Origin of the sequence: Aquibacillus koreensis (genome assembly GCF_025154055.1) — a bacterium.
GTDB classification, from domain to species: Bacteria; Bacillota; Bacilli; order Bacillales; family Amphibacillaceae; genus Aquibacillus_C; species Aquibacillus_C koreensis.
In genome coordinates, this window is record NZ_JAOALK010000059.1 from 1 (window position 1) to 57,671 (window position 57,671).

Genomic DNA, 57,671 nt, shown 5'->3' on the forward strand with positions numbered 1-57,671 from the left:
TTCCTGTCCGAATACCACTCTAATTCTGACTTGCAATCGGCTTCGGGCACTTTTCCTGTCCGAATACCACTCTAATTCTGACTTGCAATCGGCTTCGGGCACTCTTCCTGTCCGAATACCACTCTGAATCTTTGTAACAAAAGAATAAATGTCCGTTTCATTCCCATTGATGTTTGTCTTTCGAGCTTTAAGATGGTTAAATACAGCTTTTGTTATTCTGACGTATTCCTCCCCAAGTCTACCGCAATTAAAAAAGTAGTGATGATAATAAATCACCACTACTTTCTGATTTTATAGATAATCCGCTTCAAACTTCTTCATAAAGTCTACTAAATCTCTTACACCTTGGATTGGCATCGCATTATAGATACTTGCGCGCATACCACCAACAGAGCGGTGACCTTTTAATGTTTCAAACCCTGCTGCTTTGGCTTCTTTTATGAAAGTTGCATCCAAATCATGATTTGGAATTATAAATGGAATATTCATGATCGACCTGCTTGATTTTTCCACAGGGGAAGCAAACATATCAGACGCATCTAAATAGTTATATAGAATCGCAGCCTTTTCACGGTTCATAAGCTCCATTTCCTTTAATCCACCTAGATCTTTTAACCATTCAAACACTAGTTTAGCCATATAGATGCTGAAGGTTGGCGGGGTGTTATGCAAAGAACCTGAATCATTAAACGTTTTATAGTCCAACATAGTTGGGCAAGTTTCTGGTGCCAATCCAATTAAGTCTTCGCGTATAATAACGACTGTTAAACCAGCTGGACCTATGTTCTTTTGAGCCCCTGCATAGATAAGACCAAATTTAGAAACATCTACTTGCTCCGATAATATATTGGAAGACATATCTGCTACGAGTGGTACATCACCGGTATCAGGAATTTCGGAAAATGCAGTACCCTCAATTGTATTATTTGTTGTAATATGCACATAGTCAGCTTCCGGGTCAATCATACTGCGATCTACTTCAGGAATATAAGTAAAATTCTTGTCCTCTGAAGATGCGATTACGCGAGTATCTCCAAATTTTTGTGCTTCCTTGATCGCTTTCTTTGACCATGACCCCGTATGAATGAAATCCGCTTTTTTACTATTACCAAGTAAATTCATCGGTACCATTGCAAACTGTTGAGATGCTCCGCCTTGCATAAATAGGACCTTATAATTAGCAGGGATTTGCATTACATCTCGAAGCAGTTGCTCTGCTTCCGTTATGATATCGGTAAATAAAGCAGAACGGTGACTTAACTCCATCACAGACATTCCTGAGTCTGCATAACTCGTCATTTCATTTTGCGCCTTTTCAAGAACTGGTAATGGTAGCATAGATGGACCAGCTGAAAAATTGTACACACGATTCATATAGCAACATCCTATTCTATATAGATTAAAAGAAAAAGGATAGGAAGTTTTCCTAGCCTCTTTGCCCAGACGATCGGCTATTTTTTATATGTGCTCCCTTGTGGTCTTCCACTTTATCGTCAGTAACACATAATCTTTGTGAATATTTTATCATACAAATGGAGCTTTTCAATCATTATTTTCAAAAAATTAAGTCTATTATTTTACAGTTAAGACAGATTGTACCCCATTTATATCTACCTAATAAAAAGACGTACCTTTCAATAGAGAAATGTAATTGTTTATATGGCTTTTTGTGAATACAAGCGGCTGTGAGAGACCTTATTTTCCTGTTTCAGGATAATTTTGAACATGACCGGCTATACAGTACGTTATTTTAACCAATTGCCATCAAAATCAGTAGACTGTGGGCAAATAAGGGATCTGATAGCCGCTAAATTCATATAACCTATGGTTTCAGTTAAATAAGGGATTTCATAGCCGCCAAGAACAACCATAGATTAGCGGTAGCTATATTTACGCCCATAATCTGAACAAAAAAATTGCAATAAACCCCATTATTCAATTCATAATTTAGACATTACCCAGATAAATATGCTAGTATTAAGAAAATTAAAAATTCTATTTTTAATCAGACAGAAGGCGAGGAGAACAATAATGAAAAGTGAAGAATTACGTGCACTTCAAGCACCTTTAAAGGATAAGTATCGCGAGGAACCAAAGGAAGCGATTGTTACGTTAAAAGCACAAGGAACTGTCGGTGAAGGGGTATCATGTAGTGTTAACACTGGTAAAGCATTAGTAGAAGCAGGACTTCACCCAGCAACAGGTGGTACTGGGATGGCTGCTTGCTCAGGTGATATGCTACTTGAAGCGTTGGTTGCTTGTGCAGGGGTAACATTAAAAGCTGTTGCAACATCACTTGAAATTGAATTAAAAGGTGGAACCATTAGTGCAGAAGGAGACCTTGATTTCCGTGGTACATTAGGTGTATCGAAGGAAGCTCCAGTTGGTTTTTCTGATATCCGTTTAAATTTTGATTTAGATACAGATGCATCTGAAGAGCAGGTTGCAACATTACTGAAACTGACAGAACGCTACTGTGTTGTAAAACAAACCATTTCTAATCCAACAAATGTTGATGTTTTACATAGTGTTACAAATTAAAAATCTATAAAAAAGAAGGCTGCGTTCATCAAATTAGTGAACGTAGCCTTCTTTTTTTCGTCCCTTTTTTTCAGAAGAATCCGCGTCACATTATCTCACACAACTTATGACATTAAAGATGTATTCGTGATACCCTTTTTACAGTTAAGCTACCTTTGACTGGGGGTATGAATCAAATGCGCAGGCAAAAACTAGTACTAATTGGTAATGGAATGGCAGGGGGACGATGTATTGAAAATATAATTCAGGAAGATGATTCCCTCTATGACATTACCATTTTCGGAAAAGAACCTCATGTTAATTATAGTAGGATTATGCTTTCTGCAGTCTTACAGGGAGACACCAGCCTTGATGATATAACGATCAATGATTGGAGTTGGTATAAAGACAATAATATTGAGCTTTATACCGGTGAAACCATTACTGAGATAGATAAACAAAAAAAATTAGTCAGGTCTGACAAAGATAGAATCGTATATTACGATAAATTAATTCTTGCGACTGGATCAGAACCTGTGATATTACCTTTACCTGGTGTTACGAAAGAAGGGGTTATATCATTCCGAACAATACAAGACTGTAACGATATGATCGATGCTTCTAAATCACACACAAAAGCAATCGTGATTGGTGCCGGATTATTAGGATTAGAAGCCGCAAGAGGGCTGCTGAATCTTGGGATGGAAGTAGATGTTGTTCATCTTTCTGATCGTATTATGAATAAACAACTAGATGGAACTGCATCAAGGATGCTTCAAAAAGATTTAGAAAATCAAGGCATGAACTTTCTATTAGATAAAGCCTCTGAGGAAATTATTGGTGATACGAGAGCAGAAGGTATTCGCTTCTCTGATGGCACGGTAGCAAAAGGTGACCTTATTGTAATGGCCGTTGGAGTTAAGCCTAATATAGCTTTAGCAAAACATGCTGGCATTGATACAAATCGAGGAATCTTAGTTAATAACTACTTAGAAACTACCGAAAAGGATATCTATGCAGTGGGGGAATGTGCAGAACATAAAAATACGGTTTACGGATTAGTCAAACCATTGTATGAGCAAGGCGCAATCCTAGCTAAACACTTATGTCAGAAAAGCACGAAGGATTATCAAGGGTCTGTCCTCTCTACACATTTAAAAATAGCTGGGGTTGATGTTTTTTCTGTTGGTGATTTTACAACAACTGAAACGACGAAAACAATCCAAATACATGATGAAATAGCTTCTACTTATAAAAAAATCTTTTTTAAAGAAAACAAAGCAGTGGGCGCTGTATTATTTGGAAATACAAAAGATGCAGCAAGACTACTCGATCTCATCATAAAAAAGAAATTCATTCCAAACGATCAAAAAGCTAACCTACTCCAATCTTATGATCTATCTACCTCCTATGCCGCAGTCTTACCAAAAGAAGAGTACGTCTGTACATGTAACAACGTTCCAAAGGGAGTAATTGTAGACAATGTGCTCAAACATAAACTCCAAACTGTTCAAGAAGTAAAAGCCTGTACAAAGGCCTCGAGCTCTTGTGGTGGTTGTAAACCGGTTGTGAGTGAGTTACTTGCGTATATGCAAAGTGATCATTTTCAAGAAAAAATAATGGATAACTCGTTCTGTGCTTGTACGAAACTGTCTGAAGAGGAAGTTGTTACGAACATTCAAAGATACAAGTTAACAAGTGTACCAGAAATTATCGATCAACTTGGATGGACCACACAGAAAGGGTGTAAACACTGCGTCCCTGCTCTCCAATATTATGTTGGGATGATTTATCCCGAATATGACCAACAACAAAGATCTCTCTACTTAAACGAAAAAATGAATGCTATTGCATGTGAAAATGGGACGTATTCGGTTGTACCTCAATTATATGGGGGCATCATCGACACAGAACAACTGCAAAAAATCGTAAATACAGCGAATAAATACGGCATCTCACAACTTTCCATATCTAGTGATCAGAGAATTCATATACGTAACATTGATAAGGAAGACCTCTCTTCTTTTTGGCAAGATCTAAATATGCGTTTACATTCTGTAGCAGCAAATATGGTACAGCATGTTAAAACGACCAATAATGACCAAATTTGCTCCTGCGATAAACATCATGCTATTCAATTAGCCGAAGGTCTCGAAAAACGGACCGAGTTTCTAAATGTTCCCTATCGTTTTCGGATAGGTGTCTCCGCTTGTATGCACAATGGTGCAGGTTCTACTACAAAAGATATTGGTGCAATCAAAATAGATCGGGGATGGGAGATTTATGTTGGTGGCAGCAGTGGGCGTAATGCTCGTTCAGGCCAACTGCTAACAGTTGCTAAAACAGAAGAAGACGCAATCAAGATTATGATTGGATTTATTCAATACTATAGAGATTCTGCAAATTTCCAAGAACGAACATGGCAATGGATTAGCCGTGTTTCAATCGTTCATATACGCGAAGTTTTATTTAATGAAGACCTATTAAACTACCTAGTGGATCGACTTAAAACAGATTTAACACAAAGAAAACACCTAATCGTGAATAGGTAGAACATGGCTTTTGAAAGGAGGAAGACCTTTTGACCGAATTAATGCTAAAGTATTTCCGTGATAAACAAGGAGCTGTGCAAAAAGAAAAGGTTTATGACAGTCAGTGTCCTTTTTGTAGTATGCAATGCAAAATGCAATTGATCGAGCAGACGGTCGTTTCTAGAAAGATCCATAAAACAATTGGTAAAGACAATCCCACCTCAGAAGGTCGTTTATGTGTAAAGGGTATAAATGCGCACCAACATGCGCTGCACCGTGATCGAATTAAACAACCATTGATGAATATTGACAATGAATTTGTACCTATTTCTTGGGATACTGCACTCGAAGTTATTAAGGAAAAGTTTACGAAACTGCAAACAAAGCATGGCAATCATACGCTTTCTGTATATGGAAGTGCATCGATCACCAATGAAGAAGCGTACCTTTTAGGGAAATTTGCTCGTGTTGCTTTAAAAACAAAATACATTGATTACAATGGACGATTATGTATGGGGGCTGCAGCAACGGGAGCTAATCAAACATTCGGTCTGGACCGAGGTTTTACCAATATGATTCAGGAGATACCAAACACGCGCTGCATCATCCTAGCCGGGACTAATATCGCGGAATGCCAACCAACGATTATGCCTTATTTTGAAAAGGCAAAAGAAAATGGTGCTTATATTATTGCGATTGACCCAAGGGAAACAGCAACGACTAAGTTTGCTGATTTACACTTAAAAAACAAGCCAGGAACCGATGTTGCTCTGGCAAACGGCATTTTAAAAGTACTGATTGAGAACGAACTCATAGACAAAGCATTTCTGGATTCTCGAACGGAAGGATTTGATGCAGTTGAAGCACAGATCGCATCCATGGATCTTAATGAAATAGCTGATGTAACCGGCGTGACAGTCGATCAAATCAAGCAAACAGCCCTCGTATTTGGAAAAGAAGAATCCGGGATGATCTTCACAGCTCGAGGCATTGAACAACAAACGGACGGCACTGCGGCAGTTCGTAGCTTTTTAAACATACTTTTAGCCACTGGCAAAATCGGTAAACCAAACGCAGGATATGGTGCTGTCACTGGTCAAGGAAACGGACAAGGTGCTAGAGAACATGGACAAAAGGCGGACCAACTACCGGGGTACCGTTCGATTGAAAACCAAGAACACCGAAATTACATCGCATCTGTTTGGGGAGTTGATGAAGAAGAATTACCCCGGAGTGGTGTATCTGCCTATGAAATGTTTGAAAAAATTGATATAGGAGAGATCACAGGCATGTTTATTATGTGTTCCAATCCTATTGTTTCTAATCCTAATGCTAATTTTGTTAAGGAAGCAATAAAAAAACTCGATTTTTTAGTTGTTGCAGACCTATTCATGTCGGAAACTGCCCAATTGGCCGATCTTATTTTACCAGCAACTTCCTACTTAGAAGATGAGGGAACCATGACAAATGTGGAAGGAAGAGTGATGATTCGAGAGGCAAGCTATCCAATACAGGGAGAAGCAAGACATGATTGGCAAATCATTTGTGAAATAGCAAAGGTATTAGGGAAAGAGAAATATTTTCCTTTTCAGTCTGCCGAAGAAGTCTTTGAAGAAATACGTGTCGCGAGTCGTGGTGGAAGAGCAGATTATTACGGGATTACTTATGATCGTTTGAGAAAAGAACGTGGCGTACTTTGGCCATGTCCAAGTGCAGATGAGCCAAGTGTTCACCGATTATTTGAAAAATCTTTTGCTCACCCGGATGGTAAAGCGCAAATGGTCGCTTTCTCACATCAGTCTGAAGTTGCTAAGCCGACACCTAGTGAGAAATATCCGCTTCTTTTAACGACAGGGCGGGTAATGTCACACTATTTAACTGGTGAACAAACAAGAAAAAGCCCAGCCTTAGCAGCACGACACGTGGAAGCTTTTATCGAGATCCATCCTGAAACTGCCGAAGAATACGGGTTAAAAAAGGACACCTTAGTAAAAGTCGAATCCGAGTTTGGGTGGATTGTGGTACGGACCAAATGGACTGATACGATTCGTAAAGACACTGTATTTGTGCCTTTTCATTGGGTAGAGACACAAAATGTGAATCGACTTGTTGCAGGCGAGCTTGATCCTTTTTGCAAAATGCCAGGTTTTAAGGTGAGTGCAGTAGCCATTTCACCAGTAACGGAGTGATTGCTTTAAGTACAATAACGATATTCTTCCAAATGGAGGACTATCGACATTATAAAATATCAGAATATTAAAAAAATAGGTGTAACTGGGGGATTTTCTAACATGGAGAAAAATATGTACAAAGGAAATGTAAAAATTTTAGGGTTTACGACCCTAGCTTTTTTCCTCACATTTGTTGTTTGGTTTAACATGGCTCCTTTTATGACAACATTAAAGCGAACATTTGACTTATCTAATGATCAGGTAGCTATGTTAGCTGTTGCCAATGTTGCTTTAACGATTCCGGCAAGGGTATTAATTGGTATCCTTGTAGATCGTTTTGGACCAAGAAAAGTGTATGCAGGGTTACTCATTTTACTTAGTATTCCTTGTTTTACATTCGCTTTATCAAACTCATTTATGCAGCTTATGATCTCTAGAATGTTTCTTGCAATTATTGGCGCAGGTTTTGTTGTCGGTATTCGTTTAGTATCCGAATGGTTTCCTTCTAGGCAAGTGGGTCTTGCGGAAGGTATATATGGTGGTTGGGGGAATTTCGGTTCTGCAGCCGCAGCGATGACGCTTCCTACCTTAGCACTCATCTTCGGGGGTGACAATGCTTGGAGATATGCGATCGGATTAACTGGTTTAATTGTTTTAGTCTATGGATTTATCTTCATGCGCCTCGTGAAAGATACACCAGAAGGCGTTACGTATAAAAAACCAAAAAAGAGCGGTGCCTTAGAAATATGTAGTTATAGGGATTTAATTGGCTTAATCGTTATGACTCTGCCGGTGTATGGGATCCTTGCTTTTCTAACTTATAGACTTAGCCATCAACTAAATTTTATTAGTTCTGGTGTAGCTACGACCGTATACCTATTCTTAGGATTGCTTCTCATTTATAACGTATATAAAATATGGGATGTCAATAAAGATCGGTTAAAACAAGGTGTGCCTGAAAATGAAAAATATAATTTCAAACAAGTTGCTATTCTTCAATTTGCCTACTTTTGCACGTTTGGTTCCGAGTTAGCTGTTGTTTCTGTGTTACCTCAATTTTACGAGGAGACATTCACACTGGGTATCGCACAAGCAGGTTTAATAGCAGGTAGTTTCGCATTTATGAACCTTGTTTCTAGACCTGGTGGCGGTTGGTTAAGTGACAGATTTGGAAGAAAGAAAACACTAATCCTATTAATGGCCGGTTTAGCGATTGGTTATATTGCTATGTCGCTTATTGGTTCTACATGGCCAATTTGGTTGGCGATTATTATTACAATGAGTTGTTCTTTCTTCGTTCAAGCAGGAGAGGGAGCCGTTTACGCCATGGTGCCACTAGTAAATAAAAGTTCTACAGGACAAATTTCCGGTATGGTTGGTGCATTTGGAAACATCGGTGCAACCGTATTTTTAACGATATTTAGTTTTGTTAGTCCAACAATATTTTTTATTTGCATTAGTTGTGCGGCTGTTGTATGTTTTGTTTGCACATTCTTTTTGAAAGAACCAGAATCACCAAGTATACAAAAAGCAGCGACAGTTAAAAGAGTAGCACCATTAAAATCATCATCTGCAACACTTCAAAAGTTTTAAAATCCGCTGAAAATCCCGGCTATAGTAACGTGAAAAAAGAGTTAAAACTTTCGTCGTTTTTTTTCTTGCTTTTTCTACATTTAGTTGCTAATATAGAGATTGCATAAATTGGAAGGCTAAATATTCAAACATTAGGGTCTTTCCAAGCAGATAATTTTGACCACTTCTATTCAGGAGTTAAGGCAGCGGTTCGCCGGGTCAAACGCCGATTGGCAACTTTAGTTGCCTTATTGATTGAGTTAAAAGCTCAAATTTTATAAGTTGGTAACTTTATAACCAGTGCATATGCACACAACTTGTGAAACGATCAATAAGAGTGGTAAAAGTAATTATTTGCTATATATACTCTGATCCTAAAATGATATACGCCTGAATATTTAAGAGCGTCCTCCATAATATGTCTATTTATGGTTAACGTATATACAGATGACTGTTGTCATGGAATATATATTTATGCTTTTTTATATGAATGATTATATCAAGCAAGTGTTGTGCGCGAATATGCGTTTGGCACTTGCTTTTTTGTGTTAATAACAGTTTAAAGGGATTATTCTCTGTATTTCGGTAAATATAACAATGTAAGGAGAGATTCAAAATGGGAAAAGCTCTAATTATCGGTTGTGGTGGCGTTGGACAAGTTGCCATCCACAAATGTGTACAAAACAGTGAAGTATTTGAAGAGATTTGTATTGCTAGTCGTACAAAATCTAAATGTGATGAGTTAAAAGAAAAGCTAGATGGACGAGGAACCAAAATAACGACTGCACAAGTAGATGCAGACAACGTGGATGAACTAATAGCCTTAATTGAAGAGGTTAAGCCAGACATCGTGATGAATCTTGCATTACCTTACCAAGATTTAACGATTATGGATGCATGTCTTGCTACAAAAACACATTATTTAGATACAGCCAATTATGAACCTGAAGATACAGCAAAATTTGAATATAAATGGCAATGGGATTACCGTGAACGTTTTGAAAAAGCGGGTATTACAGCTATTTTAGGTAGCGGTTTTGATCCAGGTGTAACTGGTGTGTTTTCTGCTCATGCAATAAAACATCACTTTGATGAAATCGAATATATTGATATTTTAGATTGTAACGCAGGAGATCACGGCTATCCGTTTGCTACAAACTTTAACCCTGAAATCAATATTCGTGAAGTATCTGCAAAAGGTAGATATTGGGAGAATGGTGAATGGGTTGAGACCGAGCCAATGGAAATTAAACGCGTTTATGATTTTCCTGAAATCGGTGAAAAAGATATGTACTTGTTATACCATGAAGAGCTTGAATCGCTTGCAGTTAACATTCCTGGATTAAAGCGAATTCGTTTCTTCATGACATTCGGTGAAAGCTATCTTACACACTTAAAGTGTCTTGAAAATGTTGGAATGACTTCTATTGAACCTATTCAGTTTGAAGGAAAAGAAATCATTCCGCTTCAGTTCTTAAAAGCTGTCCTACCAGATCCAGCTTCCCTTGGACCACGTACAAAAGGGAAAACCAATATTGGTTGTATCTTTAGAGGGAAAAAAGACGGAAAAGACAAAACATATTACGTTTACAACGTTTGTGACCATGAAGCATGTTATAGAGAAGTAGGTTCTCAAGCAGTTTCTTACACGACTGGTGTACCGGCCATGATTGGTGCAATGATGGTATTAACAGGGAAATGGAACAAACCAGGCGTATATAATGTAGAGGAAATGGATCCAGATCCATTCATGGAAGCATTAAACAAGTGGGGTCTTCCATGGCAAGAGGACTTTAATCCTGTGCCAGTTGATAACACGACAGCAAGAGAAGCGGAGCATGTGCGTTAAGATGAAATTTGAAGAATTGCCAACGCCATGCTACGTAGTCGATGAAGGTCTTGTGGAAAAAAACTTAAAAATCCTTAATGGGGTTATGCAAAGAACTGGTGCTAAGATTGTCTTAGCCCAGAAAGCATTTTCGATGTATTCGATGTACCCGCTAATCGGGGAATATTTAAGTGGAACAACAGCGAGTGGTATTTTTGAAGCTCGATTAGGCCATGAAGAAATGGGCAAAGAAAATCATATCTTTGCCCCGGCCTATCGGGATGACGAAATCGATGAAATTATAGATATTTGCGATCATATTATTTTTAATTCTTTTTCCCAACTAGATAAATTTAAAGTTAAAGCCTTACAAGCAGGTAAAAAGGTCGGATTGCGTATTAATCCTGAGTGTTCCACACAGGAAGGACATGCCATCTATGATCCTTGTTCACCAGGTTCTAGATTTGGTGTAACAATAGAAAATTTCCAACCCGACGCGTTGGATGGTGTATCAGGACTACATTTCCATACACTATGCCAACAAAATGCGGATGACTTGGAAACTACATTAAATGCGATCGAAGCGAATTTTGGACCGTGGTTATCCCAAATGGAATGGATTAATTTTGGTGGCGGCCACCATATTACAAGAGAAGACTATGATATTTCTTTACTTGAAAAATGTATTAAGAGAATGCAAGACACTTATGGCTTAAAGGTTTACCTTGAACCTGGTGAAGCTGTAGCACTTAACGCAGGTTATCTTGTTAGCACCGTTCTTGATACATTAAAAAATAAAATGGATATCGCTATTCTTGATACATCAGCATCTTGTCATATGCCAGATGTCTTAGAAATGCCTTATCGTCCTCCGCTACTTGGATCAGGCGAAGTTGGTGAAAAGCCGTATATGTATCGCCTTGGCGGACAAACTTGTCTTGCTGGTGATAATATTGGAGATTATTCTTTTGACCAGCCTTTACAAAGTGGAGACAGATTAGTATTTGGTGATATGGCCATTTATACAATGGTTAAAAACACAACATTTAATGGGATGCCATTACCTGCAATCGCAATTCAAGATAAAAATGGTGATTGTAAAATTGTTCGTGAATTTGGTTATGAAGATTTTAAAATGAGATTATAATAATAAGACTCCTTATATAAGTAGTTCAGTCTTGGTGCACAAAAGCTCTTTTTGTGCCTTTGATTGAACTACTTTTTTTACGTTGTACGCCATTACCTTTTTTTACTAAATTCTGAAACTATCTTAGCAATACGTTCGTATTATTCAATAACAGTCATTTTAAGGGGGAAATCGTTAAATGAGAAAGTCACTACTATTACTAAGTACATTTATTATCATTACCGTATTAAGTGCCTGCTCAGAAAGTGAGCGTTCCAATGCAAAAGACATATTCCTAAATGCGATGGAATCCAGTCAAGAGATGCAAAGTTTTGAGTTACAAATGGAACTCGAACAATCCTTTGGCAACGAAGAACTTTCGAACACAGAAGGATTTGAAGCATTCAATATGTCCACGGATACAAAGATGCAAATGGAGCCATTAGCTTTTCATCAAACAATGGATACAATGGGAATGACCATAGAAATGTACTACACACCAGATGGCGTATTTTTACAGCAGTTTGAGGATCAGTGGTTGAAAGCATCACAAGAACAATTTAATGAATTAAATGAATTAATTGGCGTCTCTCAAAACATGACACCCGTGGACCAATTAGAAGAGCTAGAGGAATACGTGGAAGACTTCTCAATAGAAGAAAATGCTGATCATTATGTTCTCACAGTAGATGCAAAGGATATCGACATGGAGGAAATTTTGAAGAGTCAATTAGGAGAAAACATTCCAACAGATGAATTAACAGATGAAATGATGGAATCAGTTTCCGTTAATAACTTACACTATACCATTTCTATTGAAAAAGAAACATATTATCCTACTAGTTTAGTCATTGATATGAACGTTGTTATCGAAGAGGATGGTCAAGAAACAACGATCGTCCAAAAAGTCGATGCAACCTATAGCAATTATAACGAAGTAGATGAAATCATTGTTCCAGAAGAAGTTCAAAGTAATGCAGTAGAGATGTAAGTTGGTATAAAAGACGAACTTCTATAAACTGCGCAGTTTCACGAAGATAAGTTGGAATACAATTTAAGCGGCTATGAGAGACCTTATTTGCCAAAATTATACCGATTAGAACCTGAGCGGCTACTCAGTACGCTATTATTATATAGGGAATATAAAATGCTAAAAAGAAAGCATAATTGCCTTAGGCAATTATGCTTCTTTTGACTCTCTATTTGTGTTTATATCATTTTGATTCACTAACCCAAGTGTCTGAGCAGTTGAAGTATGAATTTCTTTAATTAACTTTGGATTGTCTACGAGTGACTTGCCGTAAGAAGGGATCATTTCTTTAATCTTTGGTTCCCATTCTTTCATCTGGTCCGGGAAGCATCGATTTAAGACTTCCAACATAACAGAAACAGCCGTGGATGCACCAGGTGAAGCTCCTAACAAGGCAGCAATAGATCCATCTTCTGAGGAAACTACTTCTGTTCCGAATTGGAGAGTTCCTTTACCGCCAGCATCTGTATCCTTTATTACTTGCACACGTTGTCCTGCTACGACTAAATCCCAATCTTCACTTTTGGCGTTCGGTATAAATTCTCGTAACTCTTCCATACGCTTTTCTTTTGATAACAATACTTGTTGGATCAAATATCGTGTTAATGGCATATTTTTGGCGCCTGCTGCTAACATAGTCAGAAGGTTGTAATGTTTTACAGAATTGATCAAATCAAAGATCGAACCATTCTTTAAAAACTTAGGTGTGAAACCCGCAAATGGGCCAAATAACAATGATTTTTTATTATCGATAAATCGTGTATCAAGGTGTGGTACTGACATAGGAGGAGCACCAACTTTGGCTTTCCCATACACTTTAGCATAATGCTGCTCCACAACTTCTGGATTTTTACACACCATAAAGAGTCCACTTACTGGGAATCCACCAATATTTCTACCCTCAGGTATTCCGGACTTTTGAAGCAGGTGTATGCTTCCACCTCCGCCACCTATAAAGACGAACTTTGCTTTATGACGTTCTAATTGACCACTCTCCAGATTTTTTACCTTTAACTCCCAAGAACCATCACTCGCGCGTTTAACATCATTCACGCTATGTTTGTAGTGTACATTGACACCTTTATCCTTTAACTGATCAAATAATTTTCTCGTTAAAGCACCAAAATTCACATCTGTTCCGGAGTCGATTTTCGTTGCTGCGATAGGTTCCTTTTCGTTCCGATCTTGCATAATTAACGGGATCCAATCCATCAATTTTTCTGGATCGTCCGAGTATTCCATTCCATTAAATAAAGGGTTACTTGATAGCGCTTCAAAACGTTTCTTTAAGAAAGAAACATTTTCTTCTCCTTGCACTAAACTCATATGAGGTAACGGCATGATGAAATCTTGTGGATTTTGTATTAAATCACTATTTACTAGATGCGACCAAAACTGCATGGAAACTTGAAACTGTTCATTCACTTTGATCGCTTTACTAATATCAATAGAGCCATCTGGTTTTTCGTTTGTATAGTTTAACTCGCAAAGCGCTGCATGCCCAGTTCCTGCATTATTCCATTCATTCGAGCTTTCCTCACCTGATTTATCAAGCTTTTCAAACACTTTAATATTCATTTCTGGTGCTAACTCTTTTAAGAGCGTTCCTAATGTCGCACTCATAACTCCCGCACCAATTAAGATAACGTCTGAACTAGTTTGTCTGTTGCTCATTTTTACCTTCCTTATACCCTAGGATTTTCAGAAAGGATGTAGGCTTTCCTTCATAGGCGCCACAGCAAGGCAGGGCGTGACCTAGTCACACATCTTTTCTGCGTCAAGTTAAATCTGTACATAGTGTATCACTATTTTTTAAAAAGTTAAAATATTTATAGTTACTATTATAATATAACATACCGTTATTTAACAGTTGCTGAGATGAAGGGGGAGACTTTCTAAAATTAGAAAAACCTTAACCCTATCATAATTAAGGGGTAAGGCTTTTGTTTTGCGCTGTAAAACAAGTATCTAATAAAAAATTAGATTTGAACATTTAACGATCTCTTTTTATTGTCCAACAGGTGACCTCCATCTGTATTTTCTTTTCACCAATTGATCTAATCCGAACATCTTTTCCTTTGTATGGAAAAAACCTTGCAGTAAATACTTCTTCACCTTTATTAACAAAAACTTCAATAGAAGATGTATCTAAAAATATTTGTAAATGACTTAAGTGATCTAGTATACATTGCCGTCTCTCTACTAAACCATCAACATAACTTTTACGTTCCAATGTAAATAGTTTTTGATTAGAGTTAAAGATGATCCGTACATTATCTCTAATATTTATTTCTAATAAGCTTGTTCCTTCACTATTTATTTTAGCCTCAATCTCACTAGCACTGTTTTCAAGCTCGAATGAAAATTGTTCATTAACATCTAGTTCCAAATCGGAATGATTAACCATCTTTGACCTTAATGTTTCTAACTCTTTTACCGGCGTTTGATAAAGCTTGTCTTCCTTCCATGTCAGTTGCCTTGGAAGGGTCATCGAATGAACCCATTTATGATCAATGGTAGGTTGCTTGTCTTCATCTTGGTCTGGAACCCCCATCCAACCGATAAGAATACGACGTGATTGTTCATCTAACATAGTCTGTGGGGCATAAAATTCAAAACCTCGATCCAATTCACAAAAGCCTTTTTGTACTTGTAGCTTGTTTTGTTCATTCATATCTCCAATAACATACCCTGATTGGTACACATTTTGATAATTGAAACCACTTGCCTTCAGACCTTGTGGAGAAAATAACAGTATGCCTTTACCGTTTAATTCAAAGTAATCCGGGCACTCCCACATATAACCAAGACTTAGGTCTTTATCCATAATCGAACCAAGAAACTCCCAATTTTCTAAATCATGAGATTGGTATAAGACAGCATCGCCTTCTAAATTTTCCTTTTGTGCCCCGATCACCATATACCAAAGTTCATCTTTACCTTGCCAAACCTTTGGATCTCGAAAATGTGGGGTGTACCCATTCGGTAATGTGATAACAGGTCCCTTTTTTTCAAAATGAACACCATCTTTTGATATGGCAACACATTGGTAGGATTCACGTGTTCCATCTTCTCTTTTTACATTTCCAGTATAAAATAAGTACATCTGATCTTGATGAATAATAGCACTTCCTGAATAACAACCATCTTTATCAAACCAATCAGAAGGTGCTAAAGCTATCGGCTCTTCTTGCCAATGAACTAGATCTTTTGAGGTGTAATGTCCCCAGAACTTTGGACCGTGCCCCGTTTTAAATGGCATCCATTGATAAAATAAGTGATAAGTACCTTTCCATTGGATAAACCCGTTCGGATCATTTAATAATCCAACAGGCGGCATGACATGATAATGAAGACGATAGGGATCACTTTCCACCTCATCCTTATATTTTAATATCTCTTTTAAAGCATCCGATTTTAACTGTTGGTCACGCTCCATGCTAAACATCACCCAACTTCTTTACATATTCCTCTATTTGTTTCAGGTCAGGAAGTGCTGTCATTGCACCTTTTGTAGATGCAGCTAATGCACCCGACACACTTGCATACTTTCCAATCTCTATTGCTTGTTCCACTGTAATGCCTGCTATGTTTCCATCGTATTCATTTAGTTTGTATAAGATAACAGAAACAAAGGCATCACCTGCTCCAGTTGTATCAACAGTATCAACTGTCATCGCTGGAATGTTGATTGGTTTTCCATTTATGACAACGACACTACCTTTTGCACCGAGTGTAATAAACAACAGTGGAATCTGATAAGCTTTTATTTTCTCAATACCATTTTTGATAGCATCTTCCCCTGTTATAAATGTTAATTCTTCATCCGATAGTTTTACCACATCAGCTTTATTTAACATCGATATGATCGTTTTTTTTGCTTCATCTAAACTTCTCCATAACCCTGGACGGAGATTAGGGTCGTAAGATACAATCATTCCTGCATCTTTAGCTAGCTTAACCGCTTTTTGTGTTGCTTCTTTTGCTGGTTGATCGATCATTGAAATCGACCCAAAGTGGAGAATACGATTCGCAGCAAATAATTGTGGATTAATCTCTCCTGTTTCTAAAAATCGGTCAGCACTAGGATCTATATAAAAATCGAAGCTACGATCTCCATCTTTATCCAATGTGACAAAAACTACACCAGTGCGATGTTTTTTTGTTAATAGCATATGGTCAGTACCCACGCCATAGTTTGTTAATGTGTCTTTCAGGAATCTACCTAATACATCCTCACCAACTTTGCCCAAAAAAGTTGATGGAGCCCCTAAGCGTGCAACACCAACCGCGACATTAGCTGGTGCTCCACCTGGACTTTTCTGATAGGTTATATTTTCATTATCTAATGGAATAAAATCTATTAATGCTTCCCCTAAACAAATAACACCCTTTTTCATACTCCAATTCCCAACTTTCTATTTTAAAATAGTAGAATTAATGTCCACAGCGTCCCAGAAAAACTTAAGTAAAGAACAAAAAGTCAGACTTGTCATCTGACTTTTTCCATTGATCTATTCTTCTTTCCAACCTAATAACAGTGTTGCTAAAAATGCTGATGCCGTAGCAATAACAAAGCCAATTAAATAGTTCAACGGATCTTGCGCAATGGCAAACATCGGAATACCCGTTAACCCTAAACCGTTAGAAGTTACCTGTGTAAATGCTACATAGAAACCACCCATTGCCCCACCGATAGCAGCTCCAATAAATGGACGTCTATATTTTAGATTAACCCCAAAGATGACAGGTTCTGTGATTCCAAGAAAAGAAGAAAAAGCAGCTGGAAGAGCAATCTCTTTTGTCTTTTTATTTTTTGTTCTAAAGAATACAGCAAGCCCAGCTCCACCTTGAGCCACATTAGCCATCGCCCATATTGGTAATAAGTAGTTCCCTGCCATTTTCGTTAAAATTTCCGCCTCAATGGCATGGAAACTATGATGAACACCTGTTAAAACGATAGTAGAATATAAGCCACCAAAAATTAATCCTGCAATACCATGTGTAGTGCTATAGATCGCATCCAAAGCTGTGATAATTCCATCCCCTAACAACCTACCAAGTGGTCCGATTGCAGTAAATGTAATAAAGCCAGTAAGAATGACTGTAACAAAAGGGGTAATTAAGAGATCAATCGCATTTGGTACGATTTTTCTAACATTCTTTTCTACTAAACTCATGATATAGACCGCTAATAATACAGGAATAACGGTACCTTGGTACCCAAGTAGCGCTATATCTAATCCAAATAGATCCATATACTCTGGCGTTGCATCGGTAAGTCCCCAAGGATTTAATAAACCTGGGTGAATCATAATTCCACCAATAACAGCGCCTAAATAAGGCGTTGCACCAAATTCCTTCGCAGCACTAAACCCTATTAAAATTGGTAGGATGATAAAAGCAGCCGATGAAAACATATCCAATGTCATATAGAGACCGCTTGAAGGATCAACCCATTCATATGTTTTCATTAAACCTAGTAAGCCCATTAACATACCACTAGCTACAATAGCAGGGATAATTGGAACGAATATATTTGATAACATCCTTGCAAAGCGTGCAAATGGATTCATTTTCCTCTTTGCTGCTTCCTTGTGCGCGTCACTGGACTGTGAAGTTGTATTGAATCCCAGTTGTTTTGCGAATGGTTCATATACTTTGTTCACTGCCCCAGTACCAAAAATAATTTGGAATTGTCCTGAACTTGAGAAAGCACCTTTTACTCCATCGAGTTCTTCAATAGCATTTTTATCTACTTTTGCTTCATCATCAATAACAAGACGAAGACGTGTCGCGCAATGTGTTCCACTAATAATATTATCTTCTCCCCCTAATAAAGGGATTAACTGTTTGGCAATTTCTTGATAATTCACTGCTATTCCTCCCTTGATTGTTCTTGAAAACAACAAAAAAAGACCTAAAAAGTGTATGGAACGCACGTAGACACACGTATCCCACTACACAATTTAGGTCTTGCCTGTTCTAAACAGTAACAATCCTACCGTATTTACTTCAACATTATTTTATTTTGAACCCTAGCAAAAGTCAATAAAAATATCTTAATGAAGTTCACGTTAACATCCTTTGAATATGCAAGGCAATATAACCTATTTCAGATGACGGAATTTCAAGTTGGTATTCCTTTTTCATAAAATTACTTAATTCTTCTGCACAAATATAATCTCTTTCATTTTTTCTTTTAATCAACTCCAACATTTCCGGATCCATATTTTGAAATGGTTTATCTTGAAGTATTCGGCTATAAGCAAAACGTAAATGTGTAACTAGCCGTTGATGAGAAATGCTTTCTGGGTCAATGTCCACCCCTAACCACTCTTCTATAAAATCAACTAATTCATTTATGATGGTTGCTTCTTTTACAGTCTGCTCCATTGACTGTGAATTTAATTTCGCTGTATGGATATGTAGCGCGATATGTCCTGCCTCATCTTCCGGTATTTCTATATTCAATCGTTTCTCCATTTCTTGTCTTGCCCATATACCAATTTCATATTCTTTTCTATATAAGACCTTTATTTCCGCTAGCAACTTATTTTTCAATAAATACCCCTGCTTTAATCGCTCAATCGCAAAAGCAATATGATCTGTTAAAGAAATATGTATATGATTGCTTAATGGTACCTTCAATTCACCTTCGGCATAACTAATTATATCTTCTGCTAGGAAAATTATTTCCTCTGGAACAATTTTTAGTAACTGCTGGAACTTTTCATTTCCTTCTTCCATTACAAAAATCTTCTCTATTTTTGATTTTATAACGATATCCTTTGGCTTCTTATTAAAAGCAATTCCAGATCCCATTACGATCTTCTCTTGCTCACCTTCTTTAATAACTACCGCATTATTATTTAAAATCCGGTGAATTCTCAAACCTTTATCACCTCTGACACACCAAGTGCAATTTTCTAGGAGTATTATAACATCATGGCGAACATATTACATTCTATCGTTTCCTTATATGGTTACTTTTATTAACCTCATTCCCTTGAAAACTCGTTTGGTACAGATTAATCATTTTTCTTTTCTGGAATAGAGTAGAGAGTTATGAGCAGATTTTATTAAAAATTTTCGATTTCGTTATACTATAGAAGAAATGGAAGAATTGGAGGTATTACTGATGCATATCGAAATGTGGACAGACTTTGCTTGACCATTTTGCTATATTGGCAAAAGGCGTCTGGAGGACGCTATTCAGAAAATAGATCATCCCATTGAAGTAACCTATAGAAGTTTTGAATTAGACCCTACGTTAGAACGTGATGTAAAAGGGAATATGTATGAAAAGTTAGCTCAAAAGTATGGTATGAGTATTGAGCAAGCAAAAGCAAATACAGCAAACATGGTCCAAATGGCTAAAGAAGTTGGATTAGATTATCAAATGGACACGTTAATATTAACGAATACATTTGATGCACACCGTGTAGTCATGCTAGCCAAAGAGCATGGTCTCATGAAAGAAATGACCGAAAGAATCTTATATGCTTATTTTACTGAATCCAAGCATATTGGTGATCATGATACATTAACCGATTTAGCTGTAGATGTTGGCTTAAACCGAGAAGATGTTAGGAACATGCTTGCTAGTGACGACCTATCAAGAGAAGTGCGTGCTGATGAACAACAAGCTAGAGAATATGGAATCAATGGTGTTCCTTTCTTCTTAATTAACAAAAAATACGCGCTAAATGGTGCGCAACCGACGGAGACATTCGTACGAGCACTTCAAAAGGTTATAGCCGAAGAACAATTATAATTCTAGTAGATGTACATCAGATTATGTAGATGAAAAAATTAAACAGCAAGATAATTAGTAAAGAAGAACGTTGGATAAATTCCCCCGACGTTCTTCCTTTCGTTTATTGTATGAAACTATGGAGTGCTAATAAAAACTATATCTCCATTTTAGTTCCATTTTATTTCCCCCTTACCTTCTAACAAATCTTACAACTCCATAAATGCTGTAAGCAATAAGAACAATGAAGTTGACCACAAAACGAACAATAACGCCGCTAAATGTTTTACAAGTCCATATTGGTGATGGGTATCATCACTCTTCAATGCCTTAATCAATTGCAACACAAATAAGTAACCAAAAATAAAAAATAATAAGATCAAGAATAAAACCACTTCTATATACGCCCCTTTATAGTGCATTTTAAATGAGGGAATACCCTTTATTCGATCCCAGTTGCTTATAAATAAAGAAGTATCCCCATTTTTTACAGAGTTCAAGATGAATTCTACACCAATAATATTTTAACATAACCTTCCAATTGCGTTGTGGATCGCCACAGCAGTTGGAAATCCTTTCATGTACAAACCTAATTAAACCACTAAAAATAAGCAGTCAAATGCTAATTGGACTGCTAAAAAATTTAATGAATTTATCCGTAAAGAAGGGACAGTATAACACTGTCCCTTAGCTCTTGACCTGCAACCTACTTTTTTTAATAATGCTACCCTTTTTCGCTGTTGTTTCCCGCATAAAATGACCTGAACCAAGCCAAGCTGCAAGCGCAAAGATTAAGTAAATTGCTTGTGTTGCCTGCGCCCCTTGTAAGAGTAGTTGGAATCCCATACCAAAACCCAGTGCAGGAACAGCAACCATGAAAGTTCGAAAAATCCGTTCAAAGCCTTTTTGAGAAGGTAGGGGCCAAACACGTGAAAATACAATTCCAAGTACAACACCCCAAACGGTTACTACAAACAACTGTACGAGAACGAGTGGTGTTGGAAATGGCCAGTCTAATAGATATGACCCGATCAGATAGAACAGTTCCAAAAACAAAGTGATGCCAATGACTTTTCGAAAGGTTTGCAGCCCCATCCAAGGATGAAACCAAACAAGTATGGTAAGTGAAATTGCAATGATATTTATTAAATTCAACGTTTTTGCCTCCTTCTCGGGAACGGGTATTTACTTATTCACTCTCTTTCGTTGCGGCAGCTTCAAAATGGCTATTATCCATTTCTGGTGCTCTTACATTTTCAATTAACTGCTGAATTTCAATTGGAGGTTCTGGTGTGTTTCGTGAAACAATGAAACTTACGATGAAGTTTATGACCATACCAACAACACCAACACCTTGTGCGTTAATTCCAAAGAAGCTATCAATAATTGCTTCTTCTGTTCCAAAAATGGTTCTGGAAAGAATGAGACTAATCGTCACAAGTGTAAATATTAAGCCCGAAAGAATACCAGCGATTGCTCCTTCTTTATTCATCCGCTTATCAAATATACCGAGTAAGATAACCGGGAAGAGACTCGCAGCACCTAATCCAAATGCCAAAGCAACCACTTCCCCAGCAAACCCTGGAGGATTTATACCAACGTAGGCAGCTATTAAGAGTGCTACAAGTAAGGATAATCGACCTACTCTTAACCTTTGTTGTTCAGAAGCCTCTTTATTAAATATTCGATAATATATATCATGCGATACCGCACTTGACATCGTGATCAATAAACCAGAGGCTGTCGACAGAGCTGCTGCCAAACCACCCGTTGCAACAAGTGCGATAATAAACGGAGCTAAGTTTGCGACTTCTGGTGTGGAGAGTACCATGATATCTTTATCAATGACTACTTCATTATCTGGTGAACCTTCTGCGAAGTTAACAATTCCATCCCCATTGAGATCATCAAATTGTAATAATCCTGTTGTTTCCCACTTACTAACCCATTCAATATCCTGCACTTCTTCTAACGGTTGATCTGCAATCGTATTGATCAGATTATACTTTGCAAATGCACCAACTGCAGGAGCAGTTAAGTATAAGAGTGCAATAAATATAATGGCCCATACCGCTGACCAACGAGCAGCACGAACATTTTTAACTGTATAGAATCGTACAATAACATGCGGTAAACCAGCTGTTCCGGCCATTAGTGCTAAAGCAATCATGAATACATTTAGAAGAGATAAATTCGTAAATGGTGCCATGTATTCTGTCATGCCTAAATCTACTTGAATGGTACTCAATCGTTCTACAATATCGCTACTAGTTAGCGCCAGTTGTGGAATTGGGTTTCCCGTCAACTGGAGTGATATTGCAATAGCTGGAATTAGAAAAGCGATGATAATAACGAAGTATTGTGTCGCTTGTGTCCAAGTGATCCCTTTCATCCCTCCAAGAAGGGCAAAGAAACCCACAATTGCCATACCAATTAATACACCAACAATAATATCCACTTGTAAGTAACGACTAAAGACAATTCCTACCCCTCGCATTTGTCCAGATATATAGGTGATAGAAATGAAGATTGTTGCGATGGCTGCAACTGTCCGCGCAGAATTAGAATAAAAGCGATCCCCTATAAAATCCGGTACGGTGAACTTTCCGAACTTTCGTAAATAAGGGGCTAATAATAAGGCTAGTAAAACATAACCACCTGTCCAACCCATCAAGTAAATGGTTCCATCATAACCCAAGAAAGCAACAAGCCCTGCCATGGAAATAAAGGATGCAGCAGACATCCAATCGGCTGCAATTGCAGCACCGTTCGCAACGGTTGGAACGTTCTGACCTGCCACATAGAAGCTGGATGTATCCTTTACTCTCGACCACCAGCCAATCCCCGTATAGAGGGCGAATGTAAATAGTACCATGATTATCGTAATTACTTCTACACTCAATGCCATACCTCCTTACTCAACAAAGTATTAGTTTTCATGCTTTTTTTCAAAATACTCCCGATCCAGTTTATCCATTCTGATGGCATAACTTAAAATTAATAGGATAAAAACTAGTATGGCACCTTGGTGACCAATCCAAAATGATAAAGTTACCCCGAAAAATGGTACTTCATTTAGAGGAGCGGCAAAAAGTACACCTCCACCTAAACCAACAAGAAACCAAATAACTAATAAACCACTAATGAACTTTATGTTTTTCTTCCAATACCAATTCTGTTTTTCATTGAGTGTCTGTACTCTTTCTGGTTCTCCCATTGCCTAACCCTCCTTTTGTGCGTTACTTCCGACCACGTTTACAGCACTACCTTACAATTTGGGATGATGCTCTGCTTCATTCACCTCCGTTAGAAAACGCTTACAGTTTTCGATTTACAAAAATTTATATTTGCAATCGACTTTTCTGTAGCTTGTTGTCTATTATATTAAACAAACGCTGTGTAATTTTTATATTATTCTGAAATGTATAATTTTTGGTTTGAAATGTTTAATAACTAGAACGAGTTGTACTTATATTCACGTCTGATGAAGCGCTTCCATAAATCCCTTCCATGCTGTTCTACTTACAGGGATTTGCGACTTTTCGCTATCATTGATCACAAGATTATATGCGCCATTAAACCACGGCGTAATTTCCGTTACTGCATCCAAATTCACTAAATAACTACGATGTGGACGGTAAAAAGAGTAGCCTCGTAATTTTTCCTCTAATTCTTTTAGATTCATTTTTGTTTCAATGACTTCATTATCTAACTTATAGATTTTTAGAATTTTGCCCTCGCGTACTGCATATCCAATTTGCTTTGGATCTAGTATCCTCATCTTTTCTTCTACAGATATGACTAGCTTATCAAACTGCGGCGCACTAGATTCTTTCACACTTAACTCTGTTCGAACACGTTCCATTGCAACTTGAAACCTCGCTTTATCATATGGTTTTAATAAGTAGTCCGTTGCTTGGATATCAAATGCCTGTACACCGTAATTGTCGTATGCAGTCGTAAAAACAATCAGTGGTTTTGGTTCACGAAGACCTTTTCGAAGCAGTTGTGCAACTTCAATTCCATTGATCCCCGGCATATGTATATCTAGAAAGATGACATCTGGATGGATAGATTGATAGAGTTTTAATAGCTCTTCACCGTTATTAGCACTCTCGCACAATATTACGTCGTTTTCTTGTTGGAGTAGATAGGTTAATTCTTCTCTTGCTATCCGTTCGTCCTCTGCAATCATGACATGCATTTTCATTTCAAACGACCTCCATTATACTGTTTCACTTTCAGAAAAAGTTTCATCGTCATCGCATGAACCAATTGGTAGTGTAAAAGACACAACCCCACCATATTCATGATTCATAAATTGTAGTCCTGCTTGCTCTCCTAATAACCCTTTCATCCGTTCGTTAATATTGTACAAAGCAATCCCATTTCCGCCCTGTTCTGTTAAAGGTTCCTTTCCAATTTTTTGTAAAAGTTCTTCAGAAAAACCTTTACCGTTATCCTCTACTTCAACAAAAACACTTTTTGCTTCTTTTTTTATTTTCACTGTGATTTTTCCTATTTCCTTTTGGATGTCAATGCCATGCTGAATACTGTTTTCTACAAGTGGTTGTAAAGTTGCTGGAGGAATAAGCACGTCTTCGATGCCTGATTCTATATCTATTTCAACTATGATCTCGTCCGGGAACCGCGCTTTAACTATTTCCAAATAGGCATTTAAATGACTCACCTCTTTGTGTAATGGAATTAAAGACGCATTTGCAATTTTTAAATTAGCACGCATATATTGACTTAATTGAACGAGAATATGTCTAGCATATGCAGCATCTACTCGTAATAGGGAATGAATCAGATTAAATGTATTAAATAGAAAATGAGGGTTAATTTGTGCCTGAAGATTACGCATTTCTGCATCTTTTAAAAGTGCCTTCATCCTTTCCGCTTCTAATCCACTTATCTGGTTGGAAATAAGTGTACCAAGTCCCCTTGCCAAAGTCGTTTCAACTGTACGGATTTGTTGCGAATGGCGATAGTATAAGTTGATTAACCCAATAACTTCCCCCGATCGATAAATCGGGACCATGATCGCTGTTGTTAACGGACAGCTTTCAAAACGACATTGAATATCGTTTTTATTGTATGCAACTTGAATTTCTCCACCTTCAATCGCTTTATGAGACAGTTGCATTTTTAATCGATCCCCAGGACAGTGATGATCTCTTCCTAGTCCGACATGGGCCAATACATCTTGTCTGTCCGTTACGGAAATCGCATCGACATTTAATTCATCGTATAGTAATTGTGCTATCTCGTCTGCTTTATCTGAAAAGGAATCTTGCCTTAGTAATGGTAGCGTTTTTTCTGTAATCGACAACGCACGATTTGTCTCTATAGCGGCTTCACGTTCTGTTTCATTTAAAGCAATTCGAATCATCATCGTAATGATCGCCAATGCAACTGAATTCGTAATAACTAAAGGAATTCCAATCGTATTAACGATATCAACAGCTAACTTTTGATCAGGTAGAAAGATAAGAAACAGACTCATGTGCAGTACTGGAGGGAATATCCCAATAAATAAGGCTTTATTAGGTGCTATTACTCGCTCCTGTGAAAAAAATTGACCCGTCCAACCTGCAAGAAGTCCAGCTACAGGATTGATTAGACTATTCGCCAACCAACCAATATCACCAATGAAAAACACATAAATTGCAGCAATGATACCAGAGCCAAACCCAACAAATGGGCCACCAAGTAAACCTGCAATCATGACTACAACAAGACTAAAACCTACCATCATTTCATCCTGCTTCACATCTAGTATCCATGGTGCGAGACGCAGTCCTTCATCGTTCACTACTACACCGATATGTGTACCCATTATACTCAATAGCCCAAAAACTAATGCATGATAGATAGCCGTTTTCACGTTCATGTCACGGTCTAGCAAGGAACGAAAGCGAGGGATTCTTGTTAGCATAAATGTGATTAGAAGTAGTAAACCAATTCGCTCAAATAACGTAATCGTCAGCTCGAACATATGCTACCGTCCTCCGATTCCCGTATGGATTTGAACTTGTAGGTCTTCAAATTGCTTACTCTGATCCTTTTTTGTACACATCGCACCAATTATGGCACTAAAAAATCCCAATGGTATTGAGATGATGCCTGGGTTATATAGAGAAATTACATCATATCCTTCTGGTCCTAACAAGAATAATAATAATACAGCTATAAAACCTGTCGCGAGCCCTGTAATAGCGCCCACTTTATTAAAGCGCTTCCAATAGAAGGTAAGAATAAGTAACGGCATAATTGTGGAGGCTGCTGTAGCAAACATAAAGGAAACCAAAAAAGCAACATTGCTATCTTTCATACCTAGAGAAAGTAAGATAGACAATCCTCCCATAGCAATGGCTGCGATCCGAGCAACACGAAGCTGTTTTCCTTCACCTGCCTTACCTTTTTTAAAAATATGAAAATAGATATCGTGAGAAAAAGTAGATGTGGCAGCAAATACTAATCCAGTTACTACGGCAATGATTGTCGCAAAGGCTACAGCTGTTACAAACGCAACAAGAAAATCACCGCCTAGAACCTCTGCCAATAATAGAGAAGACATATTTCCACTAGGATCAATCGCAATTAACCGGTCCCATCCAACAAAGCCAATAGCTCCAATTCCTAGAATTAGCGTCATCAAATAGAAAACCCCAATAATCCAGCTTGCTGTCAACACGGATAAGCGTGCTCCTCTGACGTTGTTAACTGTAAACATTCGGATCAATATATGCGGTAATCCAGCTGTACCTAATACAAGTGCCAACATAAGTGACATACTTTCTAGAGGACTATCAAATAAATTTCCGGGAAAGAAGAACTGCTGCCCTAGTGGACTTTGCTCTACTGTTTGCCCGAGTAAAAGACCAATATCCCAATTCACTCTAGAAAAAAGAATAAGTAATAGTAATATCGTTCCAGACATAAGTAGTACTGTTTTTATAATTTGAACCCAAGATGTCGCAAACATTCCGCCAAACACAACATAAAGTGTCATTAATATACCAATAATCCATACTGCAACAGTATAATCAACACCTAGCAATATGTGAATTAATAGTCCTGATGCGACCAATTGAGGAATCATATAAAGTAATGATATTAAAATGGCACTAATCGCTACCGCTAATCGCATTTCGTCTCCTGGAAAACGTTGTGCAACTACATCACCTAACGTGTAGGTGCCTAGATTACGGACAGGTTCAGCAATTAAAAATAGTAAAATAACATAAGAAACTAAAAATCCTGTAGCATAAATGAACCCATCATAGCCGTGAAACGCGATCAAACCAGCTATCCCTAAGAAAGATGCGGAACTAATATAATCACCAGCAATTGCCATTCCATTTTGAAAACCCGTTAAACTTCCGGAAGCCACATAGAATTGGTGGGTGGTATTACTTCGTCCAGCAGCCCAATGTGTGATAATGAGTGTTCCAACGACGATCACTAGAAAGAAGATAAAATAAGTTAGGTTCATATTTTGCCTCCTCAGCTTTCTTTTTTTCTATTTATCAGATTTTTAATACTGTCATCTGTCTTATTTGCTCTTTTCCAATATATCCAACCCAGCAACCACGTGATTAAAAATAAAGAAAATGCATACACCCAAACAAAGACAAGATAGAAATTTCCTAATATAAGTGATAATTCATACTGAAAATACGTTATGAATAAAGGCAACAGCAAATATATAATTAGAAAACCAATGGTTGTCCAAATAATGAATCTATGTTTTTCTTGGATGATTTGGTGAAAAGCTTTTTCCTCTAATAGAGAAACCTCTTTACTTATTGAATCTTTTGCTTCTAACAATTGATCACCCACCCTCATCAGCACATTATATAACTTCTCTATTTTTTATGATTAGACTAATTTAATAGAAGCTTCTTTTATATTATATTCGTAATCCAAGACACAATTACCTTCTACTTAAAAGGATCTCTAATTCTCTCGTCATAGACGCATAGAATGATTTACAAAATAGCTCAGGGCTATATCTTACTAAAGCTGAACTTAATAGCCTACAAAAATACACAGCTCAATTAACATGTTAATTGAGCTGTGTATTTTGTTGAAACGGCTATACTATCTTGTTTTTGTACTTATCTTTATTTAACCAGTTATAATTGTGATGACTAAATCTATGTACCTCTCGCCCGCATTTTGGGTTGTCTTCCAAATCACTTTATAGCTAGCAATTAGCTTCTTAGCAGTTGCTATACCCTGCCAATCATTCTTGATTTACTTCCTAAACACAGGTAATCAATGCATTTACTGTCTATGGAAAATGTCCTTTGCCCTGTTCTATTCCGTTCAATTACAACATACCTGTTTTTCATGTCTCCTGTTACTAGGTCAGGCATAAGTGAATAACCTAGTTTTTACAATACAGATCGTTTATCTTGTTCGTTTTTAGGAGGTGAATCAAGTACAGCAAGAGGGATGCGGATATTAAAACTAGTTCCTTGGCTTATTTCACTCTTAACATTAAGTTTACCATTCATTGATTTAATTATATTTATGGCTACCATCATCCCAAGACCGGTCCCTTTTCTTCCTTTTGTAGTGAAATAAGGTTCTCCCAAGCGTGACAGTTGTTCTTTGGTCATACCCTCACCACTATCAGAAATCATTAACAAAAGATCATTATTAATTCTTTGGGTTTCTATTCTAAGCTTACCTGCGTTCGGCATAGCTTCAATGCAATTTTTTGTAATATTTAACAGGCATTGTTGAAAAAGTTGTTCCTCTCCCCTGATATAAAAATCCTCCACTTTTGTTTCCAATTCTACATTGTTCATGCTAGCAAGTGGATAAATAAGTTGGAGAGTACGTTGCACCGCTTCTTTTGTATTAAGTATTTTTTCATTTTCAGAATTAGGCTTGGCAAACAATAAATAATCACTAATTATTTCATCTGCCCTCTTCACTTCCAATAACGCTATTTTTAAATATTCTTTTCTTTTACTATGAGGTAAATCATCCTGAAGCATTAATTGTATAAATCCTTTTACAACAGTTAATGGATTTTTAACTTCATGTACAACAGAAGAAGCGAGATGACTGACTATTTCCATCTTCTCTGCTTTTAACAGCTGTTTTTTTATTAATATACTTTCATGAAAAAATTCATAAAGATATATTAATAAAGCAGTAGCGCATATTGTAATTATGATGTAGAAAAATGAAAAGAAAACACTGAAAGTTTGACCAAAAATGATCGTTGAGTTCACTAAAGCTATGATAGCAGCTGATAATGAAAGAGCAGTACCAATTAATACTTTTTTGTTTCTTGGCGATTTCATAAATCGATTAGACATTGTTATTAATAAGACAATAAATACCACTACGACAATTGGAGTGGCAGTTGCTCCTAATCCGCCAACGAAAAAGCGGAAGATCACCGTTACCCCACTTAATAGAAGGATAGATGGAATACCAGCATATAATCCTCCAATAGTTAGTGCAACTAACCGTAAATCAAAGATATAGCCGTCTATAACTGGTATAGGAAATAATATACAACTAATAATTGCTAATGATGTTGATATATTATATGTCCATAATCTTTTTCTATTTGAAAATTTATTAAAGTGTAATTCTAAAATAATTGGTGTGAAAAGTAAGAAAATAATTAAAAAAAGAAAATTTATTAATAGCTCTTGTATTCCATACATAAAAAATTCCGCCTGTTCATCGTTTGTATTTTTATAGGAATTACTTACACTTAAATATTATTCTATCAAAAGCTTTATAAGAAAGGTAATAGAATTCAAAATGTTTTCTTTCTAATTAGAGAATTCTAATAATTAGAGTTTTCGAACAGTGCCTGTGCACCACTCGTGAATTGTTGAATTTCGTCGAAAAGTGGTATATTAATAAATCGATATATATATACATTTTATGGATGGTGACTAGGAACTCGTAACTTACAAGATAGTTCTATCTTGATAGAATAGAAAACCTTCCCCACTAAAATTATAAGTAAGGAAGGTTTTTACTACATATCTTTAATTTAATTATGTTGTTGGTTTGCTTTTTACGAGACTTAATCCTATTACATACTTATCAAGAGCTGAACCTATTCATCCCTATTTCTTTTTGTGTAAAGCTAACCAGTCTATCAGTATTATGGAGATACTTGCTTCTTTTTACGTATTATAATAGCCGAAAGGGTTCCAACTATTAAAAGAGCCAATCCTATTATTAGCATATTATAGTAATTTGTAGCAGTGGCAGGAAGCTCATCTGAACTGTCAGGATCTGTTGGCTCTGGATCTGTTGGTTCTGGATCTGTTGGTTCTGGATCTGTTGGCTCTGGATCTGTCGGCTCTGGATCTGTTGGCTCTGGATCTGTCGGCTCTGGATCTGTTGGTTCTGGATCTGTTGGTTCTGGATCTGTTGGCTCTGGGTCTGTTGGTTCTGGATCTGTTGGTTCTGGATCTGTTGGCTCTGGGTCTGTTGGTTCTGGATCTGTTGGTTCTGGTTCTCCAACATCCTCGCCTTCTAAACTTTGCGCGAACATCCAATCAAATACATCTTCGTATCCGCTATCTAAAGTACCCGCGGTAGGTGCCATATCCCAATTTGTCTCATATACATTATTATAAAGAACCGCCGCTTCAACTTCATGCGCTATATAAGCTTGCAAGGGAGGGTTCTGTTCCGGATTCGGTCTCTGATTCGCCTGATCGAATTGATTATAGGGCCATACAAAGGATTCGTTGCTGTCAATTAGCGAAGCCCTCGCGTTGGTCATACTCGGTAAACTCTCGTCTATGAAGCCTTGGAGGTTAGTCTGGTATGACTCGCCGTCATACGCATTTACAAACATCCAATAAGCTAAGTCTGCGTGCGCTTCGTTGCTGTCCACCTCGGGAAACCCACGTACTGGAGACATAGGAGCGCCGGCCGCGAAAAATCCAGGGTATGCGTTAAGTAAGCTGTTCGTGTACATGCCGCCCCATGAGAAGCCCGCCACATAAATACGGTTCGGGTCTACCGCTCCGCTGGTAACCAAATCATCTATTACAGCTTTAACATTGGCTGCATCAGGAGTACTAATGCCATTATAGGAAATATTCAGTACATGGCTGGCATACTTGTCAGGGTTTTCACCCATTTTTTTCATCAGCGCGACCGCACCATTGGCGGATTTCATGGCCGCTTTTTGGTCTGTCTCAGGGCTTGTGCCGCCACGTCCCATCCCGTGGATGTAGACATACAGCGGTAATCCTTGTACTGTCTCACCATTTTCATTCGTATGAAGATAGAGCGAGCGATTGACCGAATTGTCCGTGTGTGTTGTAAACTTGTCAAGAATAGGGTTCACAACTTCTTTTTGTTCAAAAACCACATTCTCAAGCGATCTTCCTTCCGTCAGAGTGATATCTTCGTTTTGAACGACATCGTAAACCTGTAGCGTCGAGTTCATGTTTCCATCCAGCGTTGTAACGCCGCCGCTCTCCGTATAGAACTCAAGCTCGACTACAATATAACGACCGCTTTCCAATCCGTCCTGATAATCCAGCGAATTTGCTACCCCCAGATAACCACGAACATTTGGTTCATCATTGGTGTACACCCTTGTGATATTGCGAGGCCCTTCAAATGTCACCGCGTCGCCATCCAAGGTCGTGTTCCTTGCCGATACGGTAAACATCTCCGGTTTCAGTTCGGAATCTTTCACCGCATTGCCTTCGCCCAAGTCAATAATGACCGCCGTTGTGTACTCGCCTTTTGCGAAGTTGTCATTCCATACGATAAAGTCAAGCAACTCCGCATCCGGATTATTTTTGAATGTCGCGTGTATCTTATGGTCAGCGCTAACATTTTCAATGGTATAAGTATTCTCCTCCGTTACACTCACATCAACATCGTCTACCGTTACGGTATCTATAACCTGGCCTTGGTCGGGGGTAAACGTAAAGGTTATGTCTTCTCCCTCTTCTACTCTTTGGACATTGCCGGGCGCGTTCGGCAATATTGTGCCACCCGGTCCTGTTGTGGCGGTAATTGAGAATCTCTCGTCCACCTCGTCGGCGCCAATAAGCGTTAGCTTGTCTCTAAATGAAGCGTCGCTGCTAAACCCCGCATCTGGATCTCCGAAACTCGAGACGACCTCGTAACGGTCATTGCCCTCTGACGATGAGTTGTTGATATAAACTTCAAAAGTGAACGGGCCTTCCTCTAAGGTCAAGTTTCTTTTGGGTATTCTCACCTCCACGATATACCCAGTTTCCGTAAGATCGGTCCACGCCGCTCTGCCCTGGGCATTCTGTCCCGACCACAGACCCATAGCGCTGACACGCCACTGGTTAGATCCGCTGCTGCCTGGACCAACATAAAACTCCACGCTGTCGTACATGTGATCCGGACCATTCCCAACAAATACATCGCTGTCCTCTACGACTACACGAGCGTACAGATAGTCCTCGTCCCAAAGAATCCTGGTTGTGCCCGTAGCTTTGGGTCTGGGGTCATCGGGTACATTGCTTCGGTTAATGCTATGTTCCATTGTTTTCTCCCATAGCCGGTCGTTCGACCCAAGTTCAGGAGTCCCGTAAAGGGCTGTCGCTGTCTCGTCTGTCAATAAGCTTGGTCTGAGCTCAGATTCGGCAAAGCTGACAGACATCGGCACCAACATTGCCAAGCAACAGAGAAATGCGAGCATTGCGAGCATTCTTTTAACAGTCTTTGACATAGGTAAAACCTCCTCATTTTTTCGTTCTTTGGTTAATCAAAACTTAGCGTTGCTACTAAAAAAATACACAATGACCCTAATCATAGTAATTTATGTATTCTAAACCACCTCCCTTATATAATATTTTTTGTGAGGATTAGGTTGAATAATTTCCAGTTACAAACCTCAGATTTAATCGACACTTATCCGTAAATTAACTGGAAAATATATGCCTTTTTTTGACATATCAATAGTCTTATTCACTGCCAACTACAGTCAATTCGCTTCGCTCAGAGAGTCAGATGGAGACCGAACTCCAACTGACCATGGAAGCTAATTAAATCTGTCTTCATTTATGAGCGACGTTAGAGGTCAGCGTCTTCTGAAGACATTGATAAATTTTCAGCGGCTTTCCAGACCTGCCAATCCATTTGCTATTTAACTTTACTAATACACGTGTAACAATTGTCTTAGGCTATCGATGCGTTAGATATGAGCGGACTTGTTAGTTAGGGTTACGTATCACTGATGACGTTTCTGTTAAGGGTATAGACGGAGTTTATTTGCGCGACTAGTTGGATGTAAAGCTGACAACTGTAACAATGAAACCTGAAAAAATAGCCAGCATTACAGACATAAAATAATAAAATTTTCCTAATCTACTTGAAATAAAAGGGGTAACTGTTGGAGAATTGTGGGATAATCATCATCGGGAACTATTCGGAAATGAGCAGCAGCATCCATTTAATCCAGATTCTATACAACTAACAGAACCACGAACTAAAACTAGTATTTTTGCAATTTCAAAATGTCCATCTTGTAACATGAGTATCTTCTCCTGACGATTTATTTTCTTCTGTTGTATTCTGATTCCATTATATATGAATGCGCTTACAATATATATATTAATTCTTATTTTTTATACATATTCCTTAAAAAATCACACGCGATCAAACAATAGAATCTCTGTTAGAGTTTGCAGAAACATCCAATCGAAAGAAATTCCAGAGCCAGACCAGTTTCTACTGATCTAAGATTAGAACAAGTCTTGCACGCGGTGACAGTAACTCGAAATTTAATTTCTTATTCACTATTAGATAATGAGAACGTCTTATCTGTATAATAAAAAAAACTAGTAAAATATAAATTAGTGAATATAACTAGAATTAATAAGGGCTTCTATTTGTTTTTGGGTAGTCCTTTTCGGGTAACTATAGAGAAAGAATTGTGAAAGGAGAAATGACATGCAGGATACGAAAAAAATACTGTTAAAAAAGGATGATATGACAAACCCAGCCATTGTTCCTGAATGGGTCATACAAGAATACAACACCTTTCATCAAATCGTAACGAACAAAACATTCCCTTGTTATTTTGGTATGAAAGCCGAAAAAAAAGGTGAACTTCGTTATGCCTATATCACGCAAGAGGATTGGTCTAACCTACCAATGGCTGTTGAGGAATTTTTAAAGCTCTTTGAAGAACCACCCTACGTTCGTCATGGTCTTTTTGTCTTTGTAGAACCTGAAGAAGAGCAGGATGACCTTGAACATTACCGTAAAAAGTTTTGGGCTGTCTTACAACAATTACATAAAAACGATAAACAGAAATGGCCAGATGACAAACCTAAAGATCCAGATCATTACTTATGGGACTTTCATTTTGGCGGGGAACCAATCTTTGTATTTGGAAATGCACCCGCATACAAACAACGGAAAACTCGCGATCTAGGTAACAGCCTTATCCTTGGTTTTCAGCCACGGAAAATTTTTGAAGGACTTGAAGGAACAGAAAAAGGTGGCATTATGTCTCGTGAAAAGGTGAGAGAACGCGTAGAAAAATGGGATAACTTACCTAAACACCCGGATATTTCTCACTTTGGAGACCCTGATCACAATGAATGGAAGCAATTCTTCATTGGAGATGATGCCGAACCGATAAAGGGAAAGTGTCCATTTCATCATAAAGAGCAGTGAAGGGAAAACCTCACACATTCGCAAAGTGTGAGGATTCTTTTTCCTATTATGTGAACAGGAACTATGAAGAAAATCCTTTATCTTAGAAGAAAAGCAGTACAGCTAGTCAGCTTATTTCTGTTACATAAAATTATTTATAATAAAAACCCATATGTCCGACACTTTTCAAGTATAATAAAGCCTATTCAGATCATGCATATATATTTCTTGGAGAGAAATTCTATACATAAGACGAAAAAAACAAAAAACGAGGTTAATACATGAGTAAAAGAAGTTTTACGGATTATCCTATTAGCGAAGAAATAAAGAGAGCGTTGGCTGTGTTAAAATACGAAACGCCAACAGAAGTGCAAAGCGAAGTCATTCCATTAGCATTGGAAAAGAAAGATCTTGTCGTAAAAGCTCAAACAGGAAGTGGCAAAACTGCCGCCTTTGGTATACCAGTTTCCGACATGATTGAATGGGAGGAAAAGAAACCACAGGTTTTAATTCTTACCCCGACTAGGGAGCTTGCGGTTCAGGTTCGCGAAGATATTACGAATATCGGAAGGTTTAAACGGATTAAAGCAGTGGCTGTCTATGGAAAAGAACCTTTTTCTAAACAAAAGGATGAGTTGAAGCAAAAAACGCATGTAGTTGTTGGTACGCCTGGGCGAGTGATGGATCATATTGATCGAGAGACCCTCGCTTTGGACCAAATCAGGTATCTTATCATCGACGAAGCTGATGAAATGCTTAATAGAGGATTCATCGATGAAGTGGAAGCAATCATTCAAGAGCTACCTTCAGACCGAGTAACCATGGTTTTCTCAGCGACCTTGCCTAAAGATGTGGAAAGTCTTTGCCATAAATATATGAACGATCCTACTCCTATTGAGATTAAAGCAACTGGAGTAACATCCAATACCATTGATCATTTTTTAGTGGAAGCAAAAGAAGAACAAAAGATTTCACTTCTTCAAGACGTTACAGTAGTAGAAAACCCAGACAGCTGTCTCATTTTTTGCCGAACCAAAGAAAACGTGGATACTGTGTATAGTGAATTAAATAAAGCTGGATATTCATGCGAGAGGCTTCATGGGGGACTAGAACAAGAAGACCGTTTTGCTATAATGGAAGGTTTCAAGATGGGCAACTTCCGCTATCTAGTAGCCACAGATGTTGCAGCTAGAGGTATTGATATTGATAATGTAACACTTGTGATCAACTATGATGTTCCAATGGAAAAAGAGAGCTATGTACACCGAACCGGAAGAACCGGTCGTGCCGGAAATAAAGGTAAGGCCATTACGTTTGCGACACCTTATGAAGAAAAGTTCATGAAAGCAATTGAAAGATATATTGGCTTTGAGATACCCACTTTAGAGGCTCCTAACCATAAAGAAGTGACTCGCTCAAAAGCTGCTTTCGAAGAGAAACTTAATAGTAAGCGTATTGTAAGAAATAATAAAACTGCCCGGATTAATCAAGATATTATGAAGCTCCATTTCAGTGGTGGGAAAAAGAAGAAAATTCGTGCTGTTGATTTTGTTGGAACGATCGCAAAAATTCCTGGAGTCACAGCTGATGATATCGGTATTATAACCATCAAGGATCAAATGTCTTATGTTGATATTCTAAATGGAAAAGGTTCGTTAGTTATGCAAGCCATGGAGAATACAACAATTAAAGGAAAGAAGTTAAAAGTAAGCAAAGCAATAAAATAACCATATAAAATAAGACTAACTCCCCTTCATTATAAAAGAGGGGGAGTTAGTCTTATTAGAAATCAAAACTAATGTGGATCCATCCTATTCATGACTTGCCCATTCAAGGGCCTTGCCTCTCTCATTAACATCAAAATTTTCTACTTCTATATTTGGTATTTGATTAGTAAGTTTGCCTATAGCATTAACCCATTTCTTATCACTTATCACAGCAACCTTATTAAACTTATCCAAATGGTTTGCTTCAAATTTCAATTCTTCTATGAAGCCTTCAAAAGAGTATTCCATTTTGTTTACGGTAATCACTACATTAAAAACATCATATTCCTTTTCCTTTTGCTTAAAATAATTCTTAAATTCCTTTATGTCTTCCTCTGTTACCTTTCCTCCAATTTCCAATTCCATCACCTTAGGCATATCATTCGTCTTTATTGATAGCATGCTTATTCCTCCTTACATACTGGATTAGTAGCTTGCGAAGATAGCAGTCCGTATATTACTAAATTTAAACCAAATCAATAATCTGTAACTGCTCTACTTCTTGTTTACCGCAGTTTGATAGTTGTCAAACATCATTATCCTTATATCACATGTATTGGAGAGATCGTTAATACTAGAGAATATACAAAGTACGTTTAAACTTCGTGTAAAATGTTTAATAGTATAGTAATGAGATTAATAGAATTGACTTAATAAAACAAACAGGAGTTTATAATTAGGAGGAATGAAAATGCCATATAATTCTATTACTGACTTACCTGCACAGGTTTCAAAACCTCTTCCGAAACATGCAAAGGAAATATTTAAGGAAGCCTTCAACTCCGCAGAAGAGCAATATCAAAAGGAGGAAACTGCTTTCAAAGTAGCCTGGAGTGCTGTAAAAGAAAAATATTCTAAAAATGATAATGGTGAGTGGGTTAAGAAGGAATGAACTTCCCTTTTGTGAGAGATATCTAGTGAAGTAGAAGATAAGTAATCCTTAAAAATAAAGCCACTACCCGTAAATTATCGAAATCGACAATTTACGGATAGTGGCATATCATAATTATTTAGTCTTGTCTTCCCTATTCATTACTTTACAAGAATCCCTTATAACTAGAGTAGCATTTACCTTTTCTATAATTCCTCTTTGCTGTTCTTGCTCAATCGATTCAATGAGAAGCTTGGTTGCTCTTTTTGCTAGGTCGGTAAATGAGATATCGATTGTTGTAAGTGATGGATTTAGGTAAGAAGAAAAAAATGAGTTGTCAAATCCAATAATGGATATATCTTCCGGCACGCGTAACCCTAATTCACTAATTGCTTTATATGCACCAATTACCATCGTATCATTACTTACAAAAATAGCTGTTGGCGGATTTGGACCACTAAGTATATATTTTATACCTTCATATCCACTATTTTCTGTAAAATCACCATGGTAAGTAGCATCTTTCCTCATCTCTATTCCATGTTGCATTAGCGTTGCTTTATAGCCTGCTAACCTTTCTATTGCAGACAATTTATTAATGTTTCCAGTAATAATACCAATTGACGTATGTCCCAGTTCCAATAAGTAAGATACCGCTTTAACACTTCCCTCATAGTTATCTACATTAAGATAGATCGCATTGTGTTTTGTGTTATAAGCTTCACTCGTATCAATCATAGCAATGTAATGTTTTTGTTCAATGAGGTTAAATATAAGCTCGTTTTCAGCTTCTTGCGTCCCTACAAATATGGCTCCATCGATTAACTTTTGATAAAAAAGACTTTGAACCTTCTTTAAATCCTTTTTTGAATAGGCAATGGAGATGAGAACATAATAATCCATTTTATTCGCTTGGTCGCTAACTGCGTTAATAATTGGTGAGAAAAAAGGATTATCATGTATTAGATGATCCTCTGTTGCTTTTACATGATGAGGTTCTTCATCTTCTTTTATATCTAATAAGATGATTGCGATCATTTTATTTTTTACACCAGCTAATTTTCGTGCTGAAGCATTTGGAGCGTAATTGTGTTCTTCAATCGCTTTCCATACTTTGTCTCTTGTGGCTTGTGGTATATCTGGGTAATTATTGATAACTCTTGATATTGTGCTTCTAGATAGACCTAGAAGTTTAGCTAAGTCTTCACTACGCATAAAGTCTCCACCTAATCACTGATATTTATCCCATTATATCAGAATAAAATTGGTAATGTATTCCTCTTTTAAATTTATCTATCTCATATGAAAAGAGGCTGTCTTAAGATCATAGTGACCTTATGACAACCTCCCTCCACCAACTCTGAAATATAGTTTATGTTTCAGATTTTCCTTTAATGAGTTTGATTGAACTTGCTACTTAGCACTTTTCTCTATTACTCTGCTATTTTTCTTGTTCTTGCTCTAAAGTAAACAACTATACCAATTGCAAGAGCTAAGAAACCAATTAGTAAATAGTTATAGATGGATGTGGCTGTATCTGGTAATCTATCAGCGTCTTTTTCGCTTGGTTCTTTCTTGTCTCCATCTTCCTTATCTTCACCATTTTCATTATCAGGATCTTCCGTAACTGGCTCTTCGGTACTTGGATTTTCCGTAACTGGATCCTCAGTGCCTGGGTCTTCACCATCCGGGTCTTCCGTAACTGGCTCTCCAGCGCCTGGGTCTTCACCATCCGGATCTTCCGTAACTGGCTCTCCAGTGTCTGGATCCTCATTACCGGGTTCTTCCGTGCCTGGAGGATTTTCATTTTCCTCTTCTACCTTTTTAATGACAACATTGTCTATGAATACATCGTGTAATTCTGTTGGCGTTAATCCATCAGCATCATTCCCTAGAGCAAAACCAAACTTAGCTGCAGGGTCAGAAGCTTCTGTCATTTTGAATGTGTAAGTGTACGTTTCTAATTCCTCAGTTAATGATGCTGTTTGATCGAAGTAACCTGTCCAATTGTCATCTTCTTCCCCATTATGTTGGATTTGTACACGTAATGGACGATCAACAGTTGCTTTTGCATCAAATGAAACTTCATACGTAGCATCTTCATCCATATTGATTCCATGTTGAAATAATTGTATATTCCAATCGGCAGTTCCTATATCTGTAATAGCCGCTTTTGCTCGTCCCTCATCGTCTACCGTAAAGGTTGCTTTTCCAGGGTTATATGCTTCTGCTCTCCAACCAGCTAGTCCATCAAAAATGCCATTTTCAACAAGATTTCCTTCTACCTGCTCTAATGGCAACTTCTCTAAGAAGACGTTATCAAGGTAGACGTCACCATCATTACCGCCCATATTAAATTGCAACACTGCTTTATTATCAGTTGGAGCATCTACAGTAAAATCTAACGTATATTCTTCTGTAGTTGGAGTCAAACTTACTGTTTGTTCATGAATTACTTCAGACTCTGCGTTTGTCAGATTCACTTGAATATCTCTTTCTGCTTCTACACTTGCATCAAACGTTAGTTGATATTGTCTACCATTCTCTAAACGGAAGTCTTTCTGCGTTAACTGGACAGAATCAATAGCATTACCACCATCCGTTATTAATGCTTCAAATCTACGTTCATTTACTGCACTTCCTATATACTTAGATGCATCTGCCGTTTCATCTGTCTTGAATTCCCAATACCCCATTCTTTCAGGGCCCTGATCAAACGTACCATTATAGATGTAGTTTCCCGTTGGAAGTGGATCTCTTACTATTTCGGAAGGATCGACTGGTTCTGGATCAGCGATTTTTTCTAATCTAACACTATCAAATGAAATACTACTATCATTTAGACCCATGTTGAATTCATATCGGGCTTTCACATCGGTTGCATCTTCCATTGTAAATTCAAAGGAATAATCCTCCCAAGAAGAAGTAATGGTGAATGGATCTTGCGCAGCATAATCCTTCCAACTGCGATCTCCGTCTGCACCAATTTTTACTTTTAATGGCCTTTCTGTCTCTGCTTTTGCTTTAAAGGAGGCTTTATACGTAGCGCCTTTTTCAAGATGTATTGGGGATTGAAGTAACTGTACGCCGTGTTCCACATTCCCACCTGATTCAATTTGTACATCCATCACACCATTATTGACAGCAAGACTAGCATTAGCACCTCCAGCCTGTAAAAACGTCCAATAATCAGAATATGGAACGCCTTCTACACCATCAACGGCAGGATCATCCATGTCAAAGCTACCATTGTAAACATAGTTTCCATCTTCAAGAGGTGCTCTGCCTTGGTTTTCCTCTTCCTTGTCAGGCTTCGCGTGAACTGGGTATTCATCTTTCTCGTAAACTCTTACATAATCGACTGCCATTTGTTGTGGAAATACTGTTGTGTCATCTGGATTACCAGGCCATGAACCGCCAACAGAAATATTCATAATCAAGAAGAAGTCTTGATCAAATGGGGCAGGATAAGTATAGTCATCTGCGTTGTCATTATGTTTCGTGAACCAATCATTTGCAGTATGATATAACTCCCCATCGATAAACCATCTAATTTCTCCTGGTTCCCATTCTATACTGTACACATGGTAATCATCAGCAAATGTCTGTCCATCCGGTAGTTCATGCGTTCCTTGGATTTGTTGATGCGGTTCACCAAAGTGTACCGTTCCGTGGACCGTATCAGGTTCATGTCCTAACATTTCCATAATGTCAATTTCTCCACTCACCGGCCATGTTCCATAAAATGGCTCGTCCTCTGGCATCATCCAAATTGCTGGCCATATCCCTTGTCCTGTTGGCATTTTTGCTTTTACTTCCACTTTTCCATACGTCCATTTTTGCTTCCCTTGCGTTATTAGCTTAGCAGAAGAGTAGTTATAGGTTTGACCATCAGTTTCTGTGATATCCTCTTCTCTTGCTTCTAGAATAAGAGAGCCATCTTCAATAAAAGCGTTATTTTCTGTATAAGATTGTATTTCACCGTTCCATCTACCATTCGTAGGAACATCATAACTCCAGTTATCCATGTTTATTTCGCTACCATCAAATTCGTCAGACCAAACCAAATTCCAATCCTCTGAGCTATCATTCTCAACAGCTGATACACTGCTTATAAAGGTGAAATTAGAACTAATAAGCATAACTACTAGTAAAACTAAAACCATTCTTCTCCGTTTCATCATAACCCAACCTCCAAATAATTTATTTCGTGCATCGTGTTACAAAATATGATGAAGCATCCCCCCTCCAATGAAATAGATTTAAATAACATAGAACTTTTTCGTCTTGTACAATTCAGTTACTAACACGCGTTAGTAACGGGGTAAAAAAAATAACAATCCTGTTATTTAGTATGTGGATTACTTGTTTCATTGGAAGGAAAGCGTTTTCATTAATGATGTTATACTATTTTTAAAATTTTATCAATAATTTTCTGAAAATTATTGATTTTCTAAGCAACTCTTCTTCTTCTATATAAAGTCGCCGACCAGTTCTAATCTAACATGTTTTGAATACCAAAGTATTCCGTTAGTGGTTGTTTCCTACCTTCATTGTGCCATTTATGGTATTCTTTAAAAACCTGTTGAACGTTGCTATCAGCCCTTTCCTCTACTAAGAACTTTATAGCAAGAAAACTACGCCAATAATCAAACATAATACTGGATAATTTCCCGTGATATGAACTAGCACCAAAATCTTCTAATGAATGCTTTCCATATTCGTCCTTGAAGACATCAACTAATTTCGTTTCTATATTTGTTATTTCATTAAAATCTTTTTCATTGAGTAATATCTTTCTAGGTAGATAAAAACACATCCCTTCCTCAAACCATATACTATCTTCTCTTCCGTCTTCAAATTCATCCAAGAATAGATTAGAATGATGTGTTAGTTCGTGAGCCAAAATGATAAATAAATGGTCAGTGGAATAATTCTCATAAAACCTTTGAATGTTTGGAAGATCCTTGCCATCTAATTGTCTTACCAGAAGTTTTCTCCAACTTTCTAAATTTGGTGACATATATATTAAGTCTTTGTTTGTGTATGCTGGTATTGGTATATCAGTAAAAATAGTAGTTGCTAACTCTTCGGTGGTCCATAGAATACCTTTTGGTAATTCGGTTAGATCATACTCAGTTTTAAGAACTTCTTGGTACTCTTTCAGTCTATCAGTAAATTGTTGTATGATATTTTGATATTTCTCGTATTCTTCTACTCTTTCAAAAGCATAGATTTGTTTCATTAACGTAACTCCCTTAAACCAAAGAATATTCCAATTTACAACCTAAGAAATACTGTCTATTTAATTTGATTATTTTTCTTAGATTTATTGCTTCAGGTTATTATTTTCAATAAATCGTTCAAAATCATCGTTAGTATGTTGACTTAATTGATGTTGGTTAAATTTTTCTTACACTCCGACGGCTATCTTTTCAGTAGCCGCTTTTAGAAACTTTCCAGCATTCTCAAGAATATCATAATCCTTGAATTGTACAAATGCATTTCGTTTATCTATCCAATCCTTCCTATATATTGAACGTTGTCTTTCAGCCTGATCCAGGCAATCCTTCTTAAAAGAAAATCCTTCTAAATGAAGGATTTCTATAAACATACGATTATTAATTAGCTTCCTCTGTCTGTGTCACTACTACTCCGCATTGACGATCAACCCATATAGATATTAAGCTACCCTGCTGAGATGTTTGTATTACCATTGTCTTTCTTAATTATTTTAATTCTAAATAGTAATGTGGAAATCAAAAAACTCCCTTCCAATTTGAAGAGAGTTGTTGTCATGAAAAAGTAGTCAATTCCGCTGCCCTAACAAAAATTAAATCCAGTAATAATTGGTTCATGAAAGGAGAAACGCTGTTATCAATCCATTGCAAGAAACGCTATTACAACCGCGATAAAATGATACTTAAACTCCTTATTCTAACCAAATTATATCTTTACATAATCTTCTCAGCCTTTTAGTTACTTATTCGTATTAAAATAATTGATGAGACCACGATCTTCAAAGTTTAAAATGTCGATTCCAAAGGATATTAAAATGGTAAACACAATACTCCATACTGCAATACTACTCGATACCCATAAGAACGTTTTCTTTTTTGTACCGCCAAATGTCATGCTCGCTATAGCAGTTAAGTGACTTCCAACGACTAATGGACCAAGCATTGCTAAGCCAGGTAAACCATATTTTTTCCAAATCTTCTCCGCCCTTGTTGAGCGTTTGCTTTCTTTTTGTTCTTTTTCTTTCTTACGTTTCTTTCTCCAATTGTTAATTTGATCAATAAAAATAATTACGAGTATCACCGTTAAAATGTTCCCAATTAAGCCAAGCAATACCACTGGTACTACCCCAAGTCCCGCAACAATGGCAATTGGAATAACTCCATATCCCTCAAAGAAAGGCACTGCTGATAAAATAAATACGAGAACATATCCCCAAAATAATTTCATAAATTCGCTCCTTTAGTGTTAATGTGTATAAAAAACCTTCTCTCTTTTAAACACATAATGTCAATCGATATTTCCCAGAAAATAATGCTGTTATTTTCCATCAATTACTCTTTTACGATAAACTACCACTGTTAAAATGCAAAGTATTACCATCCAAGCAGCAATCACGATTAAATAACCAATGACATCCGTGAAAGCTTGCCCCGCGTTCACTGTTTCCGCTAAAAATTGCAATTGATAATTAGGAAGATATTCTAAAAATGCCAAGTTCGGATAATTGGCTATAAACTCTAAAAGAAGCGTTCCCATTCCAAAAACAAACAGAAGAGGCATTAAAACCAAAGATGCTTCCATAACGGTTCGCGTCAACAACCCTAACAGTGTTCCCATCGCAAGATAAAGAATCAATGACATGAAAAATGCAAAATATATAGCAGGTTCATTTACAAATTCATACCCTGTGATTCGCATACAAGCGACTAATGATATTACCGTTAACAATGCACTAAGTCCACTTTTTCCAGTAATAATTTCTATCGTTGTTGCCGGTGACATCATTAATCCTCGAAGCGTATTTTTCTCTTTCTCTTCCGCGATAATTGCACCCTGCACAAATACTGTAATCGAAACGAAAGTTAAATTAATGATGAAATAATGTGTACCAAGAGGGACTTGCTCTGATTGTGTGAATACGAATGCTAGAATAATCGGCATAATAACAGTAGATAACACAAACATATTCTTTGATACATCTTTGATATCTTTGTTAAAAATAGCATATACTCGTTTTAATGAAAAACTCATAATAGCGACCTCCCTGTGACATCTACGAATATATCGCCTAATGTCGGTTCATTAGAATACATGGTGATGACTTGATTGTTTGACATATATTCATACATTTTTTGCGCGCCTTCTGGTCCATTTTTCAGAATCCTTCTTTCTCCGCCAACTAATTCAACCGTCAAGGTGTCATCAGAATATTTCCTTCTTAACTTAGACGGTTCATCCAATAATTGAACTTTTCCATTGTTCAAGAATGCTACTCGATCACATAATAGCTCTGCTTCCTGCATATCATGTGTCGTTAAAAATATTGTTGTGCCTTTGCGATTAAGTTCCTGCAGCCCATGATGGATGTGTCTCGAATTAGCAGGATCTAGCGCAGATGTTGGTTCGTCGAGAAAAAGTAGTTCCGGCTCATGCAAAAGTGCGCGGGAGAGCGTTACTCTTTGTAGCATACCTTTAGAAAGCTTAGAAACAATTTTACTTTTAACATCTATTAAATTAACCATTTCCAATACCTCATCAATTCTTTTCCGCTTATTTTCCACAGAATACAATTCACAATATAAATGGAGGTTATCATACACACTGAGTCTACTATATAGCCCACTGTTGTCTGTCATCACGCCGATTTTCTTTAGATATTTCGGGTGATTCATCTTTGTAGAAGGGACATCAAAAAGTAAAGCCGAACCACTCGTTGGATGAAGCTGACCAGTCAAAATTTTAATTGTGGTCGTTTTCCCAGCACCACTAGGACCCAAAAAGCCGAAGATTTCGCCTCTTTTCACCTCGAAATTCATGTTGTCTATTGCTGTTTCTTTCGAAAAAACTTGTTTTAATGCTTTCACACTAAGTATGTTATCCATCCTTGTCCTCCTCTTAGTCGCTGTTACCTACATCTCAAGAATAAGAAAAGACACATACTATGTCAGTATTTTTAAGGTGAAAAGAGTATATAACCGGTTAAAAGGAGCTATTTTAATCCGAGCATTACCTTTAAATCTGCCATTTTATTTTTAGATAACGGGATTTCAGTTTTAGTTGCGTTTTCTAATATCAAACTATAGCTATTTCTCGTCCAAGTTACCACTTCCTTGACCTTTTGCAAATTCACAATATAAGAGCGATGACATCTAAAGAAACCAAATGATTGTAGTTTCTCTTCTAATTCATTTAATGTGAACACGCACGGGAAACTTTCTCCTTGAACATGTACATTGGAATGTCCATCATGACTGTCAACATAATCTATTTCAGGCGGATCAAACAAAATTAATTTGTCATTCACCTTGGCGGGAATCTTATTAAAGTGAATCACTGATTCTTCTGGCTCCTCCACAGATTCTTGTTGCTGACTTTCCTTTTCTAAAGGGGAGGTCATTTCTACTGAAAACAAACCTTTTTCGCTAAGCCGATACACGTGATCAGAAAATGTAATCGCACTTTCCATATTACTTGTTAGAATTAATATTGCCTTTCCCTGTGCTTTTAAATATTTTGTAATTGCAATAAAAATTCGTTTTGTTTCAATATCCACATTTTGATCTGGTTCTTCTAAAATAAAAATATTTGGGTCCTGCGTAAGTAATTTTGCCATTTGAAGTCTTTTTTTCTCAGAAAATGATAACTGCTTTATTTTTGTTTGTTTTTTCATCTCCAATCTTGCAAGCTTTAGGGCATCTGCTACTCCCAACGAAGATGTGAATAATCCTTTGAAAAGAATCAAGTGGTCCTTCACACTTAAACGCTCGTAAAATCCCTCATCCAAAAAGAAAAATCCTACTTTTTGATTTTCAGAGATTTTCCCGTGCCTCATTAGTTCATTCTCAACCAATACACTTCCATTTGAAATGTACTCTTGCCCAGTAAAGATATTCAATAAGCAATTTCGAATGTCTGTCGTCGAGTGAATGGCAATTACTTCGCCTCCATCGATATTCAAATGAATAGCGGGAAATACGGTACTATCCTGGCGATGTTTCTCAACATCTATCAAACTTAATACACTCATATCCATATCCTTTCCGCATCTGAAGTGTCTACCTAATTTCTTGGGTTGTTTTCGTCATATTTTAGACTAAATCCATCCCTTTTCAACCGCTTTTTGTACAGCCTGCTGTCTTGTTTCAACTTCCATCTTCTGAATGGATAAAGATAAATAGTTGCGGATTGTGTCTTTAGTCAGGAATAACTTTTTACTAATTTCATTTGTTGTATAGCCATCCTTCACGAGCTTTAGCACATTGATTTCTCGTTCATTTAGAGGATTTCTTTCATTCATAAATAAAGCAGCTGCAAGATCCTGGCTTATTACCCTTTCACCTCGCATAATTTTACGAACAGCACCGATTACATATTGGATAGGCTCATCCTTCAGGACATATGCATCAATATGAAGATCCATTGCCTCCTGCAAATAACCGGCCCTTGCAAAGGTTGTCATAATCATGATTTTACACGGATAATTATGGTGGCGTATTTTCGCAGCTACTTCTAGTCCGGACAAATGCGGCATTTCAATATCCAAAATGCATACATTTGGCTTTTCTTTTTTAATTATAGCCCAGGCTTCTTCTCCATCTGCCGCTTCACCTGTAATATGTAAATCATCCTCAAGCTCGATGATGGATATTAAGGCACCTCTCAGCAGCTGCTGATCCTCGGCGATACAAATTCTAATCATTTCCCGTCCTCCTGTATCGGATACAGCGGTATAGTTAGGATCACCTTTGTTCCCTCCTGGTCATACGTCACTTCTGCATTTCCCTTTAATGACCTCATCCGCTCTTTCATTGTAAATAATCCATTGCCATGCTGCTTTTCGGATAAACCGATTCCGTTATCGATAATAGCTATTTCCACTCGGTCCTCTATTTGGTAAAGGTTTATTCTGCACACAGCTGTCTTACTGTGCTTTATCACATTTGTTACCGCCTCTCGGATGCTATAGGCCAGCATCGTTTCCTGCACACTGGATAGCAGGATATTGGTAAGCTGATGATCAATCTGCACACGGATGCCAGCTTGCTTAAGCAATTGCTCACAATGCTCGAGTTCACCCTGCAACGATAAAAAGTTGATTTCCGATATAATCTCACGCACCTGCTTATGGGCAGAACGGACTGTCAGTATCATATCATCGAGCTCCTTATGAATCCGGTGATTTTCGTTTGGCATCAGCTTGGAAACAAGTTCTGTTTTTACCTTTATAACCGTCAACGTATGTCCTAAAGTATCATGCAGATCGCGAGCAATCCGCTCGCGTTCCTGTTGCATTGCAATGTGAACCGCCGCTTCATCAACCCTTCGCTGGAGCAGCTTGGATTTCTCAATATAATAGCGTAACCACGGCAATAGCAAAATAAAAAGCATAACCGCCAGAACAATTGACTGTGCATTTGAAAACAGCACATCCTGATAGCGCCAGACGAGACTGGCAAGAAGTAGGAAATTTACGCCAGTAGCAATCCACAAAATACGGCGGTTGACTGCTCGCCCGACAAAATCTGCAAAGGCAATCTGAAAGAATATCCACTGTGGACCGTCTAAATAGGCAATATATGCCGGAATAACAAAACCAAGCACAGCAGCAGAAAGCAACAGACCATCCTGATACCACAGTGCCAAGTAATAGGCTCCTAAATAGATGACTATAAATAGAATCTTTAAAACAAGTGACGGAATCTGCTCCGAGACAACAACCGCATAGCTGAACAGCAGGACGGTCAGTACATCAATAATTAAATAATAGCTTGCCTGACTTTTAGGATACCATTCCAGCTTCTATCCCCCCTATCTTTCCAGCCTCTGCAGCATTCCCTTTCGCAGCCATTCGACTGGTCCATACGGAAATTTTGCTAACCACACATTTGCCAGTATAATTTGCCCTACTACTATCATACAAAAAATCCCTATAATTTCCACACTATTTAGTTTACCTCCCAGGCCAAACCCCCACCCGTAAAAAATAGTTGTGGCAGTGATGTTTTGCAGAATATAACAGCTTAAAGACATACGGCCAGTTTTCTCTAACCATTTCCAAACTCGCCACGTGCTGTATGTCCGGACAACAAAAGCAATCAACCCTATATAACCCAATGCCAGCACAGGAGCAAATAAATACCGGACAGGCAAATCAAATAGACCACCTGGTACAAAAGTCAATACATTCAAAGGCAGACCTATACCTAACCCCCAAATGAGCATCTTCTGTTGAATGGCAACGCCACGCTCATTAAAAGAGAAAGCACCACTACGCATTAGTTTTATACCAAAAATAAATAAACAGATATTTAAAGGAATAATAAAAATCGCCTCTGCTCTAAAGAACATAAAATTAATGAGACGATTCTGAACCTGTTCCAGCCATGTTCCTTCTGCGTAAATCGCAATCAACTGAGGAGAACTCGCCATTGAAAACACCGATCCTTGAAGCATTGAAGTAAAAATCAGGGCAAGCATTCCTAAATGTATAGCTCCAGCAACCCATAACGCGCGAGTCATCGCCCGCTCGCCGCACTTTATTATGAAAGCAATAATTCCTGCAGTGACAGCATAGCTCATGAGCACATCATACTCCATTACAAGTGCGTAGTGTAGAAAGCCTTCCACCATTAAAAATATAATTACCCACTTGTACCTTCCAACCCAAGGCTGATCACGCCTGATGGACTGCTCGTGTTTAATTGCCATTCCTACTCCGAACATAATCGTTAACATGCCAAGCAACTTACCGTTAACCACGAACAACACAATTAAGCGGATCACATCATCCATACTCGACCAACCGGTAAAATCCGTGGTCGTTATATACTTTAGATCCCCTAAATGGGCAAAAATCCAAATATTCGTTCCAAGTGTCCCTAAAATTGCTATCCCTCTTAAAATATCAATCAATGCAATACGTTTCATATGAAACCCCTCCATTTCCGTACCTTTATCGTACATTGGAGGGATCTACGAAAATATCGACAGGCGTCAATAAATACAGATGACACGTGTCATTTATTATCAATTGATTAATATAAAAGTTATTCTTAAAATCTTATAGCTAACATTTGGACCTTAACTTTTTTATTTCTAAGGTGAAATTAATAGAGATATTATGATGACATTAATTCAAGAAATCATTAGTTGGATACAGAGAACGCAAAAAACTAATCATTGGCATTTCGATCAGAAGACTAATGTCAATCCCTTTATCGAATTATAATATAAAACCAACTAAAACAATTTTATGTTCTAGTTGGTCTTTTTGGGAACTTAACTTACTTATGATACGGTTCATTTCTATTAATCCTAAAAGCCCGATAAATCTGCTCCACCAACACCAATCTCATCAACTGATGCGGAAATGTCATTTTCGAAAACGACAATGCAAAGTCACTTCTCTTCTGTACTTCATCACTTAAACCTAACGATCCCCCAATCACAAAAGCGATCTTACTTTTGCCATGTGTCGCCAAATGGTCTAATTTTTCGGCAAGTTTTTCAGACGTTAGCATTGCGCCGTTTATTTCCAGGGAAATAACATAGGTATCTGCCGTTATTTTCGACAAAATCCTCTCCCCTTCTTTCCTCTTAACCTCTTCCATTTCCGCTTCACTCATATTCTCTGGTGCTTTTTCATCAGGTACTTCCTTCTCATCTATAGTTGCATAAGCACCTAATCGCTTTGTATATTCTTGAATCCCTTGCTTTAAATATTTCTCTTTTAATTTCCCTACTGTTACAATTGATATTTTCATACTGCAATGTCCCTTCCTGTTCTTCGCTTCTTTCATTTTAACAAAACAAGAATCAGTATCCTAATATCAATGTTTGTTACCATCCAATGATGGGTACCGTTTCTATAAGAGAAGATAATTCCTATGAAGGAGAGATCTAGATGAAAGACATTTTATTTGTACAAACAGGAACTGGAACGGACGTTCATGGACAAGATATTACAAAAGCAGCTGTTCGAGCAGTGGAAGATGCTATTTATTCGAACTCGATGCCTGGTATTGAAAAGGCTTTACCGAACGGATCATTAGGGAATATGGAAGTGAATGTTAGGTTAGCAGTACCGTTAGACCGTGAACAAGTTGATACGCAAGTAATTAAACAAATGATACCTGACGGGAATGTACAAGTAGAAGTAACAGAAGGTGGGATGGCAACTTCCAGTGGTATCATTTTGAAAAAAGAAAATGACGATAATGACTTAATGTATATCGTAAATGCTGCCATTGAAGTAGGTGCATAATTAACTTGCACTTACTGCCCTAGCTCGGCAATTGATTTCTATTCCAATATAAATTACTCTAAAAGAAATAGAGCTATATAAAGGAGCGCTAATAATGGAAAAGATCATTTTTGTTGAGACTGGGATGGGTATAGACGTACATGGCCAGGATGTTACGAAGGCTGCAGTACGAGCTGTAGAAAATGCCATTCATTTTAACTCTATGCCTGGTATTAGAGACTATTTACCTGAACAATCGTTAGATAATATGCATGTAAATGTGAAACTTGCTGTTCCGATGGACAAGGAGTTACTAGATCATGATCGAGTAAAAAAAGAGATCCCATATGGTACAGTTACGGTTGAAGTAATGGACGGAGGAATGGCCACAACAAGTGGTATTATATTAGAGGATAAACAAGATAAGAATGATTTGATGTATATCGTTATTGCATCTGTTGAAGTAGGATATTAAAATATACGTAAGAAAATACCCGGTGGATTGTCCACCGGGTTTTAATTCATTTTGTGTACTTGTTTGTATTACTGAATTTCTAAATAATCTACAAAAGCATCCCAGTTACCATCATCTGCTGTTACAACAAGCTCGATCTCTTGATTCCCTGTTCCATGGCTGACATTGTCAATTGTGTAGACAGCAGGATATTCATCTCCGAAATAGAAAGTCCCTTTTGTCTCTCCTCCAATTTTCAAATCGACTCTAGCCATGTTGCTATTATTGGATGCTCCACGGAGTGAAAAACTATGAGTTCCACTGTCAAAATACTGTGTATATTTAACAGCATCATCGTTTCCATATAATGCAACCCCATCGAAAGGTGAAGTAATATTTCCAGTATACTGACCACCTTTTGTCATTTCTTCAGCTTCCACGATTGTGGAACTACCGCTGCCACCATCACCACCGTTTGATGGAGGAGGTGTACCGCCACCAGAGCTACCGCCTATATTTAGGTCATTCTGATACACATCCGCACTTCCACTACTCTGATAACCTTCAACTGTTAGTGCGACTTCATACATGTTACCCATTTCCATTCCTAAGCTTTCCCATGCATTGAAGTGCTCACTAACAGAAATCGTGCCGCTAGTACGTTTGGACTGACGAACACTCCAGTACTGCTTAAACGTAGCAGTTCCTTCAATCGATGGCTTATTCGTTCGAGTCGTTTCATATATGTCATACGTTCCGCCATCAACGTTTACAGTACCTTTAAACGTTCCAGTAGGACGATAACTTCCCCAGCTATCTACGATGTAGAATTCTACAAGGGGATCTACTGTCCAACCATAAACAGTTAAGTACGAATTACCGCTCGGCTGGTAGTTTGCACCATAGTCAATGGATATGTTCCCAATTTGTTGGTGTGTTTGCGTCTGATCAAACTTTTGACCTTTACGGAATAAGATGTTCCCAACATTGCTCCATTCTGCACTAAAGGTACCACCATTATTTAATGTCATACTTCCGGAACCACCGCTGTCCTTCCAGAATTCATAATCATAGCCTCCATGCGTGCCCGTATCATTACTAGTGACCGCTGCATGTACACTTACTGGAATTAGAAGTCCGATACAAAACAAAACTGCAACAAATAACTTTAATTTTATATGTTTAATTTTTAGTTCCTCCTCTTAAATTAATGGCGCATCTTATCTTTTTCAGAAAATACACCACTTTAAAATCTCTCTTCACTATCGGGATTCACTCTTTGTAATCCCCAAATGCTTATATTTTTCTTGATTGATCTTTGTCATGTGTAGTTACTGTTGTGGTTTCTAGAGGTATTATGCTTGATACGTTCATTGCTCTCCAAACTTATCAAATACATAACTTATTTAATGTAAGGGATTTCAGAGATTTTCAATACGATCCATGGCCATGAATCGTTTATTATGTTAGCATTAGCCAAAATAATTCGTCAAAAGGCAATACCATTCCAAAAATATACAAACGATTAATGCTTTTTAACTAGTTATACTGTTCCTATTAGATTTCTTGTTACAATCGACAATTTTTTTAGTTTTTTCTAATAAGTCCAATAGAAATACAAGGATAGTGTTACTTTTAATACGTCATATTTACTATTTTTCTATATTGGCATCTCAACGTTATAACTTGATAATAAAAATTAGTTATATGTAACTATATAAGAGGATAAATCGTATGATTAACCTGTCTTTACCTCAATCAATTCAGATAATAGGACCTAATGTTAATCAATATTACACAGATCATGCTCTTCTACCTATTTTATGTAATGTCGGTTCAAAACGACCTTTGCTCCATTAAAAATATGCTCACTTAAGAAAAAAAGCCTTACTTTTGAATTTTTAGTTATAGGTCGTCCCACCTCATGCATACATATGAAGTAATAATCTAAGAATAGGGGGCGTATGATGAAACAGTTATCATCCATGAAGTTAATTCGGTATGTTGTCGGTTATGTTTTTATCGCTTCAGCTATATTAAAATTACTAGTTCCTGACTTTGAAACTGCTTTTGCCAGTTATGGACTACCATACCCTGAAGTTACTGTTTTAATTGTAGCTATAATGGAACTGATCTGTGGTGGTTTGTTAATATTTGATTATTATGTTAAACAAGCTACTATTCCTTTACTCGTTATCATTGTCATCGCAATTCTTCTAACTAAAATTCCTGTCCTACATGCTGGATTCTTTCAATTCGCATTTGAAGCAAGATTGGATATTGTTCTACTTGCTTTACTTTATATTATATGGAGATCTTACAAATAGAGAAGTTAAGGTAACCAGATCTAAATCGGTTGTCTTTTTTAAACTTTATGCTATATAAATATACACAAAACACTGTTGTTATCCACAGAGTTGTACACAGAAGCTGCTAAAATATGATTATCAACAACGAAGTAGTAATTATAAACAGGTTCTCCACAAGATTTAGACAATCTAATAATTAGCCTACTCTCTATTTTGTACAAGAATAAATGTTCCCTACCATATATAGAGACTTATCCTCAGGTTTATCCACAGTCTGTGCATAACTTTGCTACTTACTAACAAAAAAAGGCAGTTATCTACATAAGATAACTGCCTTTTACTCTTTTTAATAATCTTGCGCAACTAATTCTACCGTAGTTTCATATCTTTCTCCATTTCGATAATACGTAATCGTCATAGGATCACCGACATCTTTTTCTTGGTAAAGATGCTTTCTCAGACCTATAATATTTTGGATTTCATTTCCGTCTAAGTGGGTGATCACATCATAAGGTTCTAAGCCCGCACTACTTGCAGGTGACATTGGCTCTATACTTCTTAAATAAATACCTGAGTCAACTTCTTTAGGTAAGTATAAGCTTCTTTCCCACTCAACTTGGGCAACATCCTCTAAAGAATAAGCCTCTACACCTAAATAAGGTCGGGTTACTTTTCCTTCTGTTTCCAACTGTTTAATAATTGGAATCGCATCGTCTATAGGGATCGCAAAGCCTATTCCCTCTACTGCTGACTGTGCAATCTTCATCGAATTAATCCCAATTAACTGTCCACTAATATTGATAAGTGCTCCACCACTGTTACCTGGATTAATGGCAGCATCTGTCTGAATAACTTCTGCTTGCCAATCGGCCCGTCCATCTTGGTCAAAATCTTGTGGAATAGCTCGTTGTTTCCCGCTAACAATGCCTTGTGTTACAGAACCAGATAAGTGTAATCCCAAAGGACTACCAATTGCTATAGCTGGTTCTCCTACCTTCACATTTTCAGAGTTGCCTAGTTCCACTACTTTATCCACATGGGAAGCATCCATTTCTAAGACGGCCAAATCAGTGAATAAGTCGCTGCCTTTAAGTTCCGCAGTCACATGCGTGTCATCTGATAGAACCACTTCTATTTCATCTGCACCTGTTATTACGTGGTGATTTGTAACCACATAGGCACTTCCGTTATCTACTTTATAGATTACTCCAGAACCAGTACCAGCTTCACCAGAGCCTTGTTGTTGCCAAAAACTCCCTTGCGATTGTATGTTAACTACCCCAACTACTGCCGGTGCTACCCTTCCTACAATATCTGTAATTTGTGTAGAAACATTTACATTTAGATTTTGTGTCTCTACTGCTGGGTTCGTAGCCCGCTCCTCTTCAAAACCTTGTAAGATCCCAGTGTCTGGTTGCTGCTTAACAACGATGTCATATGGCAATAAATTGTTATTAATTAAGGTAGGAAGCGCAACTGCAAATAAAAAGATACCAACAACTAGACCAAGTACTGCTGGATATAGCCAATTACTTCGCCTTCTTGCTCTTCGATAATGACTATCATAATACCCCATCTTAACAGTCCTTTCTTATTAATCCTCGGTTCCTGTTAATATAGTTTGGCTTTTGTCCAGTAAATTTAAACAACTTTATATAAAGGTGTTGGATTACTTGGGTCGGTATCATGTATTTCCAAGCTGTCTCCTATTGTAAATCCATTGTCATTTAAGTGATTTTCTACTGACATCCTTGCTAATTCTTTCATATTATTATCTTTACTTAAATGCGCCAAATAAATACGCTTCGTATTATTGCCAATGATATCTGTTAGAGCGATTGCACAATCATCATTCGATACGTGACCGGAATCACCTAAGATTCGACGCTTTACATTCCATGGGTAACGTCCCATACGTAACATGGAGACATCATGGTTTGATTCAAATATAAGCGCATCAGCATTTTCTACCGTCTTCTTGATTCGTTCAGATACATAACCAAGGTCAGTGACAAGTGCTACTTTCTTTCCTTCATGATGGAACGTGTAAAACATAGGCTCCGCTGCGTCATGAGATACACCGAAAGATTCCACATCTAAATCTCCAAACGTTTTTACTTCTTCCATATTAAATACATACTTTTGATCTAAGCTTAACTTTCCTATTGCGTTCTCCATTGCTTTCCATGTTTTTTCATTTGCATATATGGGTAGATTAAAGCGTCTAGCTAGAATGCCTAATCCCTTAATGTGGTCACTGTGTTCATGCGTTACTAAGATTTTTGTTATCTCTTCTGGATTAAGATCTGCTTCCATAAATAACCGTTCGATTTCTTTTCCACTTAAACCTGCATCTACTAATATCTTTTCTTTTTCCGTTCCAATATAAAATGCGTTCCCCGAACTTCCAGATGCAAGCACACTAAAACTTAAAGTCATTTGCTCTCCACTCCATTAGTCATTGATATTTGTTGTTAATTGAGTGATTATTTCTTCTATGAAATTTTCTTTCTCTTCTTCTTCTTCTAGGTTCTTACCATTGCTAAAGATCTCTATCTGCGTTCTATTCGTAGTTCGAAAATCCTGCACAAAGCTATCTATTGTATTAGCTAAGAAGGTGTCCTCATCTCTCGCAAAATAATGGCCTTCAATCGCATTTACAAGAAAACTCTCCCGATTATCCCGCTCGCTAACCGTAATTTTCCATGTTGGATTCAATACTTGTACACCATATGGTGAAGGGATTAAATTATGGTATCCAAGCTCTGCTTTTTCAATGGTTTGTTCTGACCTAATAACTTTTGCATTATTGAAAAGTGTTGAAACGGCATTATAATCGGTGATTAGCGTTCTATCTTCTTTAGGCTCATCTACCTCTACAAGCATTGTTTGTATATAACCAATCATCTCATTATCCTCATTTAATTGAATTAATAATAAACCTGCTCGATTAAAATAAATAGGTCGCTCCATCGTTTGAAAATAGACAATTATGTTCGTATCTTCTTCCTCATCCCACTTCACATATTGATCACTATTTAGAAATGAATTTTGTAACGTTTCTGGTTTTATGCTTTCGACATTAATTGGTACTGGTTCTTTAAATCTAGAAATAATGGTTGTGTTGTTAACAACTGCTATATCTTGATTTGGTAAGGATTTTAATGTACTTATTTCTTCCTCAGAAAATTCTTTACTTGCAGCAGTAATTAATGGTTCTTTCATTACTTGATCACGCGATAAAATTTCTGTACCGTATAAATTTACACTTAAATCCTCTTCTGTAGAGGATACTTGAGGTATAGTGGTAATTTCGGATTTCTGACTAGCTAGATATTGACGAAGTAAGAAAAGATCTAAAACTAAGAAGCATATAATAAATAGTGTCTTAATTTGACTCCACTGCACTATCAACGCCTCCTACTTCTTTTGGTTCTTTAAATTCGCTCCATCCACTATGTCCCTTAATAAACCAAGCAGGAGTTAACTTAAAGACTTGTCCACCTAGTTCTTCAATTTTATACCCAAGCGCAACATCAAAAATGGTCATCGATTGATATTGCTTATTTAATTCTAAAATACTTATGAGTTCG

Annotated in this window: 48 protein-coding genes and 1 riboswitch (1 of these 49 running past the window's edge); of the genes, 14 read left to right on the forward strand and 34 right to left on the reverse strand. The window is 37.4% G+C overall.

The window, feature by feature from the left end; translation table 11 throughout:
* Positions 1-276: hypothetical protein (locus NYQ66_RS18930; protein WP_259871770.1), on the reverse strand; the 276-nt coding region annotated here is incomplete at its 3' end.
* A gap of 15 nt (positions 277-291) precedes the next feature.
* Complete coding sequence (gene serC, locus NYQ66_RS18935; RefSeq protein WP_259871772.1) at positions 292-1,374, reverse strand: 3-phosphoserine/phosphohydroxythreonine transaminase; 1,083 nt, start codon at positions 1,372-1,374, stop codon at positions 292-294.
* A gap of 56 nt (positions 1,375-1,430) precedes the next feature.
* A riboswitch (ZMP/ZTP riboswitch) is annotated at positions 1,431-1,511 on the reverse strand.
* A 520-nt stretch (positions 1,512-2,031) separates the two neighbouring features.
* Here serC and NYQ66_RS18940 point away from each other — a divergent pair.
* The 7 genes from NYQ66_RS18940 (at position 2,032) to NYQ66_RS18970 (ending at position 12,739) form a co-directional block, all read left to right on the forward strand.
* Positions 2,032-2,541, forward strand: coding sequence for an OsmC family protein (locus tag NYQ66_RS18940; RefSeq protein ID WP_259871774.1), 510 nt, complete (start codon positions 2,032-2,034; stop codon positions 2,539-2,541).
* A gap of 176 nt (positions 2,542-2,717) precedes the next feature.
* Complete coding sequence (gene nirB, locus NYQ66_RS18945; protein ID WP_259871775.1) at positions 2,718-5,072, forward strand: nitrite reductase large subunit NirB; 2,355 nt, start codon at positions 2,718-2,720, stop codon at positions 5,070-5,072.
* 29 nt (positions 5,073-5,101) lie between these two features.
* Positions 5,102-7,240 carry an assimilatory nitrate reductase catalytic subunit NasC gene (gene nasC / locus NYQ66_RS18950; protein WP_259871776.1) on the forward strand — a complete coding sequence of 713 codons (2,139 nt, stop codon included), beginning with the start codon at positions 5,102-5,104 and terminating at the stop codon, positions 7,238-7,240.
* 102 nt (positions 7,241-7,342) lie between these two features.
* Positions 7,343-8,815 (forward strand): NarK family nitrate/nitrite MFS transporter, encoded by a 1,473-nt coding sequence (locus NYQ66_RS18955; protein ID WP_259871779.1) that lies wholly within the window; start codon positions 7,343-7,345, stop codon positions 8,813-8,815.
* Positions 8,816-9,410: 595 nt separating this feature from the next.
* Positions 9,411-10,643 carry a saccharopine dehydrogenase family protein gene (locus tag NYQ66_RS18960; protein WP_259871782.1) on the forward strand — a complete coding sequence of 411 codons (1,233 nt, stop codon included), beginning with the start codon at positions 9,411-9,413 and terminating at the stop codon, positions 10,641-10,643.
* Position 10,644: 1 nt separating this feature from the next.
* Positions 10,645-11,769: a carboxynorspermidine decarboxylase gene (gene nspC / locus NYQ66_RS18965; RefSeq protein WP_259871784.1), complete on the forward strand. Its 1,125-nt coding sequence runs from the start codon at positions 10,645-10,647 to the stop codon at positions 11,767-11,769.
* A gap of 178 nt (positions 11,770-11,947) precedes the next feature.
* Positions 11,948-12,739 (forward strand): DUF6612 family protein, encoded by a 792-nt coding sequence (locus NYQ66_RS18970; RefSeq protein ID WP_259871786.1) that lies wholly within the window; start codon positions 11,948-11,950, stop codon positions 12,737-12,739.
* A gap of 189 nt (positions 12,740-12,928) precedes the next feature.
* On the opposite strand, the gene NYQ66_RS18975 is transcribed toward NYQ66_RS18970, so the two are convergent.
* The 5 genes from NYQ66_RS18975 to NYQ66_RS18995 form a co-directional block, all read right to left on the reverse strand.
* Positions 12,929-14,452, reverse strand: a complete 1,524-nt coding sequence (locus NYQ66_RS18975) for a malate:quinone oxidoreductase (protein ID WP_259871787.1) — start codon at positions 14,450-14,452, stop codon at positions 12,929-12,931.
* A gap of 319 nt (positions 14,453-14,771) precedes the next feature.
* Positions 14,772-16,217, reverse strand: coding sequence for a glycoside hydrolase family 32 protein (locus tag NYQ66_RS18980; RefSeq protein WP_259871788.1), 1,446 nt, complete (start codon positions 16,215-16,217; stop codon positions 14,772-14,774).
* Between the two features lies 1 nt (position 16,218).
* Positions 16,219-17,178 carry an aminoimidazole riboside kinase gene (locus NYQ66_RS18985; protein ID WP_259871791.1) on the reverse strand — a complete coding sequence of 320 codons (960 nt, stop codon included), beginning with the start codon at positions 17,176-17,178 and terminating at the stop codon, positions 16,219-16,221.
* A 114-nt stretch (positions 17,179-17,292) separates the two neighbouring features.
* Complete coding sequence (locus tag NYQ66_RS18990) at positions 17,293-18,654, reverse strand: sucrose-specific PTS transporter subunit IIBC (protein ID WP_259871793.1); 1,362 nt, start codon at positions 18,652-18,654, stop codon at positions 17,293-17,295.
* A 196-nt stretch (positions 18,655-18,850) separates the two neighbouring features.
* Positions 18,851-19,672: a PRD domain-containing protein gene (locus NYQ66_RS18995; protein ID WP_259871795.1), complete on the reverse strand. Its 822-nt coding sequence runs from the start codon at positions 19,670-19,672 to the stop codon at positions 18,851-18,853.
* Positions 19,673-19,964: 292 nt separating this feature from the next.
* On the opposite strand from NYQ66_RS18995, the gene NYQ66_RS19000 reads away from it, so the two are divergent.
* On the forward strand, positions 19,965-20,555 hold the full coding sequence (locus tag NYQ66_RS19000) for a DsbA family oxidoreductase (RefSeq protein ID WP_259871847.1): 591 nt from the start codon (positions 19,965-19,967) through the stop codon (positions 20,553-20,555).
* Between the two features lie 188 nt (positions 20,556-20,743).
* Here NYQ66_RS19000 and NYQ66_RS19005 read toward each other — a convergent pair whose 3' ends face one another.
* The 10 genes from NYQ66_RS19005 to NYQ66_RS19050 all read right to left on the reverse strand — a co-directional run bounded on the left by NYQ66_RS19005 (position 20,744) and on the right by NYQ66_RS19050 (position 33,261).
* Entirely contained in the window at positions 20,744-20,917 is a 174-nt protein-coding gene (locus tag NYQ66_RS19005; RefSeq protein WP_259871798.1) for a hypothetical protein, read from the reverse strand.
* A 304-nt stretch (positions 20,918-21,221) separates the two neighbouring features.
* A complete protein-coding gene (locus NYQ66_RS19010; RefSeq protein ID WP_259871799.1) occupies positions 21,222-21,689 on the reverse strand; it encodes a hypothetical protein in 468 nt (155 codons plus the stop codon).
* Positions 21,690-21,723: 34 nt separating this feature from the next.
* Positions 21,724-23,436, reverse strand: coding sequence for a sodium:solute symporter family protein (locus tag NYQ66_RS19015; RefSeq protein WP_259871800.1), 1,713 nt, complete (start codon positions 23,434-23,436; stop codon positions 21,724-21,726).
* Positions 23,437-23,463: 27 nt separating this feature from the next.
* Complete coding sequence (locus NYQ66_RS19020) at positions 23,464-23,751, reverse strand: DUF4212 domain-containing protein (RefSeq protein WP_259871801.1); 288 nt, start codon at positions 23,749-23,751, stop codon at positions 23,464-23,466.
* A 258-nt stretch (positions 23,752-24,009) separates the two neighbouring features.
* Positions 24,010-24,744 carry a LytR/AlgR family response regulator transcription factor gene (locus NYQ66_RS19025; protein WP_259871803.1) on the reverse strand — a complete coding sequence of 245 codons (735 nt, stop codon included), beginning with the start codon at positions 24,742-24,744 and terminating at the stop codon, positions 24,010-24,012.
* A 15-nt stretch (positions 24,745-24,759) separates the two neighbouring features.
* Positions 24,760-26,535, reverse strand: a complete 1,776-nt coding sequence (locus NYQ66_RS19030) for a LytS/YhcK type 5TM receptor domain-containing protein (protein WP_259871804.1) — start codon at positions 26,533-26,535, stop codon at positions 24,760-24,762.
* Between the two features lie 3 nt (positions 26,536-26,538).
* Positions 26,539-28,035, reverse strand: a complete 1,497-nt coding sequence (locus NYQ66_RS19035) for a solute symporter family protein (protein ID WP_259871806.1) — start codon at positions 28,033-28,035, stop codon at positions 26,539-26,541.
* Positions 28,036-28,046: 11 nt separating this feature from the next.
* Positions 28,047-28,370, reverse strand: coding sequence for a DUF485 domain-containing protein (locus NYQ66_RS19040; RefSeq protein WP_259871807.1), 324 nt, complete (start codon positions 28,368-28,370; stop codon positions 28,047-28,049).
* A gap of 569 nt (positions 28,371-28,939) precedes the next feature.
* Positions 28,940-30,235, reverse strand: coding sequence for an ATP-binding protein (locus tag NYQ66_RS19045; protein WP_259871809.1), 1,296 nt, complete (start codon positions 30,233-30,235; stop codon positions 28,940-28,942).
* A 452-nt stretch (positions 30,236-30,687) separates the two neighbouring features.
* Positions 30,688-33,261 carry a sugar-binding protein gene (locus NYQ66_RS19050; RefSeq protein WP_311202037.1) on the reverse strand — a complete coding sequence of 858 codons (2,574 nt, stop codon included), beginning with the start codon at positions 33,259-33,261 and terminating at the stop codon, positions 30,688-30,690.
* 1,223 nt (positions 33,262-34,484) lie between these two features.
* Between NYQ66_RS19050 and NYQ66_RS19055 the strand changes: the two genes are divergently transcribed.
* Positions 34,485-35,216, forward strand: coding sequence for a YqcI/YcgG family protein (locus NYQ66_RS19055; protein WP_259871811.1), 732 nt, complete (start codon positions 34,485-34,487; stop codon positions 35,214-35,216).
* A gap of 260 nt (positions 35,217-35,476) precedes the next feature.
* Positions 35,477-36,922, forward strand: coding sequence for a DEAD/DEAH box helicase (locus NYQ66_RS19060; RefSeq protein WP_259871812.1), 1,446 nt, complete (start codon positions 35,477-35,479; stop codon positions 36,920-36,922).
* Between the two features lie 84 nt (positions 36,923-37,006).
* On the opposite strand, the gene NYQ66_RS19065 is transcribed toward NYQ66_RS19060, so the two are convergent.
* Positions 37,007-37,363 (reverse strand): SpoIIAA family protein, encoded by a 357-nt coding sequence (locus NYQ66_RS19065; RefSeq protein ID WP_259871813.1) that lies wholly within the window; start codon positions 37,361-37,363, stop codon positions 37,007-37,009.
* 289 nt (positions 37,364-37,652) lie between these two features.
* On the opposite strand from NYQ66_RS19065, the gene NYQ66_RS19070 reads away from it, so the two are divergent.
* The gene (locus tag NYQ66_RS19070) at positions 37,653-37,853 is read left to right on the forward strand and encodes a ChaB family protein (protein WP_259871815.1); all 201 of its coding nucleotides are present in this window, start codon (positions 37,653-37,655) and stop codon (positions 37,851-37,853) included.
* 114 nt (positions 37,854-37,967) lie between these two features.
* Here the strand turns inward: NYQ66_RS19070 and NYQ66_RS19075 are convergent, their stop codons facing one another.
* The 11 genes from NYQ66_RS19075 to rlmH form a co-directional block, all read right to left on the reverse strand.
* Entirely contained in the window at positions 37,968-39,047 is a 1,080-nt protein-coding gene (locus NYQ66_RS19075; RefSeq protein WP_259871816.1) for a LacI family DNA-binding transcriptional regulator, read from the reverse strand.
* Positions 39,048-39,265: 218 nt separating this feature from the next.
* Positions 39,266-42,016: a carbohydrate binding domain-containing protein gene (locus NYQ66_RS19080; protein ID WP_259871817.1), complete on the reverse strand. Its 2,751-nt coding sequence runs from the start codon at positions 42,014-42,016 to the stop codon at positions 39,266-39,268.
* Positions 42,017-42,327: 311 nt separating this feature from the next.
* Positions 42,328-43,077 (reverse strand): hypothetical protein, encoded by a 750-nt coding sequence (locus NYQ66_RS19085; RefSeq protein WP_259871818.1) that lies wholly within the window; start codon positions 43,075-43,077, stop codon positions 42,328-42,330.
* Between the two features lie 734 nt (positions 43,078-43,811).
* Positions 43,812-44,300: a small multi-drug export protein gene (locus tag NYQ66_RS19090; protein WP_259871819.1), complete on the reverse strand. Its 489-nt coding sequence runs from the start codon at positions 44,298-44,300 to the stop codon at positions 43,812-43,814.
* A 90-nt stretch (positions 44,301-44,390) separates the two neighbouring features.
* On the reverse strand, positions 44,391-45,104 hold the full coding sequence (locus NYQ66_RS19095) for an ABC transporter permease (RefSeq protein WP_259871820.1): 714 nt from the start codon (positions 45,102-45,104) through the stop codon (positions 44,391-44,393).
* The gene (locus NYQ66_RS19100) at positions 45,101-45,955 is read right to left on the reverse strand and encodes an ABC transporter ATP-binding protein (RefSeq protein WP_259871821.1); all 855 of its coding nucleotides are present in this window, start codon (positions 45,953-45,955) and stop codon (positions 45,101-45,103) included. Before NYQ66_RS19100 ends, NYQ66_RS19095 begins: the two co-directional genes overlap by 4 nt.
* Before the next feature lie 107 nt (positions 45,956-46,062).
* Positions 46,063-47,100 (reverse strand): LytTR family transcriptional regulator DNA-binding domain-containing protein, encoded by a 1,038-nt coding sequence (locus NYQ66_RS19105; protein ID WP_259871822.1) that lies wholly within the window; start codon positions 47,098-47,100, stop codon positions 46,063-46,065.
* 66 nt (positions 47,101-47,166) lie between these two features.
* Positions 47,167-47,772: a response regulator transcription factor gene (locus NYQ66_RS19110; RefSeq protein WP_259871823.1), complete on the reverse strand. Its 606-nt coding sequence runs from the start codon at positions 47,770-47,772 to the stop codon at positions 47,167-47,169.
* Complete coding sequence (locus NYQ66_RS19115) at positions 47,769-48,716, reverse strand: sensor histidine kinase (protein WP_259871824.1); 948 nt, start codon at positions 48,714-48,716, stop codon at positions 47,769-47,771. Before NYQ66_RS19115 ends, NYQ66_RS19110 begins: the two co-directional genes overlap by 4 nt.
* 165 nt (positions 48,717-48,881) lie before the next feature.
* Positions 48,882-50,000: a DUF418 domain-containing protein gene (locus NYQ66_RS19120; protein ID WP_259871825.1), complete on the reverse strand. Its 1,119-nt coding sequence runs from the start codon at positions 49,998-50,000 to the stop codon at positions 48,882-48,884.
* Between the two features lie 356 nt (positions 50,001-50,356).
* A complete protein-coding gene (gene rlmH / locus NYQ66_RS19125; RefSeq protein ID WP_259871826.1) occupies positions 50,357-50,836 on the reverse strand; it encodes a 23S rRNA (pseudouridine(1915)-N(3))-methyltransferase RlmH in 480 nt (159 codons plus the stop codon).
* A 140-nt stretch (positions 50,837-50,976) separates the two neighbouring features.
* On the opposite strand from rlmH, the gene NYQ66_RS19130 reads away from it, so the two are divergent.
* Positions 50,977-51,336, forward strand: a complete 360-nt coding sequence (locus NYQ66_RS19130) for a Lin0512 family protein (RefSeq protein WP_259871827.1) — start codon at positions 50,977-50,979, stop codon at positions 51,334-51,336.
* A 94-nt stretch (positions 51,337-51,430) separates the two neighbouring features.
* Entirely contained in the window at positions 51,431-51,790 is a 360-nt protein-coding gene (locus tag NYQ66_RS19135; RefSeq protein ID WP_259871828.1) for a Lin0512 family protein, read from the forward strand.
* Between the two features lie 68 nt (positions 51,791-51,858).
* Here NYQ66_RS19135 and NYQ66_RS19140 read toward each other — a convergent pair whose 3' ends face one another.
* The gene (locus NYQ66_RS19140; RefSeq protein WP_259871849.1) at positions 51,859-52,956 is read right to left on the reverse strand and encodes a glycoside hydrolase family 11 protein; all 1,098 of its coding nucleotides are present in this window, start codon (positions 52,954-52,956) and stop codon (positions 51,859-51,861) included.
* A gap of 780 nt (positions 52,957-53,736) precedes the next feature.
* On the opposite strand from NYQ66_RS19140, the gene NYQ66_RS19145 reads away from it, so the two are divergent.
* Entirely contained in the window at positions 53,737-54,096 is a 360-nt protein-coding gene (locus NYQ66_RS19145) for a DoxX family protein (RefSeq protein WP_259871829.1), read from the forward strand.
* A gap of 328 nt (positions 54,097-54,424) precedes the next feature.
* Here NYQ66_RS19145 and NYQ66_RS19150 read toward each other — a convergent pair whose 3' ends face one another.
* The 4 genes from NYQ66_RS19150 to NYQ66_RS19165 form a co-directional block, all read right to left on the reverse strand.
* Entirely contained in the window at positions 54,425-55,654 is a 1,230-nt protein-coding gene (locus NYQ66_RS19150) for a S1C family serine protease (protein WP_259871830.1), read from the reverse strand.
* Positions 55,655-55,719: 65 nt separating this feature from the next.
* Complete coding sequence (locus NYQ66_RS19155) at positions 55,720-56,517, reverse strand: MBL fold metallo-hydrolase (RefSeq protein ID WP_259871832.1); 798 nt, start codon at positions 56,515-56,517, stop codon at positions 55,720-55,722.
* 15 nt (positions 56,518-56,532) lie between these two features.
* Positions 56,533-57,486: a two-component system regulatory protein YycI gene (locus NYQ66_RS19160; RefSeq protein WP_259871833.1), complete on the reverse strand. Its 954-nt coding sequence runs from the start codon at positions 57,484-57,486 to the stop codon at positions 56,533-56,535.
* On the reverse strand, positions 57,467-57,671 hold the 3' end of the coding sequence (locus NYQ66_RS19165; protein ID WP_259871835.1) for a YycH family regulatory protein. 1,124 nt of this gene lie beyond the right edge of the window; only the last 205 of its 1,329 coding nucleotides appear in the window; its start codon lies beyond the right edge, outside the window; its stop codon occupies positions 57,467-57,469. The genes NYQ66_RS19160 and NYQ66_RS19165 overlap by 20 nt, the downstream gene beginning before the upstream one ends.

Coding starts and splice junctions, on each gene's coding strand:
- NYQ66_RS19075 (WP_259871816.1), bottom strand. CDS start 39,047: ATGCGTAGTGAAGACTTAGCTAAACTTCTAGGTCTATCTAGAAGCACA.
- NYQ66_RS19060 (WP_259871812.1), top strand. CDS start 35,477: ATGAGTAAAAGAAGTTTTACGGATTATCCTATTAGCGAAGAAATAAAG.
- NYQ66_RS19020 (WP_259871801.1), bottom strand. CDS start 23,751: ATGGGAGAACCAGAAAGAGTACAGACACTCAATGAAAAACAGAATTGG.
- NYQ66_RS19105 (WP_259871822.1), bottom strand. CDS start 47,100: ATGAGTGTATTAAGTTTGATAGATGTTGAGAAACATCGCCAGGATAGT.
- NYQ66_RS19135 (WP_259871828.1), top strand. CDS start 51,431: ATGGAAAAGATCATTTTTGTTGAGACTGGGATGGGTATAGACGTACAT.
- rlmH (WP_259871826.1), bottom strand. CDS start 50,836: ATGAAAATATCAATTGTAACAGTAGGGAAATTAAAAGAGAAATATTTA.
- NYQ66_RS19155 (WP_259871832.1), bottom strand. CDS start 56,517: ATGACTTTAAGTTTTAGTGTGCTTGCATCTGGAAGTTCGGGGAACGCA.
- NYQ66_RS18940 (WP_259871774.1), top strand. CDS start 2,032: ATGAAAAGTGAAGAATTACGTGCACTTCAAGCACCTTTAAAGGATAAG.
- nspC (WP_259871784.1), top strand. CDS start 10,645: ATGAAATTTGAAGAATTGCCAACGCCATGCTACGTAGTCGATGAAGGT.
- NYQ66_RS19030 (WP_259871804.1), bottom strand. CDS start 26,535: ATGTTCGAGCTGACGATTACGTTATTTGAGCGAATTGGTTTACTACTT.
- NYQ66_RS19070 (WP_259871815.1), top strand. CDS start 37,653: ATGCCATATAATTCTATTACTGACTTACCTGCACAGGTTTCAAAACCT.
- NYQ66_RS19120 (WP_259871825.1), bottom strand. CDS start 50,000: ATGAAACGTATTGCATTGATTGATATTTTAAGAGGGATAGCAATTTTA.
- NYQ66_RS19055 (WP_259871811.1), top strand. CDS start 34,485: ATGCAGGATACGAAAAAAATACTGTTAAAAAAGGATGATATGACAAAC.
- NYQ66_RS18970 (WP_259871786.1), top strand. CDS start 11,948: ATGAGAAAGTCACTACTATTACTAAGTACATTTATTATCATTACCGTA.
- NYQ66_RS19085 (WP_259871818.1), bottom strand. CDS start 43,077: ATGAAACAAATCTATGCTTTTGAAAGAGTAGAAGAATACGAGAAATAT.
- NYQ66_RS19110 (WP_259871823.1), bottom strand. CDS start 47,772: ATGATTAGAATTTGTATCGCCGAGGATCAGCAGCTGCTGAGAGGTGCC.
- NYQ66_RS18955 (WP_259871779.1), top strand. CDS start 7,343: ATGGAGAAAAATATGTACAAAGGAAATGTAAAAATTTTAGGGTTTACG.
- nirB (WP_259871775.1), top strand. CDS start 2,718: ATGCGCAGGCAAAAACTAGTACTAATTGGTAATGGAATGGCAGGGGGA.
- NYQ66_RS19100 (WP_259871821.1), bottom strand. CDS start 45,955: ATGGATAACATACTTAGTGTGAAAGCATTAAAACAAGTTTTTTCGAAA.
- NYQ66_RS18980 (WP_259871788.1), bottom strand. CDS start 16,217: ATGGAGCGTGACCAACAGTTAAAATCGGATGCTTTAAAAGAGATATTA.
- NYQ66_RS19130 (WP_259871827.1), top strand. CDS start 50,977: ATGAAAGACATTTTATTTGTACAAACAGGAACTGGAACGGACGTTCAT.
- NYQ66_RS18960 (WP_259871782.1), top strand. CDS start 9,411: ATGGGAAAAGCTCTAATTATCGGTTGTGGTGGCGTTGGACAAGTTGCC.
- NYQ66_RS19145 (WP_259871829.1), top strand. CDS start 53,737: ATGAAACAGTTATCATCCATGAAGTTAATTCGGTATGTTGTCGGTTAT.
- NYQ66_RS18975 (WP_259871787.1), bottom strand. CDS start 14,452: ATGAGCAACAGACAAACTAGTTCAGACGTTATCTTAATTGGTGCGGGA.
- NYQ66_RS19045 (WP_259871809.1), bottom strand. CDS start 30,235: ATGTATGGAATACAAGAGCTATTAATAAATTTTCTTTTTTTAATTATT.
- NYQ66_RS19025 (WP_259871803.1), bottom strand. CDS start 24,744: ATGAAAATGCATGTCATGATTGCAGAGGACGAACGGATAGCAAGAGAA.
- NYQ66_RS19065 (WP_259871813.1), bottom strand. CDS start 37,363: ATGCTATCAATAAAGACGAATGATATGCCTAAGGTGATGGAATTGGAA.
- NYQ66_RS19095 (WP_259871820.1), bottom strand. CDS start 45,104: ATGAGTTTTTCATTAAAACGAGTATATGCTATTTTTAACAAAGATATC.
- NYQ66_RS18985 (WP_259871791.1), bottom strand. CDS start 17,178: ATGAAAAAGGGTGTTATTTGTTTAGGGGAAGCATTAATAGATTTTATT.
- NYQ66_RS19080 (WP_259871817.1), bottom strand. CDS start 42,016: ATGATGAAACGGAGAAGAATGGTTTTAGTTTTACTAGTAGTTATGCTT.
- NYQ66_RS19050 (WP_311202037.1), bottom strand. CDS start 33,261: ATGTCAAAGACTGTTAAAAGAATGCTCGCAATGCTCGCATTTCTCTGT.
- serC (WP_259871772.1), bottom strand. CDS start 1,374: ATGAATCGTGTGTACAATTTTTCAGCTGGTCCATCTATGCTACCATTA.
- NYQ66_RS19090 (WP_259871819.1), bottom strand. CDS start 44,300: ATGAAATTATTTTGGGGATATGTTCTCGTATTTATTTTATCAGCAGTG.
- NYQ66_RS19150 (WP_259871830.1), bottom strand. CDS start 55,654: ATGGGGTATTATGATAGTCATTATCGAAGAGCAAGAAGGCGAAGTAAT.
- NYQ66_RS19035 (WP_259871806.1), bottom strand. CDS start 28,035: ATGAACCTAACTTATTTTATCTTCTTTCTAGTGATCGTCGTTGGAACA.